Source organism: Oligella urethralis DSM 7531 (genome assembly GCF_000372065.1).
In the GTDB taxonomy this organism is placed as follows: domain Bacteria; phylum Pseudomonadota; class Gammaproteobacteria; order Burkholderiales; family Burkholderiaceae_B; genus Oligella; species Oligella urethralis.
Genome location: NZ_AQVB01000001.1, coordinates 173,015 through 230,685 on the forward strand (window position 1 = coordinate 173,015; position 57,671 = coordinate 230,685).

A 57,671-nucleotide genomic window follows, 5' to 3' on the forward strand; every position below is an offset into this window, starting at 1 on the left:
TTATCGACCATCCAGATTGGTATTACGCTGATTGGTATTTTTATGGGGGCCTTTGGTGAAGCCTCAATTGTGTCCCGTTTGACGCCCCTATTTGAGGATATCGGTCTTAGTGCTCAAACGGCTAAAGCAATAGCGATGTTTTTAGTGGTGGTGGGTATTACCTTTTTCTCGTTGATTTTTGGGGAATTGGTACCTAAGCGCATTGCCATGAATCACGCCGAGAAAATTGCTACGGTTGTGGCGCGGCCGATGACGCTTTTGTCAAAAGCCATGGCACCCTTTGTGTGGATTTTGACGGTGGTGACCGATTTGGTGTTGAAGCTGTTACGGGTAGATAGCAAAGGCGATGAGCTAACCGAGGAGGATATTAGCGGTATTCTGCGCGAGGGGGCGACGGCCGGTCTGTTTGAAAAAACCGAGCATGACATTGTGACGCGGGCACTTAGTCTGGACGATCAGAGTGTGTTAACCATTATGACGCCGCGTAATGATGTGCACTATATTGATCTAGAAAGTCCGCTCAACGAGATTTTGCTCTATATTGCCGATAGTAATTATTCGCGCTTCCCCGTGTGTGATGGTGGCTTGGATAATGTACTGGGTGTGATTGATGCCGGTACCTTATTTGAACAGCAAATTCGAGGTCATGCGATTGATATTCGCGCTTTGGTGAAGCCAGCCCGTTTTGTGCCTGAGACCAATTCAGCGATGGATGTGCTGGAGTCATTCGAAGAGTACCGCACCGAGATGGTGATCGTCATTAATGAGTACGGCGAGGTTGAGGGTTTGGTGACCTTGCGAGATGTGCTAAAGGTATTGGTTGGCTATAAGATTCCACTCAATGATAATTATGATGCGGATATTGTGCAGCGTAATGACGGTAGCTGGCTAATTGACGGGGCAGTGACGCTTGACCGCTTCAATCACCACTTTCAAGTGCAATTAGAATTCCCAGATCATGAGGATAATTATCATACCTTAGCCGGTTTTATTCTGAATCAGCTCGGTCACATTCCTAAAGAAACCGAAAGTCTGGTGTGGGAAGGCTTTTATTTTGAGGTGGTGGATATGGATAAGTACCGTATTGATCGCTTATTGGTAAAAGCGCCCGAGCAGGTGGTGGCCTTGAATGACGAGGAGTAGTCACTAGTAGCTCCATAAGTGATTGGCGCCCAGTTGTGTTTTGACTGTGGCGCTTTTTTGTCGGCGCTTGCTAAATCTCCTCTAGCGTCTCCAGACCTTGTAAATCATTAATAATCACACTGCGGTATTGCAGCTCAATAAAGCCGGCATCCGCTAGCTTTTTTAAGGCGCCGTTGGTGCGCTGTCGAGAAACGCGGGCTAAATAGCCAATTTCCTCCTGGGTAATATTTAACTGACGATTATAGTTGTCATCGGCGTAGTTAGGCATACGCACCAGTTCGGCAATGCAACGCGCTACGCGAATATCGGCATTAAAGAGACGGTCTGACTCGACGCGGCCGATAAACTGCCCCATACGATGATTAAACTGATTTAATAAAAAGCGATTAAAGCTGAAGCTGTGGTCTAACAGCCAGTAAAAGGTTTCCACCGGCATTTTGGCAACCACACTGTTGCGCAGGGTCACCACATCATAGCGACGTAATTCCTTTTTCAAAAGCGCACCCTCGCCGATCCAACCGCCTGCAGGTACGCCGGTGAGGGCGGCGAGTTTGCCATCAGCGGTGCCGACAGAAATTCTTGCTAAGCCCTCAATCATGCCTATCCAATGGCGTGAGGCATCACCCTTTCTAACAATAAAAGCACCTGCTGGGTAGTCTTGTAAGACGGTCTCCTGAATCACACGTTGTTGTTGTTCCTCTGTCAGAATCGTAAACCACGGTGTGTTAGATAAACGCGTTCTAATCATAAGTACTTTCCCTAAAAACTGAATAAATGTCACCGTAATAACATTTAGATTACATTTAAAAGCATATATTTTCAATACAAAAGGAAAAATCACAAAAAGTATAAAAACACATCATCACAGATTGTTACTTAAATAAATTTAATTATCCGCAATTAAAAGCACCATATTAAGGAGACGATGAGATATGGTCACTCAGCAAAATACGGCAAATACCTTTGCCAAGTTGCTTTTAAAGCATGCCAAAGAGCGTCCAACGCAAGCGGCGATGCGTGAAAAGGACTTGGGTATTTGGCAGACGATTACCTGGTCCGAGATGGCCGAGGAGGTTGAAAACCTCGCTTATGGCTTGATGACTTTAGGTGTACAAAAGGGTCAGCATGTGGCCATCGTTGGCGAAAACCGCCCACGTCTTTATATGAGTATGATGGCAGCGCAGAGTTTAGGCGCAATTCCAGTGCCGATGTATCAGGATGCAGTGGCGCAGGAAATGGTCTATGTACTCAAAGACGCCGAGGTTGGTGTTGTGGTGGTCGAGGATCAGGAGCAAGCTGACAAGATGTTGGAAGTGCGGGAGCAGTTACCGCACTTGCGTCATGTGGTGTATGACGATCCACGCGGGATGCGTAATTACACTGAAGACATTTTATTGAATTACGTGGATTTACTGGAGCAGGGTAAGGCGCATCGTCAGCGTCATCCGGACTTATTTAGACAAATTGTCGACAGCTTGCGCCCTGAGGACCCAGCTGCGATGTTCTATACCTCGGGTACCACCGGCAATCCTAAGGGGGTGGTGTTAACGCATCATGCCTTGATTGACCGTGCCGAGGTGATCCAGCGCCTAGAAAATCTGACGGATAAAGAGGATGTACTTGCTTACTTGCCACCGGCTTGGATTGGTCAGAATATGTTCTCTTACACGCAATTCTTGGTGACCGGCTTTACGGTGAATCATCCGGAATCGCCCACCACGGTCTCCATTGATATGCATGATGTGGGTCCGACCTATTACTTCTCGCCACCGCGCGTGTTAGAGGAGTTACTCACCACTGTTAGTATTCGTATGGAGGATGCCGGTCGCTTTAAGCGCTGGCTCTACAAGTACTTTATGGATGTAGCAGCCAAATCCGGTCAGCGTATTTTGGATAAACAATCCGTGGACTTAAAGGATCGTTTGCTATACAGCTTAGGGAATTTCTTTATTTATGCGCCGTTGCGTAATGCTTTGGGCATGAATCGGATTAAGGTGGCTTACACTGCGGGTGAGGCGATCGGTCCAGATTTATTCCGTTTTTATCGCTCGATTGGTGTCAATTTAAAGCAATTATACGGCTCTACAGAAACCTCCGTATTTGTGTGTGTGCAAGAAGACGGTCGGGTAGAGGCTGATACCGTGGGGCCGCCATGTGAAGGAGTAGAGCTGCGGATTGCTGATACGGGTGAGGTGCAGATTAAAAGCCCTGGCTTATTTAGTGAGTATTATAAAAATCCTAAGTCTACCGAGGAGTCCTTTACCGAGGATGGTTGGTATCACACGGGGGACGCCGGTATTTTAACCGAAGAGGGTCAGTTAAAGATTATCGACCGTGCAAAGGACGTCGGTAAACTGAACGACGGTCGTATGTTCGCGCCAAAATACATGGAAAATAAGCTGAAGTTCTTCTCCTTTATTAAGGAAGCTGTCGTATTCGGGGCGAATAAGGATTATTGTACTGCCTTTATTAATATCGATTTAGAAGCGGTGGCTAACTGGGCCGAGCGTCGCGGTTTGACCTATGCAGGTTATACCGATTTAGCCTCTAAAAAGGAGGTTTATCAACTGATCAAGGACTGCGTTGAAGAGGCTAATGCCGATGTAGCCAGAGATGAGCAGCTATCCGGTTTACAGCTACATCGCTTTTTGATTCTACATAAGGAGCTAGATCCGGATGACGGTGAATTAACACGCACGCGTAAAGTCCGTCGTAATTTTATTGTAGAAAAATATGGTGTATTAATTGATGCACTATTTGAGGGTAAGTCCAGTCAGTATATCGAAACTGAGGTGCGCTATGAAGACGGCCGCATCGGTAAAATCAGTGCCGATCTGAAGATTGAACCTGCCAAAGTCGTTGCGGTATAAGGGGGCGAATGATGCAGAATCAACGTCGAATCGGTGAAGTTATCCTAGACCTAGACAGCATTTCGCTTTCGTTTGGTGGGGTCAAAGCACTGACAAATATTTCATTTAACGTAAAAGAGCATGAGATTCGCTCTATTATCGGCCCTAACGGGGCGGGTAAGAGCTCCATGCTTAACGTCATTAACGGTGTTTATACACCACAAGAGGGTCGTATTACCTTGGACGGTACGGTGTTGGAGAAAATGACACCGCGTCGTGCAGCGACCCGTGGTATCGGTCGTACCTTCCAGAACCTTGCTCTCTTTAAGGGGATGAGCGTACTGGACAATATTATGACCGGTCGTAACCTACGGATGAAGAGCAATATTATTTCCCAGGCTTTTCGTATCTTCGGCGCCGAAAAGGAGGAAATTGAGCATCGCGAGTTCGTAGAAAATATCATTGATTTTCTTGAGATCCAAGCATACCGCAAGGTGCCCGTAGGTCGTTTACCCTATGGCTTACAAAAGCGTGTGGATTTGGGCCGCGCCTTGGCGATGGAGCCTAGATTGCTGCTGTTGGATGAGCCAATGGCGGGTATGAACATCGAAGAAAAGCAGGATATGTCACGCTTTATTCTTGATGTAAACGATGAATTCGGTACGACCATTGTGCTGATTGAGCACGATATGGGCGTGGTGATGGATATTTCCGATCGCGTGGTGGTACTTGATTACGGTAAAAAAATCGGTGACGGTACGCCGGATGAGGTGCGCAATAACGAGGAGGTTATTCGTGCTTATCTGGGCGCTCAGGTATAGGGAGAAGCCAATATGTCTTATTTTTTAGAAACTCTTTTTGGCGGTCTCATGAGCGGCATGATGTACGCCTTAATCGGACTCGGCTTTGTATTAATTTTCAAAGCCTCGGGTGTGTTTAACTTTGCCCAGGGTGCCATGGTTTTGGTGGCCGCTTTGTCGATGGCACGTTTCTCCGCTTGGTTACCCCAGTGGCTAGGCTTTGAAAGTATGTTGTTAGCCAATATCTTGGCTTTCATCGTCAGCGCCATCCTGATGATTCTTTTTGCTATTGCCATTGAGCGCTTGGTCTTGCGTCATTTGGTTAACCAAGAGGCAACAGCACTCTTGATGGCGACCTTGGGTATTAGCTACTTCTTGGATGGCTTTGGTCAAACCCTCTTTGGTAGTGCGATGTACACCATTGATGTCGGCATGCCTAAGGATCCTTTATTTGTGATGGAAAATGTCTTTGAGGGCGGTATTTTACTGAGTCTTGAGGACTTGACTGCGGCCGTGATTGCAGCCGCCTTAGTGGCTACCTTAGCGTTATTTTTCCAGTTTACGCCGACCGGTCGTGCCTTACGTGCCGTTGCCGATGATCACCAAGCGGCGCAGTCGATTGGTATTCCATTAAATCGTATTTGGGTGATTGTGTGGGCGGTTGCTGGCGTTGTGGCCTTGGTGGCAGGTATTATCTGGGGCTCGAAGTTTGGCGTGTCCTTTACTCTCTCAACAGCCGCACTACGTGCTTTACCAGTAGTGATTCTGGGCGGTTTAACGTCGGTGCCGGGTGCTATTATCGGTGGTTTAATTATCGGTGTCGGTGAAAAGCTTTCAGAGGCTTATTTAGGTCCCTTCTTGGGTGGTGGTATCGAAAACTGGTTCGCCTATGTACTGGCTTTAGTGTTCTTATTGTTTAGACCACAAGGCTTATTCGGCGAGAAAATTATCGACCGTGTTTAGTATCTAAGGCCTAAGGAGTATAAAAAATGTTTTACCGTGAAAATGGTCAATTTAAAACCAGTTATCGCGCGGATCAGCAGATTTTCCCGATTCGCCAAGATCGCATCGCAATCTTAGCTATTATTGCCGTTGCTTTATTTGTGGTGCCTTTTGTTGCTAGTAACTACTTTTTAAGTGCGATTTTAATTCCCTTTTTAATCTTGTCCTTAGCGGCGATTGGTCTAAATGTCCTCGTTGGTTATTGTGGGCAGATTTCATTGGGTAGTGGTGCCTTTATGGCGGTGGGTGCCTATGTGGCATGGAACTTTGGTGTCCGTATTCCGGAGATTCCCTTTATCTTCCAATTGCTGATTGGTGGTTTTGGCGCAATGCTGTTCGGAATTATCTTTGGCGTACCGAGCCTACGCATCCGCGGTCTTTATTTGGCGGTAGCAACCTTGGCAGCACAGTTCTTTGTGGATTGGGCATTCTTGCGCATTCCTTATTTAACTAACTACTCAGCCTCAGGTAGTGTGTCTGTGGCACGTCTGGATTTCTTCGGCTTGCCGGTGCAGACGCCAGTGCAGAAGTATGTGTTTGTGCTGTTAGTGGTGATTGTGTTGGCACTGCTCGTGAAAAACTTGGTGCGTGGTGCCATTGGTCGTGAATGGATGGCAATTCGTGATATGGACGTGGCTGCCTCAGTGATTGGGATTCGCCCGATGTATGCCAAATTGAGTGCCTTTGCCGTGAGCTCATTTATTATCGGTATTGCCGGCGGTCTTTGGGGCTATGTGCACTTAGGTTCATGGGAGCCATTAGCCTTTGACTTAAATCGCTCATTACAGCTTTTATTTATGGTGATTATTGGCGGTTTAGGTTCAATTGCGGGTAGCTTCTTTGGTGCCGCCTTTATTGTGCTACTACCCATTATATTGACCCGTATTCCGGAGTTGTTTGGTTTAAACCTCCCGGTGGATACGGCAGCGCATATTGAGCATATGATTTTCGGTTCCTTAATCGTGTTTTTCTTGATTGTTGAACCGCATGGTTTAGCGAAGCTCTGGTCAATTGCTCGTGAGAAGCTGAGAATTTGGCCATTCCCTCACTAATCATTGAATAACGCTACCCTTAGAAGAGCGATTTTTAAAATAACTAAAGTAATTAAAAAACTTCATACATGGGAGACAGAAATGAAGAAATTTATGATCAAAAGCTTAGCGGCAGCGATGACAGTTGCAGGTACTTTTGGTGTGAGCGCAGCTTTAAAAGCGCAGCCAGCTGAGCAGTATTTGCCCTTATTAACTTACCGTACAGGTTCTTTTGCGCCCCTTGGTATTGCTTGGGGTGACGGTAAAATTGATTACCTTGAGCTGGTGAATGCGCAAGGCGGGGTCAATGGCGTCAAAATTCGCTTTGAGGAGTGCGAAACTGCTTATGCCACGGACCGTGGGGTAGAGTGCTATGAGCGTATGAAGAATGCGCACGGTGGTGCTGCGGCTTTTGATACACAATCGACCGGTATTACTTTTGCAGTGACGGATAGAGCACCCAGTGACAAGATGGTAGTACAAACGACGGGTTATGGTTTATCTCAATCAGCAGCGGGTGCCTACTTTGAGTGGAGCTTTCCTTTATTAGGTCACTACTGGACGGCTGCGGACGTTGCGGTACAGCATATTGCTGAGCAAATGGGTGGCTTGGATAAGCTTAAGGGTAAGAAAATCGCTTTTGTTTATCATGACTCCCCATATGGTAAAGAGCCGATCCTTTTATTACAAAAGCGCGCCGAAGCGCATGGCTTTGAACTACAACTTTATCCTGTAACTGCCCCTGGGGTTGAGCAGAAGTCTACGTGGTTACAAATCCGTCAGCGTCGTCCGGATCATGTGATTTTATGGAGTGCGGGCGTGATGACACCGACCTCTATTCGTGAGGCGCAGGCGACAGGTTATCCGCGCGATAAGATTTTAGCCATTTGGTGGGCAGGCTCTGAAAATGATGTAAAAGACATTGCGCAAGTCGCTAAAGGCTACAAAACCATTACCTTACACAACTCAGCGGGTAAGGATTTTGGCGTCTATCAGAAGTTAGAGGACGAGGTATTTGGCAAAGGTAAAGGTATGGGTAAGGGTAACGGTACCCACGGTACCATTGCTTATAACCGCGGCATGATGATTTCTTTCTTAGCGGTTGAAGCTATTCGTACTGCACAAGAGAAGTTTGGTGTTGGTCAACATATGAACTCAGAGCAGATTCGTTGGGGCTTTGAAAACCTTAATATCGACGAGGCGCGCTTAGAGGAGACTGGTATGGCTGGCATGATGCGCCCTGTCCGTACGACATGTGAGGATCACGTGGGTGGTGACTGGGCACGTATTGCGCAATGGGACGGTGCTAAGTGGGAGGTTATCTCCGACTGGATGCAGGCGGATCAAGACTTTGTTAAGCCTATCGTCATGGAAGAAGCCAAAAAATACGCTGATGCCAAAGGCATCACCCCTCGTGATTGCTCTGCTGTAGAGTAATTTTAGCTTAGTTGATCGTAGTTGGAGATTGTTATGCAAGGCCAAATAACACAGCAGAACCAAGCTGCCGTTGTCACACCAGCGCTTGAAAACGTACTGGATGTTAATGGTATTGAGGTAATTTATAACCACGTTATTTTGGTATTAAGAGGGGTTTCTCTCGTCGTACCCAAGGGGAAAATCGTTGCTTTACTAGGTGCGAATGGCGCCGGTAAAACAACGACCTTGCGAGCGATCTCCAATTTACTCAAAAGTGAGCGTGGTGAGGTAACCAAAGGCAGTATCAGCTATAAGGGGGAGGAGGTGCAGGATCTGACCCCGGCCGATTTGGTTAAACGCGGCGTGATTCAGGTGATGGAGGGTCGTCATTGTTTTGAACATTTGACGATTGAAGAAAATCTTCTGACCGGTGCCTATACCCGTAAATTGAGTCGCGGTGATTTGGAAGCGGGATTGGATATGGTGTATCAATACTTCCCGCGTCTAAAAACGCGTCGTAATAGCCAAGCCGGTTATACCTCAGGTGGTGAGCAGCAAATGGCGGCCATTGGTCGCGCCCTGATGGCTAACCCCGGTATGATTCTGTTAGATGAGCCGTCGATGGGCTTAGCACCGCAAATCGTGGTGGAGATTTTTGAAATTGTGCGCGACTTAAATACGCGTGAAGGTGTGAGTTTCCTTTTAGCCGAGCAAAACACCAATATTGCTCTGCGTTATTCGGATTATGGCTATATTCTGGAAAGCGGTCGCGTGATGTTGGACGGCACGGCAGAGGAATTGCTCAATAACGATGATGTCAAGGAGTTCTACCTCGGAATCGAGAGTGGTGATCGTAAAAGCTTCCGTGACGGTAAGTTTTATCGTCGTCGTAAGCGCTGGTTAGCCTAGAGGAGGTAGACGATGGATCTCAAGAGTAATGTGCGTAGCGATAAAAAAGCGTCGCCTTATTACAGCTCACGCGAGCTGCGCTCCAAGGATGAGCGTGAGTTTGAGTTGTTTTCTCAATTGCGCCATAATCTGCGCGAATTGATGCCACAAACGCCCCGTTTGCAAGAGCAGTTGCAAGGGATTGATATCGCCACACTACAAAGTCGTGAGGATTTAGCCGCTATCCCCGTGGTGCGTAAATCCACCCTGATGCATCAACAGCATGCGTTACGGGGTAGCGGTGATGTGTGTGAAGGCGTGTTTGGTGGTTTTGCACCGGTGTCTTGGGGGCAGGTGGCACGGGTTTATGCCTCGCCAGGACCGATTTATGAATTGGATAGCAGTCGACCCGACTATTGGCGCATGGCGCAGGCTCTGTATGCCGCCGGTATACGAGGCGGGATGTTGGTGCATAACTGTTTTTCCTATCACTTTACGCCAGCGGGTAATATGCTGGAAAGTGGAGCCTTAGCTCTGGGTTGTTCAGTCTTTCCCGGTGGTATTGGTCAGACTGAGCTACAGGTGAAGTCAATGCAGGATTTGCGCCCTCAGGCTTATACTGGTACACCCAGCTTTTTGAAAATTATTTTGGAAAAGGCCGATGAGATGGGGGTCACAATCGATAGTTTAAAGCATGCGCTTTTTACTGCCGAAGCCTTTACCCCAACCATGCAACAATGGTTCGCCGAGCGTGGTATTGATGGTTATCAATGTTATGGCACCGCCGATTTAGGCTTAATTGCCTATGAAACCTCAGCCCGTGATGGCTTAGTGGTGGCAGAAGATATTATTCTGGAGATTGTACGCCCTGGTACGAACGAACCAGTGCCTGAGGGTGAGGTGGGTGAAGTGGTGGTGACCACGCTCAATCCCGACTATCCACTCCTACGCTTTGGTACCAGTGATATGTCAATGATCTTAAGTGGTCATTCTGCCTGCGGTCGTAGTAATGATCGCATCAAGGGTTGGATGGGCCGTGCCGATCAGAGCATTAAGGTGCGTGGCATGTTTGTTCACCCTGAACATGTGGCTGAGTTAGTTAAGCGCTTGGACGGTGTGAGCAAAGCACGCATCGTGGCCGATGCTAAGGTAGGTAGTGAAAATCTTATCTTGCGCCTAGAGCGAGCCGAGGCCACCGATGAAGCGTGGATTGCCAAGGCAGAATCAGCGGCGCGCGAAGTGATTAAGCTGCGTACCGCGGTTGAGGTGTTGCCACCGGGGACCTTGCCGAATGACGGTTTAGTCATCCAGGATCAGCGTGATTATGAGTAGCTGATACGGTCTGTTATAGTCATCGGGGTGGGCGCTGGGCACGATAGCTTATGTACTTAGCGCTCACCCTAGCTTTGAAGCCGCTTTGAGTCTAAACTCGTTGAGCCTCTCTTTTAGCCTCGCGCTCGGCTTTTTTGATTTTAGTGCGGATACGGTTTTGCTTTAAGCTCGAAAGATGCTCTACAAATACCTTACCTACTAAATGATCCAGCTCATGTTGAATACAAATGGCGAGGAGGCCGTCTGCCTCTAGGCTAAACTTCTCACCTTGTTCATTGAGCGCTTCTACCGTGATCTCAGAGGTGCGCTCAACCTTATCATAAATGCCGGGCACCGATAAACAACCCTCCTCAAAGACGGTTTTATCATCGCTACGAGCGGTAATTTGTGGATTAATTAGCACTAACAGATCATTACGCTCTTCGGAGATATCAATGACGACAATACGCTCATGAATATCAACCTGTGTCGCGGCTAGACCGATACCCTGTGCATCATACATCGTTTCCGTCATGTCCTTAACGATTTGACGGACTCGATCATCCACCTCTTGCACCGGTTTGGCGATTTTATGTAAACGGGGATCAGGGTACTTAAGAATTGATAATATTGCCATTCGTTTAGAAATAAAAAATCCATAGATAGCTGTATTTTAGCATTTTAGCGGTGGATGTTTTTAGCCAATAGCTGAATTGTTCTTTAAGATAATGGCAAAATAAGCAGATGATAAGTTTAGTGATGGTGAGCGCTGGCGGCGGGGTGATAGGGTATGAGTAGCATGGACATCGATGAGTTAAAAGCTTGGTTACGTCTTAGTATGGAGCCTGGTGTTGGGCCAGTGACGGGGCGGGAGCTGTTGGCTAGGATTGGTTTGCCACAGTTGATCTTTGATGCTTCTTATACCAGTCTAGCGGCTATGTGCTCGCCAGAGATTGCCCGCAGTTTAAGTGCGCCCCCGTCGGCGGAGATTGAGCAGCGGATTGAGCTTAGTTTGGATTGGCTGCAAAGTAGTGCGGTTAATGGCATATTAACCCTCCCTGATGCGGACTACCCGGCAGAGTTGCTGAGCATTCCAGATGCCCCTTTTTTACTGTACTATGCAGGTCAAATCGAAACCCTGAAAAAGCCAAAACTTGCGATTGTCGGCTCACGCCATTCAACCGCTGGAGGTAATGACAATGCCCGTGCTTTTGCGCGTTATTTTGCCGCTAAGTCATGGGCTGTTGTGAGTGGCTTAGCTTATGGTATTGATAAGGCAGCGCACGAGGGGGCCTTGGCCTCGGCTCAGCCAGCAGCCACCATTGCGGTGATGGCGACAGGCTTGGATCTGGTCTATCCGGGGGAGCATATTGAGTTAGCCGTGCGGGTCCGTGACCAGGGTCTTTTGCTGAGTGAGTACGGTATCGGTATGCAAGCCAATACGCATCATTTTCCACAGCGCAATCGCATTGTGGCGGGGCTGAGCTTAGGCGTGCTGGTGGTGGAGGCGGCTAAACGCAGTGGTTCATTAATCACTGCCAAACAGGCCTTAGAGTATAGTCGTGAGGTCTTTGCGATTCCAGGCTCTATCCATTCGCAGTTGGCACGTGGCTGTCATCAGTTGATTCGCGAGGGAGCAAAGCTGGTCGAGCGTGCGGCCGATATTGAGGAGGAGCTACGTGCCGCCTATCGTATTCCGGATTGATGCTCAGCTAGCGATTAGGATAGCTGTTGCAGCGCTACCGCTGTGGTAGTGTCTTTATCATAAGCCGCCGTCCACGATCAAAAAGAGCGTCCAGCCAGGGACGCTCTCATCATCTTAAGGGTTCGGCTTAGGCAGCGCACTTGGCAATTAAGGCGCGACCAACACGGCTAGCATTTTGGCGACCGATTTGATCGGAAATCCATTGGCCGATTTGCACCGTTTTGTCTAAATCCATACCGGTTTCAATACCCATGCCGTGAAGCATATAGAGTACATCTTCAGTGGCAACATTACCCGTGGCACCCTTCGCATAAGGACAGCCACCGAGACCAGCCACGGATGAGTGGTAAATACTAATCCCAGCCTGCAGTGAAGCAACAATATTGGCTAGCGCTTGACCGTAGGTGTCGTGGAAGTGGCCAGCAATTTTTTCTTTAGCTACGATATCTGTCACGCGTGACATCACCTCATACACTTGGGCTGCGGTCCCCACGCCGATGGTGTCAGCAATATCGATTTCATCACAGCCTAAGTCCTGCATGCGCTTAACCACGTCAAGCACTGATTCGATGGGCACCTCACCTTGATAGGGGCAACCAAAGGAAGTACTGATACTGGCGCGCAGTAGCACCCCGGCCTCCTTGGCTAAGCGAGCAACATCAACAAAACGCTCAATGGATTCGGCAATTGAACAGTTGATGTTTTTTTGAGAAAAAGCCTCACTGGCCGCACCAAAAATGACGACCTCATCAGCGCCATTAGCTAGGGCACCCTCAAGACCGCGCACATTTGGTGTCAAGGCAGCATAAACCACACCGCTTTTGCGCTCAATCCCTTGCATAACCTCTGCCGCATCGGCCATTTGTGGTACCCATTTAGGTGATACAAATGAAGCAGCCTCAATTTTTGGGGCGCCGGCATCAACCAAACGATTAACTAACTCGATCTTGGTGGCGGTGGGTACAAACTCCTTTTCATTTTGTAGACCGTCGCGCGGGCCCACCTCCACAATGGTGACTTTTTTTGGGAAATCCATTGTCTACACTCCTCGTAATGATTTTAATGGCTGATCGATTTTAAACGATTTATTAGTGTTGCTTCATACTGTGCCAGCATTTTTTGCTGATTGGCTAAATAGTCCTGCTGCGCCGCATTAGCGGGCGAATGTTTGGGGCTAGACCAAATGGCATCCGGATAATGTGGGTCATGCTCAAAGCGAGGGATAATATGCCAATGCACGTGTGGTACCATGGTGCCGAATTGGGCAAGATTGATTTTAGTGGGTGCAAGCACCTCGCGCTGCATCGTTTCAACTAACCATACATAATCCATTAGGGCGTGGCGTTGAGCCGGTGCTAGATCGCTCATCTCCTGATAATGCGCTTGTAAAATGACACGGGTAAAGGCAGGGTAGTTCGGCTCTTCAGCATTGATAATGCGTACAAAATCATTTTCCCAAAGTAGCCTACCGCCCACCTCCGTGCATAAGACACATTGCTTTTGCATCCTCCAACCCCTTTAATTTAGTCTTGTGCCATCATGGCCGCTAGCGCTTTGCCCGGATCCTCTTGGCGCATAAAGGCCTCACCGATTAAAAAGCCGTAGACATCGTTATCATTCATTAATTTGACGTCATCACGGCTTAAAATGCCGCTTTCAGTGATTAAAAAACGATCTTTTTCTTGGGCGAGCATGTTTTTTAAGCGTAGGGTATTGTGAATATCGGTTTTAAAACTACGTAGATCACGGTTATTGACGCCAATCATGGGTGACTTAAGCCTTAAGGCGCGCTCCATTTCACTTTCATTATGAACTTCGATTAAGGCATCCATGTTCAAGTCCATGGCGATTTGCTCGAAATCCTGTAATTGCTTATCATCCAAAGCGGCCACAATCAGTAAAATACAGTCAGCACCAAAGGCACGAGCGCGGTAAATCTGGTAGGGGTCCACCATAAAGTCTTTACAAATCACGGGTAAGGCGCAGGCAGCACGAGCGCGTCGCAGGTAGTCATGAGAGCCTTGAAAAAACTGCGTATCGGTTAATACTGATAAGCAGCTTGCACCGCCCGCCGCATAACTGATGGCTAAGGCATCGGGATTAAAGTCCTCACGAATCACGCCTTTAGAGGGTGAGGCCTTTTTAATTTCGGCAATCACCGCATTTTTCTTAATATCAATACGCTCTTTTAAGGCATTGGCAAAGCCGCGCGTATCTTGACGGGCTTCTGCCTCTCTTAATAAATCATTGCTGCTGCGCGACTTTTTGAGCTCAGCCACTTCCGCGTGTTTGACCTTAAGAATTTTTAATAAAATATCGTCCATCACACTTCCAAATCGTACTTACTGTTGTGGTCTCAGGGTTTGACTGAATTGGCAGAATTGCTGCATTTTAGTAAAGGCAGCACCGCTTGCCAGTAACTCTTTAGCCATGTCAATCCCTTCTCTGATGCTGTTGGCTTTGTTGCCTGCATAAATGGCTAGACCCGCATTAAAAATGACAATATCTAAAGCCGGTCCCGCTTCATTTTTTAAGACACTTAGCATGATATCGCGCGATTCCTCTTTGTTTTTTACACGATAGCTGCGGTTGGAAACCATCGACATGCCGTAGTCCTCTGGGTGAATTTCATACTCGAAGACCTCGCCGTCTTTTAGCTCACCGACTAAGGTGCTGGCGCCTAAGGTTGCTTCATCCATGCCGTCCATACCGTGCACAATCAGCACATGGTTGGCGCCTAATTGCTTTAATACACGCACCTGAATACCTACCAAATCGGGGTGAAAGACCCCCATTAACTGGTTGCCGGCATTGGCCGGATTGGTCAAGGGGCCGAGGATATTAAAGATGGTACGTACACCCAATAGTTTACGAATGGGTGCAATGTTTTTCATGCTGCTATGATGAAAAGGGGCAAACATAAAGCCAATACCAGTTTCCTGAATACTTTCGGCCACCCGCTCAGGCGGTGTCTCCACAAAGGCGCCCAAGGCCTCCAAGCCGTCGGCGCTACCAGCGGGGCTGGAAGCACTGCGATTACCATGCTTGGCAATGGGTACGCCAGCAGCGGCTGCGACAAACATAGCGGTAGTAGAAATATTAAAGGTATTTGAGCCATCGCCACCGGTGCCGCACATATCGAGTGCTTCTTCTGGATGGGCTAATTTGACGCGGGTGCTGAACTCACGCATGACCATGGCAGCGGCGGTAATTTCGTCCACCGTTTCTTTCTTAACGCGTAAACCAATTAAAAAGGCCGCTGCAATTTCTGGAGGCATGTCACCTCGCATCAGCGTGCGCATTAAGCCAATCATCTCATCTTCGAAGATTTCACGATGCTCAATCAGACGAGTGAGGGCTTCTTGATAGGATATTTTCATTAGATATGCTCCGTTTGATGCCACTACCGTATTTATTGTGCGTATTTTAAAAAGTTATTTAATAGCTCATGACCATATTCACTCAATACCGATTCGGGATGGAATTGCACTCCGAATACTGGCAGTTCTTTATGTGCCACACCCATGATTTCACCATCTTCACTTTCTGCGCTAATCTCTAAACATTCAGGTAAAGAGTCACGTTCAATCACCAAGGAATGATACCGTGTGACAGTAAAAGGTGAGGGAATATCACTAAAGACATCGCTACCACGATGTGTAATGGTGGAGGTCTTACCGTGCATTAATTGCTTGGCACGAATGATGTTACCGCCAAAGGCAGCGCCGATCGACTGGTGCCCCAAGCAGACGCCTAAAATTGGCACTTGGCCAGCAAAATGCTTAATCACCTCCACGGAAATACCGGCTTCAGCAGGCGAACAAGGACCGGGGGAGATGCAAATTAAATCGGGATCCAGTGCCTCGATCTCAGCAATGGTGATTTCATCATTACGCGCTACGGTTACCTCAGCGCCCAACTCACCGAAATATTGCACTAAGTTATAGGTAAAGGAGTCGTAGTTATCGAGCATAAAAAGCTTAGTCATTTGATATTTCCTGTGTTGTTATTAAATTGGCTTATCTAAACCATATTGCACTTGCTCGGCAGCGCGTAGTACGGCACGTGCCTTATGCTCGGTTTCTAACCATTCCTTTTCGGGAACGGAGTCGGCAACAATACCGGCTGCGGCTTGTACATACAGATTGCCGTTTTTAATTAAACCAGTACGAATGGCAATGGCCATATCCATGGTGCCGTTATAGCTGAGGTAGCCTACAGCGCCGCCGTAGATGCCGCGACGTACTGGCTCCAACTCATCAATGAGCTTCATGGCTTGCACTTTAGGGGCGCCAGTCAGGGTGCCGGCGGGGAAAGTCGCCCGTAGCACATCAATGCAATCCATACCTTCCTTGAGAATGCCTTTAACATTGGACACTAAATGCATCACATGTGAGTAATTTTCTACCGCAAATTGATCCGTCACCTCAACGCTACCGGTTTGAGAGACGCGACCAATATCATTGCGAGCTAAATCAATTAACATCACATGCTCAGCAATTTCCTTAGGATCGTTTTGTAATTCCTCAGCCAAAGCTTGGTCCTCTTGCGGTGTACGACCACGTGGGCGAGTGCCAGCTAAGGGACGAATTGTCACTTCGGTATGCTCCTCACCATCGCTATTAAGCACATGCTCTTGGCGTACTAAAATTTCTGGTGATGAACCCACCACGTGGAAGTCGTCGAAATTGTAGTAATACATAAAGGGCGAGGGATTGAGTGAACGTAGCGAGCGGTATAAAGAGAGTGGTGAATCACGGAAGGGTTTACTAATGACTTGACCGATTTGAACCTGCATCAAATCACCCGCCGCAATATGCTCTTTGGCCTGGGCAACCGCCTCTAAAAAGTTCTCTTTAGCAAAAGGACGCTCTTCTGCAGTGACTAAACTAGCCAAGCTATACGGGATTTCAACTGGCTGGCGCAGCATACGACGTAAATCCAGGAGGCGCTTTTGCCCTTTAGAGTAGCTATCCTCTACCCCTGGATCGGCATACACTAAAAGATAGGTGCGGCCAATGACATTATCCACAATCACCGCCTCATCAATATGCATCAGCATAATATCCGGCGTGCCTTCTTCTTGTCCATGGGGAAATGGCTTAACTGCCGGGCCTAAGCTGGGCTCCATATGGCGCACTGCATCGTAGCCGATATAGCCAGCTAAACCACCGGTAAAACGAGGGATACCCGGGCGATTAGCCACATTAAAACGTGCCATGTAGCTGCGAATAAACTCAAAAGGATCACCCTCATGCGTTTCTACAATTTGCCCGTCGGTAATTAATTCGGTGGTGTTGCCGATATTGCGGATCACGGTGCGCGCAGGTAAACCGATAAAGGAATAACGACCAGAACGTTCACCACCGACGACGGATTCGAGTAAGCAACTCATTTTGCCGCGCTTTTTATCCGCATGAGCAAGCTTTAAATAAATACCCAAGGTGGTGTCTAAATCAGCATAGGTTTCTTGTAGCAGAGGAATGCGGTTGTAACCTTGGGCCTTGAGGGCGTTAAATTCAATTTCAGTCATGGTAATTACTCTCTTTCAAGTGGTAGCGTTTGACCGGGTATCCTTAGTATCAACGTAAAAAAACCCGGTTACTCGAGGTACCGGGTTAATACATCAGTCTTTAAGTTTAGGATTAATTTCAGAGTTTTCAGAGCTACTATCTAGTGAAGACGCTAAATTAAGCCTTAAGACACCATAAACCCGGCGCGCAAAAGCCACCAACGCCAATAATAGGCGATGTTGTTAAGGGCGTAAGCGATAGGGTTTAATGGCATCATTGTAAAAAAATCGTCAAATCCTAATGGATGAATAGTAAAAATGGTAACACAGTTTTATGAAAAAGGTGTGACAATTTTCCTTTTTAGTTTAAGCGCGGCTTAATTAGCTTCGGATAATGCGTTTTGTCTTTCAATCCATTGTGCTACGGCCACTAGATCATTGACGACTGCACCATGCACCGGCGGCGTGATGGCTTGACCCTCATTGTAGCCATAGGGCAGCATCAGGCAGGGGATGGCGGCCGCCGCAGCGGCGGCAGAGTCATTCAGTGAATCACCTACAAAAACGGTATGATGTGAATCGCTCTGTAGCTGTTCCATGGCATATAACAGGGGTTGCGGATGGGGCTTTTTGTGCTCGCAGGTGTCACCGCCTACTAGCACATCAAAGTAAGGCAGAATGCCTTTTTTCTCCACCAGTGGGGTAGTAAACTCCATCGGCTTATTGGTGACAATGCCAAGGCTTAAGCCCATGGCTTTGAGCCGATCTAAGCCCTCACGCACCTGGGGATAAAGCACACTGCGATCGCCATTGCTTGCATGATAATGACGCTTGAAAATGGCCTTGGCTTGCTGAAAAAGCGCTGGATCCGCACTGGTAGCCTCAATATCATCGGCTAAAAAGCGGATGATCAGACGCTCTAGGCCTTTGCCCACAAAGGTGCTAAGCCTTTCCTCGGAGAGCATGGGGCGTCCTAATTCGCTTAAACTTTGATTGGAACAATAGGCCAAATCCGGCATGCTATCAACCAAGGTACCGTCGAGGTCAAATAAGACGGTGGTGATGGTGGCGTGGGTTGTGCGTTTCATCAGTTAAGTTTTAATTAATTTACCATCGGCTAGGGCAATTTGCTCACGCATTTGTTCAATCACGGTTTGATAATTATCAGCACCGAAAATAGCTGAGCCGGCCACAAAGGTATCGGCGCCTGCCGCCCGCACCTCAGCAATATTGTTCACCTTAATGCCACCATCAACCTCAAGACGAATGGCTTGACCGCCTGCCGCTGTCCAGGCATCAATGCGATGACGTAGCTGGGTGATTTTGTCGAGGGTGGAAGGAATGAACTGTTGACCACCAAAACCGGGGTTGACCGACATCAGTAACACCATATCCAGCTTATCCATAACATAATCCAAAACGCTCAAACTGGTGGCTGGGTTGAGTACAAGACCGGCTTGACAACCATGCTCACGAATCAGATTTAAGCTGCGATCCACATGTTTTGAAGCTTCCGGATGGAAGGTGATCATATTGGCTCCCGCCTTGGCAAATAGCGGGATTAGGCTATCAACCGGCTCTACCATGAGGTGCACATCAATCACCGCATCGGTATAAGGACGAATGGCTTCACAGACTAAAGGGCCGATGGTGAGATTGGGAACGTAGTGATTATCCATCACGTCGAAGTGGATCCAGTCGGCGCCATCAGCAATCACTTGCTTTACCTCATCCCCCAAACGGGCAAAGTCGGCAGATAGGATGCTGGGGGCGATAATCGCAGGAAGTAAGCTCATGGTAGATACGTTGTTCATTAGATTAGAAATTAAAAGCAGTCGCCGGGCACATGCACCCAACCGCTCATGATAATACGGGCACTGCGGCTCATAATGGCCTTTTTCACTTGCCATTGACCATTTTCTTGAACCGCTTCAGCGCCTACCCGTAAGGTGCCTGAGGGATGCCCGAAGACCACGCCTGCGCTAGTGGCACCGCCTGCCGCCTGATTAACCAAGGTGCCGGGCACCGCACTAGCCGCCGCAATGGCGACTGCTGCCGTACCCATCATCGCATGATGGAGCTGCCCCATGGATAAAGCACGCACATGTAAATCAATGGCATCGGCTGCAATGGCTTTGCCACTGGAGGTAGTGTAGTCCTGTGCTGGTGCTACAAAAGCGATTTTGGGGGTGTGCTGACGGTCTTTAGCCTCTTGCACGTCATTGATTAGGCCCATGGCCTTGGCACCGTATGCGCGGATCGTCTCAAAGCGAAGTAGGGCCTCGGGATCACTGTTAATATCGCTCTGCAACTCAGTGCCTTGGTAGCCTAACTCCTCTGCTTTTAAGAAAATGGTCGGAATCCCTGCGCTAATCATGGTCGCAGAAAATGTCCCAATGCCTGGCACTTCCAATTGATCCACTAGATTGCCGGTAGGGAACATTGAAGCACCCGCTTCACCGTCATCATCCGAGGGATCGATAAACTCAATAATAATTTCAGCGGCAGGAAAGGTCACGCCGTCTAACTCAAAATCACCCGTTTCCTGTACCTGACCGTTAGTGATAGGGACATGGGCAATAATGGTTTTTTGAATGTTGCGCTGCCAGATCTTAATTGTGCAGATACCGTTGTCAGGGATTTTTGCTGGATCAATTAAACCGGCCTGAATGGCAAAGGGTCCAACCGCCGAGGTTAAGTTACCGCAGTTGCCGCTCCAATCAACGAAATCATTGCTAATGGCTACCTGACCAAATAAATAATCCACATCGTGCTCAGGCTGCGTGCTTTTGCTGACAATGACGGTTTTGGAGGTGGAGGAAGTGGCGCCACCCATACCGTCAATTTGCTTGCCGTAGGGATCGGGACTACCAATCACTCGCTTTAAAATCGCATCACGCGCTGCACCTGGTTGTTGTGCCGCTGGCGGTAAATCATTTAGGCTAAAAAATGCCCCCTTACTGGTGCCGCCACGCATGTAGGTGGCAGGGATTTTAATTTGTGCGACCTGGCTCATGTATGATCTCCAAAATATTATAGTTTATGACTTTCGATTATAACGCTTATTGATAAAAAAATGCCGGGCGCTGCTAAAAAGCATTCCCGGCATGGAGTAGAGCGTGGGCGGTGCGACGTTACCGCTGCGTAGGCTTACTAGTAAGCCATGCGATCGAGAACAGCGCGGTTTACTCTTTCAATCAGTGCTTTACTGTTTTTGCGTAGCTTGCGACTTGGGCGTACGCCATCCATTGCTAGCGTTCGCTCGGCACCCTCGCGACGATCGTTGTGCTTGCGTGCTTTGGCTGTGCTCTGCGAGGCCGCTTTGGGGCGACGCGCTGGCTGCGCTACCTTAGCCGAAGCGGCGTTGTTTGTGCGCTCAAAGTCTTTGTCTAAACCGTCAAAATCGCTTGCTTTTTCACGGCGTGGCGCAGTGCGACGCTTGGCGTTACTGGCTTTAGCACTATCTCGGCGAGCTTTGGAAGCATTGCTTTTAGGCTTGGTGCTTTGACGAATAGGCTCTAAGCCATCAATGGTTTCCACCTCAAAGGGTTGACCAGTAAAGCGCTCAATTTTTTTAATTTTAATGCCCTCAGCAAAAGTAGCAAAACTATAGGCGCGACCATCCCGTCCGGCGCGACCCGTGCGACCAATACGATGTACATAATCCTCAGGTTGCAGCGGTAAATCAAAGTTAATGGCGTGGCTAATACCTTGCACATCAATACCGCGTGCGGCCACATCAGTGGCTACCAGCACATGTAGTTTGCCATTTTGTAATTGAGTAATGGTGCGATTACGTTGGCGTTGATTCATATCGCCATGTAAAGCGGCGGCTTTGTAATCATTGTCTTTGAGACGCTGGGCCAGATCCTCGGCACTGCGTTTGGTCGCCGTAAAGACAATGGCTTGGTAAACCGGCTCATTATCTAAAATATGCCTTAAGAGGCGGAACTTATGTCCGGCATTATCCGCATAGAGTAGGGTCTGCTCAATATTTTCGTGCTTTTGCGTTTGGTTGGCGACATTAATGCGGACCGAGTCCTTTAACATACTCGCTGCTAATTCCGCTAAAGTGCGTTCAAAGGTGGCGGAGAACATTAAGGTCTGACGAGACTCGGGGGTATGCTTCACAATGGCTTTCATGTCCTCCAAGAAGCCCATATCTAACATACGATCCGCCTCATCCAATACCAAGGTCTCAATTTGTTTGAGGTCGACACGAGCGGCGTTGAGGTGATCAATTAACCGTCCCGGTGTGGCCACTAAGACATCAACTCGGCGGCTTAAGGCGTTAATTTGTGGGCCGTAAGGCATACCACCAACCACCGTCGCAACTCGTAAACCACGCATCCCGACACTGTATTGCTTGGTCGCAGCGGCTACTTGCAGCGCCAATTCACGAGTCGGTGTGAGTACCAGTAAGCGCACGCTGTGCTGCTTAGTGGCAGGCGTAGTGGCGATACGGTGTAAGGCGGGGAGCACGAAAGCAGCTGTTTTACCACTACCGGTTTGGGCGCTGACGATTAAATCCTTACCCTGAAGGGCAGCGGGAATGGCGGTGGATTGCACCTCGGTGGGTTCAACAAAGCCAGCTTTTTTTAAGGCAGATAGCAATACCGGTGCTAAGCCTAATGATTCAAAAGACATAGTAATTTCCTTATTAATCTCGTGTCGGTTTATATCGTGCCGACCGGATCAACGCATGGTGAAACTACGTCAGGGGTTGGAGCGATAATATACAAAAACGAACTGTTTAAATATAAACCAATCGCTTGCGATGAAGTATCGTTTAAAAGCGCTGGTTGTGATTTGAGTGAGTCGTGTGGCGGCTGTGATAGCCAATGGATGGATGCCGTGACTTATTCAGATAAGCAATTCATTATAAAGGGTTTCCCCTAGCTGTCAAGTATTAATCTTTGAACGAGGCAAATGCTTGAGTGCTAAGCTGTGCTTGTTGTTTTTTGATGCCTTGGCGTGGTCTTTGGCTTGTGTTTTGGACGGTGCTGGTTGAGGTCGTAAAACGTGCGTTGCTAGTTAATATCGGATTGATTTTGAGCTAGCTATGCGACTAAATTTTTGCTGGATTTATACGTAGTTTTGACTAGGTATTCAAGGGTATGTTATTGGCGCCAATTATTCATTAGTCTAATGCAATATCGATCTAATTTATGGTGAGTATAGAGAGAAAATCGCGAGGTTTTTTATGAAGCAGACATTGGATTGCGCTATCTTGCATTTTGATCAGGTGGCTGGGCGTGGGGTGTCAGGACAAGCGGCGTTGGCAGATGGTTCCGATAGGTTTAAGCAAGTTGTGATTAAGCATAAGCGCTTGCGAGTTCACGATGTCGCTTTATCCGAGTTAGTGCCAGCGACCGACGAGCTTCAGTTTCGCGAGGAGGATCGGCAGTTTTTATTGATGCAGTTGATGCGCTATGATGTGGTGATCCTGTTATTAAATACCGAGAGTTTAAGCTTGGCGCGGCGCTTTTTGTTTTTTATGCATAGTGCCGAGGAGTTTCATCCAAATCTATGCCCAGTCTTTGCCTTAGTCTCTGGGGTGCAACCAGTCGCAATGATTGATTTGTTGCGTTTGGGCTTAAGTGATTTTATGCGTTACCCCATCAATCAGGAGGAGTTGCGAGTGCGGCTGTTAGCGGCAGCCAATAAGCCAAGTTTGCGTCGCTCGCATGATTACACTGTGACGCGGGCTGCGACTCATGATGGCATCGTGAGTTTAAGTGCGCCGAGTCACCCATCGTATCAGGAGCCGAAGCGCGCATTTTTTGAGGCGCTGTTACGGAGTGCTGAGCAGCATACGGGTCATTATGCCTTTGCTTTCAGTGACCAGCATGTTAGCTATTACAATGAGGGTTTTAAGGAGGCTAAACAAAACGTGGTCGACCGCTTTGAGCATGGCTATTTGAGCTATATGTTACGCTCGACCAAGGGTAATATCGCACAAGCCGCCACGCTGGCTAAGAAAAATCGCCGTTCTTTTTGGGAGTTGATGCGCAAGCACAAGATAGATGCTGAGCAGTTCCGTCCGGATGTTTAGGTGGATTCATTTGTTTAAAGAGGGGTAGTCGTTTATAATTTGTCATCAAAAATTAACGACGAGTGCGCAGGATTCCTATCTGCTATCCCTCTTTAACTGATTTTCCGGAGGTTTTATGTTTCCCACCTTAAAAAATGATGTTTTCTTGCGTGCTTTAAAGCGTCAAGCCGTTCCTTATACACCCGTGTGGTTGATGCGCCAAGCAGGCCGTTATCTGCCAGAGTATCGTGAGTGCCGCGCCCAAGCGGGTTCATTTATGGGTTTAGCCTCTAATCCTGAGTATGCTTGTGAGGTGACCTTACAGCCGATCCGTCGCTTTGATTTGGATGCCTCAATTTTATTTGCCGATATTTTATTAATCCCTGACGCCATGGGTTTAGATTTGAGCTTTGTGCAGGGTGAGGGGCCTAAGTTCGCTAATCCGGTGGATAGTGAGCAGCGTGTAGCTGAATTGCAGACACCCGATATGGAGAAGTTGCGCTACGTTTTTGATGCGGTCACTTTGATTCGTCAGGAGTTAGGCGGCAAGGTACCTTTAATCGGCTTTGCCGGTAGTCCGTGGACGGTTGCTTGCTACATGGTTGAGGGTGGTTCCACACGTGAATACCGCAAGATCAAAACCATGATGTATCAGCGCCCTGATTTGTTAAAGCAAATTCTTGAAATCACGGCCACTGCCACGGCGGTTTATTTGAATGAGCAGATTAAGGCGGGTGCGCAAGCGGTGATGATTTTTGATAGCTGGGGTGGTGTTTTACCTGACGGATTATTCCAGCAGTTTTCTTTAGCCTATACGCAAAAGGTAATTGATCAGTTAAATCGTCAGCATGAGGGCGAAGATATTCCAGTGATTGCTTTTACTAAGGGCGGTGGTTTGTGGATCAAAGATATTGCCGCCACCGATGCCGATGCAGTCGGTTTGGATTGGACGATGAGCTTAGCTCGCGCGCGTCAGGAGACGGGTGATAAAGTTGCCTTACAGGGTAATATCGACCCCATGGCTTTATTCGGTAGTGAGGAGAGCCTGCGCCAAGAGGTACGTCGCGTAATTGATGATTTCGGTCCGGTAGGCCAAGGTGGTCATGTGTTTAACTTGGGTCATGGCATTTCCCAATTTACTAATCCGGAACAAGTGGCAGTATTAGTAGACGAGGTACATAATCACAGTAAGCAGTACCACAACTAAGACGTTTTTGTTGTAAGTGTCAATGACGTGTCATCGGAGCCCATTTGTCTACGGATTAATGGGCTTCTTTTAACTGGAGAGCATCATTTATGCAGCGGCCTTGGGTGCGCGTTGCCTTGGCTTTGCCAATGGCTGATTTATTCGATTATCGTTTAGCAGAGGGGATGCAAGCGATGATTGGTCAGCGCGTGCGTGTGCCCTTCGGCGCCAAGGAGCTGATTGGCTTTGTGATCGAGCGGCCAGAGCAGCCTGCGTATGAGGAATCGTCAATCAAGGAGGTGTTAGAGGTCTATGATGATTTGCCGCCCATGCCGACGGATTGGTTGGATTTCGGTCGTTTTGCTGCCAGTTATTATCAGCGCCCATTGGGTGAGGCATTACTATCCACTCTCCCCACGCCACTGAAAAACCCTAAGGCCTATACTGGTACCCGTGCTGCCGGTGGACCGGTACAGCGGCTATTAAAACGTCAGGCTTCGGCTGCTAAAAAGGCCGCCAAAGCAGCGGCAAAAGAGCGTCAACAGGCGGAAGAGGATGGAACTGACACCGCCGTGTCGAGTCTAGGCCAGTCTGCAGAAGTGGCGGAGGCCGAGTCGCCTCAGCGTCCGCAGTTATCTGCGGCACAGCGCACTGCTTTTCAGCATATCACAGCGATTGAGGGCTATAAGACGGTGTTACTGCATGGGGTGACCGGTAGTGGTAAGACCGAGGTATATTTGCACGTGGCTGAGCATATATTGGCGCAAGGTAAACAGGTGATGATATTGGTGCCAGAGATTAATCTCAGCCCTCAATTACAAGCTAAGTTTCAAGAGCGATTTCCACATGAGCAGATAGCTATTCTGCATAGTAACTTATCTGATGGTGAGCGTTTGGCAGCTTGGGTGGCGGTGCAGACGAAGCAGGCAGGCATCATCCTCGGCACGCGTATGGCGATTTTTGCGCCGGTGCAAAATCTCGGTTTGATTGTGATTGATGAAGAGCACGACGCCTCCTATAAGCAATTAGACGCCTTGCGTTATTCGGCCAGAGACTTGGCAGTGTGGCGTGGACACCAATTAAATATTCCAGTGGTCTTAGGCTCTGCTACGCCATCCCTGGAAAGCTGGCAACATGCCAAAGAGGCGAAGTACGATCTTTGCAGCTTGCCTGAACGGGTGGGCGCCTTGGCCTTTAAACCGAGTTTTGAGTTTATCGATACACGCAAAACGCCTTTAGTGGAGGGCATTAGTCAACAGATGTTGGACGAGATTCAGCACTGTATTGAACGAGGTCAACAAGCATTGGTGTTTATTAATCGGCGTGGTTTTGCACCGGTGTTGCATTGCCCTGCCTGTGCTTGGAATAGTGAGTGCAGCAGATGCTCGGCTTTTATGGTGATGCATCGCCTGCCGAGTGGTGGTCAAGGTGCTAAGCGCCACAATGGGCCTCCCACGTATCAGTTGCAATGTCATCATTGTGGTTTGCAGCGACGTCCGCCTAGCGCCTGTCCGGACTGTGGTAATACAGATATCCAGCCCTTAGGACGCGGGACGCAAAAGGTGGAAGAGTATTTGCGGCAGCAGTTTCCCGATGCTAGGATTCAACGCATTGATGCTGATAGTACCAAGCGTAAGGGACAGGCTGAGGAGCTTTTTAATCGGGTGCATGAGGGCAAGATCGATATTTTGGTCGGCACACAAATGGTGTCCAAAGGGCATGACTTCAAAAATCTTAATTTAGTGTGTGTATTGAATGCGGACGCTGGGCTATACGCACACGATTTTCGCTCCTCAGAGCGACTATTTGCGCAGTTATTGCAGGTGGCGGGTCGCGCCGGACGTCACTTGCCCGGGGGCAAGGTCTTAATTCAAAGTAATGAGCTCAATCATCCACTCTATCAAGCCTTACAAAGGCAGGATTATGAACTGTTTGCCGAGCATACGCTACAAGAACGACGTCTGGCGCAGTTGCCGCCGTTTTCCTTTCAGACCCTAGTAACGGCAAGTAGCAAAGAAATTGAAAGATGCTTAGCATTTTTAGAAGAAATTAAAGCCATTGTGTTGGCTGAAGACTATGCGGATGAGCCAGCTTATCAGCACTTACGCGAGCTACAAACGGGAATCCGTTTCTATGACCCCGTGCCTTTACGGATTGTGCGAGTGTTTCATATGGAGCGAGCGCAGCTGTTAATTGAGTCAGCCTCGCGCGCCAGATTGCAGCGTTTTTTACCCTATTGGGCTGAGCAGATTGCAAAAATCGCTAAAAAGCATCGGCTAAAATACGTGATTGAAGTCGATCCACTAGAGATTTAAGCTTATGTTGAACCACGCACGTGATTAATTCAGTATGTCTCATTCTACTCATCGTCAATCTTCAGAGCACAGTATGGGCTTAAATGCCATGCAGTTGGAGGCGGTCAAGTATTTGGACGGTCCTTGCTTGGTCTTAGCGGGAGCGGGTAGTGGTAAGACTCGAGTCATTACCCAAAAAATTGCTTATTTAATTAATACTTGCGGCTATAACGCGCGTGGCGTGTTGGCCTTGACCTTTACGAATAAAGCAGCAAAAGAAATGATGGAACGACTAAAGTCTTTAGTCGAGCCAAGCTTAATTCGAGATCTGACGGTTTGCACCTTTCATGCTCTAGGCGTGCGCTTTTTAAGAGAGGAGGCGAAGTTTGCCGGTTTAAAGCGAGGTTTTTCAATTCTAGATGCTACCGATGCAGCCGGTATTATTCAGGAAATGCTGAGTACCACCGACAAGGGGCGGATTCGGGCAGTACAGCAAGTGATTTCACTGTGGAAAAATCAGCTGATTCTACCTGAGCAAGCAGAAAACTTAGCGCAAACGCCGGATGAACAGGATGCAGCTAGACTGTATCGTAGTTATGAAGCGACCTTAAAGGCCTATCAAGCGGTGGATTTTGATGATTTAATCCTTTTGCCAGTACTGCTGATGCGCGAGCATGAAGAGGTGCGAGAACGTTGGCAGCAACGCATTACTTATTTACTGGTGGATGAGTATCAGGACACCAATGCCTGCCAATACGAATGGCTGAAGTTATTAACGGATTTTCGTCAGCAATTTACCGCCGTGGGCGATGATGATCAGGCTATTTATGCGTGGCGTGGTGCCACGGTTGAAAATTTATCGCGCTTATTGAGCGATTATCCTAAGCTGAAGTTAATTAAACTGGAACAAAATTATCGCTCAGTAGGACGCATTTTAGAAGCGGCAAATAATGTGATTGCCAATAATCCTAGCGTTTTTTCTAAAAAGCTTTGGTCCTCATTTGAGGAGGGATCGCCGGTGCAAGTGGTGGTGATGGATAATGACCAAGCCGAAGCCGAAACCGTTGCCATGCGGATTACCCAAGCACGTTTTCAACAGCGTGCCGACTGGAAGGATTTTGCCGTGTTGTACCGTGGCAATCACCAAGCCAGGGTGATTGAACAGGCCTTTAGGGAAATGCATATTCCTTATGTGTTGACGGGTGGGCAAAGCTTTTTTGATAAGGCCGAGGTGCGGGATATCTTGGCTTATTTACGTCTGTTGGTTAATGAGGAAGATGATCCAGCTTTTATCCGTGCCGTTACTACCCCTAAGCGCGGTATTGGGCAAGCGACCTTGACCGGCTTGGGTGAATTGGCTGCCGCCAAGGAAATCAGTTTATATGAGGCGATTTTTGAGGATGAGCTGATAAATTACATCAATGAAAAGCAGCTTCAAGCCTTGAGAGCCTTTGCTCATGTGATTGAAAGTATTCGTTGGCAGGCTAACCGTGGGCGTGCTCCTGCACGGGCGGTCGATTTGCTGAGTAATCCAGCGTTGTACCGGAGTGAGGAGCGTAAGGCGCCCGAGCTATTAGATGAATTAATGCGTTTTATTGACTATGAGCGTTATTTATACGATAGCTTAGAAGAGCGTAGTGCCTTATCGCGCTGGCAAAATGTCCAAGAGCTCTTGAGCTGGCTTAAAACCAAAGCTGTTGAGGAGGAAATGGATTTATTGCAGTTGGTGCAACGCATTGCCCTCATCACCATGTTGGAGCGCAGTGAGGACGAAGAAGAGATTGATGCGGTGAAGCTTAGCACCATTCACGCCTCCAAAGGCTTGGAGTACCCTTATGTGCATTTAATCGGCACCGAAGAGGGCTTATTACCGCATTTGGGCAAGGATGATGAATACGGCGACCCGAATAAGGAGGACGGCGGTTACAGTGATCGCATTCAAGAAGAGCGGCGCCTGATGTACGTGGCCATTACCCGAGCGCAGAAGCATTTGACCGTTACCTGGTGTAAAAAACGCCGTCGTGCGCGCGAGGATATAATCTGTGAGCCATCGCGCTTTATTGCCGAAATGGGATTAGATAGTGGCGTCGCCATTGAAAAGGATCCCTTTCAGGGTATGTCGCCTAAGGAGCGTTTAGCGCGGCTGCGCGACATGTTGACGCAAAAGAAGTAGCTTATCACGGGGTCGATTGTGCCCTTAGCGGGGCAGCCTTTGTTAAACTCATAGGGTAATAACAGGCTCTATGCAGAAATAATAGGATTTTGCTTATGCAGGAAAATCAATTTGATAGCGATATTATTGTAATTGGTGCGGGTCCCGCCGGTCTTAGCTTTGCTCGCGGCGTGGCGCCCACTGGCTTAAAAATCACCTTGATTGAGAAAAGCCCTGAGTCCGTTTTGGCCGATCCGCCCTATGATGGTCGTGAAATTGCCTTAACTCACACCTCGCGCGAGATTATGCAAAAGCTGGATATGTGGCAGCGGGTTGATGAAAAATCCATTTACTTCCTGCGTGAGGCGCGGGTATTGGATGGTGAGTCTGATTACTCCTTGACCTTTCCGCATCCAAAGCGGGTGCGCGGTCGTGAAATTGATACTTTAGGCTATTTAATTTCCAATTACAATATCCGCCGTGTTGCCTATGAATCGTTGCAGGGTTTTGACAATATCACCTTTCAGACCGGGTTGGGTGTGACGCAGGTCACCACTGGTACTGATAAAGTCACCGTGACCTTAGAGGATAATCGCGTACTGACTGCGCGCATGTTAGTTGCAGCCGACAGCCGTTTTTCTAATACTCGTCGTCAGCTGGGTATTGCGACTGATATGCATGATTTTGGGCGCACTGTGATGGTGTTCCGCACTGAGCATACGGTACCCAATCATGAAATCGCATCGGAGTGCTTTTTCTACGGACGCACCTTGGCATTATTGCCCTTGGGCGACCATATGACAAACTGTGTGGTGACCATTGATTCGCATCGAGCGCAGGAGATTTTAAGTCTTAATCGCGAGGAGCTGGCCGCTGAGATGATGCGTATGCTGAATAATCGCTTTGGTAAGATGAAGGTACTGAGTGATGTGCATACCTATCCTCTAGTCGGAGTGCATGCGCGTAGCTTTGTGGCGCAGCGTAGCGCCTTAATCGGTGATGCTTCTGTGGGTATGCATCCGGTCACTGCGCACGGCTTTAACTTGGGTTTGGGCGGCGCTGACATTTTGGCGACAGTGATTAGTGAAGCCCATACGCGGGGCGAGGACTTTGCCTCTGAGGCGGTGTTAAAGCGCTATGAGCGCAAGCATATGCCACACACCCTGTTTTTATTCCATGGGACTAATGCCATTGTTAAGCTCTTTACTAATGAGCGTGCACCGGCTCGATTGCTACGCTCGGCCGTGGTGCGCTTGAGTAATAATCTACCGCCGGTGAAGTTCTTTATCAGTCGTCAATTAACGGGCTTTTAGTTTTTCCACGGCTAAGACGTAGGGGGCAGGTGCAGCGGTATTTTCAAATTGATAGCGTAGGCTTCGGTAGCGCTCAGTATCAAGCTTGCGAATCCACCGATCCAGGGCTGTTTGCTCATCACGACCCTGTGCATGCCCCGGATAGACCACCACAATCAATACGCCACCTTCTTTTAATAGCCTTAGAGCTTGTTCAATCGCGCTTAAGGTGGTCTCAACCAGGGTGGTAATGGATTTATCCTGTCCTGGTAAATAGCCTAGATTAAAAAGCACCACGGCGACTTCAGTTTCTACCACCTCCTGCATCAACTGATGACCACATAAATGCAATTGACAGCGCTCAACTAAGCCATGTGCTTCTAAGCGTGCTCTGGTGCTTTGGAGGGCTTGTGTTTGTATATCAAAGGCGTGCACCAGCCCCTCAGGCCCTACCCACTGTGCTAACTTCACTGTATCGTGACCATTGCCCATGGTGGCGTCAATCACCGTGTCGCCGAGGGCTATCGCCCGGGCGGCTAAGCTATCGGCAAAATGGATTATCTGAGGCAGTATCAAGGGACCTCTGCTGCGACGAGGTGTCAGCGCTTGCTTGCTAGTCATTATCAATTTCTGTGTGTTGTACTTTTTTGATCTTAGCGCTAATATTACAATGTCACAAATAGTTTAGCTAAATTTTTAAGGAGAATAACATGTTAAAAGCTAATAAATTGAAGCTCAGCGCAGCAGCTGCCGCTCTGTTGACCTTTAGCGCATGTGCTGTTGGTCATGGTAATCACGATCATGGTCATGATATGCATCATGGTGCCCATTCCATGGTTGAATTCACTGGCAAAGAAAGCACCTTGGATAGCGTGGAGTTTAGCCGTTGTTGGGTGCGTTTAGTGCCTGAGCGTCCTTCAGCAGCTTATTTTGAACTAAAAAATACTGGCTCTGAAACGATCACTTTAATTGGTGCCCGTGCTATGAATTTCCACGATGTGATGCTGCACCAGACAGTGGTTAAGGATGGTAGCAGTAAGATGATCAACCTTGAGAAATTGACGCTTGAGCCTGGTCAGACGGCGGTGTTCAAGCCCAAGGATAATCACGTGATGCTAACAGCTGATTCCGCTGATGTGGTCAAGGTGGGTGACAAAATCAACTTGGAATTTAAGTTTGAGGGTGACAAGGTCGCTACCACTGAATGTGTGGTTAAACCGATTAATGCCATTTCCTTTGATTAATTCATAGGGTTAAGGCAGGAGGCGATTCCTGCCTTATTTTTCTAATCAAGTCCTAAATGCACCAATACTGTCTGATTAAAGCGTTGCGGCATCGCCAGGTTCATACCGTGCGTGGCATTTTCTAGGATAGACACGGCGGCTTCAGGCCAGAGTTCACTCAGTTCACGGATGATATGTGGAAAGGGCGCCGGACTCTGAGCGCCACCGATTAAGCTGATCTTGAATTGAGCCAAGGGGGCTAGCGCTTCCTTATCAAATAGCACCGCTTGCTCATACTGTTGCAACTCTAAGGTATTGGCATTGTTACGAACCATGCGCTTAAACCAAGGAACCATCTTGGCCCATGTGCCTTCACCACTCACCGCATCAATAAAGATTTCTAGCCCCTCATCGACGGCACCCGATTGAATTAATTGCAAAGCCGAAGCCTTCCAGTGGATGCCCTCTTGGAGCTCTTGCGGATTGCGCAAGCCCGGATCGGCCAGAACTAAGGAGGCGATATGCTCAGGCGCCTGTTGGGCCATACGTACGGCAACCGCAGCCCCTCTGGAATGACCGAGCAGATGCGCTTTTTCAATCCCTAAGTGCTGTAGTAAATTGAGCAAATCGGCAGCATGCTGCTCTGCACTGAAACCGATGGCTTCAGGCTCATTAAGCGGCCAATAATGCCTTAAGCTAGGGATAATTAGACGACATTTAGCGGCTAAAGTAGGGGCTTGGAAGCGCCAATAGCGGTAGTCGCAAAGTGAGCCATGGATAAGTACCAAGGCCTGACCCTCGCCCTCATCAATAAAGGCTTGTGTCAGACCGTTAATAGATTGTTCTTGTAATTCGGACACTGGAAAATAAAGCTAATTAGTACATTTTTAAGCGTTCTTGGGCAGTATCGGCTGCAGGCGAATTAGGGTACTGCTGAATCACGCGCTGTAGGGTTTGCTTAGAGCCCTCAATATTATTCAGCTCTAATTGACTGCCGGCAACAACTAATAAGGCATCACCCGCTTGTGGATCCTGAGGATAGCTGCTGACCATGCGCTCTAAGCGGCTGATTGCGCCTTGGAAATCACGAATAGCGTAATAGCTGCTGCCCTCATAGAAACGTGCAGCCGGTGTTAAGACACTGCGTGGGTAGGCGCTGGCAAAGTTGTTTAATGCATTTGCCGCCATCTCGTACTCGCCCTGACGGAATAGGTTGATCGCATTATCATAGTCATGCTGCTCATTCGGATCACCTACTTGCGGGTTAGGTCCAAAATCGTCATAGTTTTGCTGTGAAGAAGCTTGCTTCGCTGAATGGTCCAAGCTCTCTAACTGACCGCGTAACTGCGCGATCTCCTTTTGTAAGGCCTGAATCTGGTTGGATAACTCTAAACGTGATAAGCCGGCCATTTTTAATTGTGAGCGCAGCTCTAAGATGGCGCGTCTTGCATCCTCATCTTCAAAAGCCATCGCCGGACTGCTAAAACCGGCACCTAAAATAGCACTGCTGAACACTAGTAAGGAGAGTTGACGTTTAAACATGCTTTACATTCCTTGGTGGTTTATCGTTTTAAGTCGTAAAAGTTGGCTTGTGCTTTGAAAAAGCTACTCTTTATCCTACAGCAATAAGGCTGTTTTGTGATTAATGACTTGTTGCTGTTTGTTGCAAAAATAATGCCACAACTATGGAGTTGCGGCATTATGACAAGCTCAGATCCGAAGATCACTGAAGATCATCGATCCTAGCGGATGTAGTTGATATCCGCGCGACGGTTTTGAGCGTGAGCTTCTTCAGACCAACCCTGAGCGATAGGACGCTCTTTACCGAAGCTGACAGCTTCGATTTGGGCACCGTTAACGCCACGGTTAACTAATTGCTGAGCAACGGCGACTGAACGACGCTGACCTAAGGCTAAGTTGTACTCAGAAGAACCGCGGGCGTCAGTATTACCCTCAATGCGGATGCGCTGCTGAGCGTTAGCAGATAGGTATTGAGCGTGCATTTGTACTAGTGGTAAGTACTGCTCTTCAACATTGTAACGGTCGAAACCGAAGAATACAGAACGTTGTTGAGCTAATGGGCTGTTAGGGTTGAATGGATCCATTACAGCACCAGTCTGTGCGCCAGTTTGACCTGTTGTGTCAGTGGTTGTCTTGGTGGAGCTACACGCAGCTAGAGTAGCAGCTAAAGCAGCAATAGCAAATGTTTTAACGATACGAGATTTCATCGGAAAACTCCTAGTTTTTGATTAAATAAAATTTTTATAATTGCAAACCATATGGTAGCAAAGCTCGAAGACAGCTCGCTAACTCCTCGTGTGAGAACTTACTCACCGCCTTCCCCAAACGCTGGATTATGCTGTAGAGTGCGCACTACCTCTTAAATTAAAATATAACAGGTTTAAAGCATTAAGTGGCGTAAAACCTGCAACAAATTGCGACTCGATGCAAGTTATCAGCGAATGTGTTAGCAAAATATGACAGTTTTATCACAAGACGTATTAAAAAGCTTGCGCTATATCCGCTATTGCTTAATCAACAAATGGTCCCCAGGCGGCACTACTGATGCTGCCAGATGAGGTTGGGATAATTTGTTGATTTGTACCGTCCACATTCACTAAGGCTAAGTTTGAGCCAGAGACGTAAAGAATCTGTACACCATTGGCTGAGAAGCTGGGCGATAAATCGTTAGGACCACGGGTTAGCAGTTGGTCACCACCGCCACCTAAGTTCGTGAGAGCGATTGAATACGCGCCACCTCGCATACTGGAGTTAACTAGTTTTAAACCGTCTGGTGAAATGGCACCGGAAACGTTTTGTGAACCGTTAAAAGTGATTCGGCTAGCACCGCCACCACCTAGGCCAGCACGATAAATCTGCGGGCTGCCACCGCGGTCACTGGTAAAGATAATGCCGCTGCCATTTGGGAAGAAATACGGCTCGGTATCAATTTCTGGTGAATCGGTGATTTGACGGGCACTATCACCACCATTAGCACTGATTAAGAAAATATTAGAAAGACCACTACGACTGAGTGCAACCGCTAATTGGCTACCGTCTGGTGACCATGCCGGGGCACTGTTATTGCCGTGGAAATTAGCTGCAACCGTACGACCGCCAGTGGCAAGATTTTGTACATAAACTACCGGTTTACCTGTTTCAAAGCTAACATAGGCTAGCTTTTGGCCGTCTGGAGACCATTTGGGCGAGATAATCGATGAGTTGGAGGAGGCGACAACTTGAGCGCCTTGACCATCGGCGTCAGCCACATAAAGCTGGTTGCCTGCAACATAGGCAACACGCGTTGAGAAGATACCGCGCACACCGGTTTGATTTTCATAAATTGCATCAGCCACACGGTGAGCCTGACGGCGTAGGTTACTGCCAGTCACTGATTTGCTTTCAATGGTGCTCTGCTGCGTTGGATCGACGAGTCCGTAATTGACCGTAGTGCCGGTGCTAGAACCATAGGCTAAGGGCGTGGCGATTTGGAGGGCATTAATCGCATCCCAGTTAGGTGTGCCGGCTGAGTCTGAGGTCACGGCCTCCACTCGATTAACTTCGAACTCACCTGAGCGCGTCAAGTCAGCTGCCACAATATCAGCAATTTCCTTGCCATTAGGACCGGTAAAGTCAGCGACGGTAATTGGGAATTTGAAATTTTCCTGACCGCTGGATTGCAGCGGTACATAGAGTTGCGCCTGGGCAGCACCGATGCCTAGACTTAGCGCAACAGAGGTCACCAGGCTACCGACGAGGCGGTAAGCAGTTGAGCGCAGACGGTTAGTACTGCGTGGAAGTAATGCTGAAGTCATAGCAAACCATCTCCTAGATAAATGTCTTTGATAAATTGATCAGTTTTATTAAGTTAACATAAAAAGCTGAAGCCACATTAGCGGACGTAATTAAAGTGTCCAGTAAACTTCGAGCTACGAATTGCCGCTGGGTAGTTTTGGCAAGCTTTAAGCGCATTAACCACGGCATTGTCAAAGGCTGCGTTGCCAGAACGACGGGTGATCCGTGCATTCGTGGCTTTTAAATTGGCATTAATCGTCACTTCGTAGTGCGCCGTTAAGCGCTGCGCGCCGCCATAGCGTAATAATGGCTGGACACAACGTTGAATCGCCTGAATCACGGCGTTATTACCACCGCCACCGCCACGTTGGTTTTGTGCATTGCGCCCGCCTTGAATGCCGGCGATGCTATTGATATCACCGCGCATGGCACCGCGTACATCGGCTCCTTGACGATTGGCTTTAGCCTTGGTTTCAGCTGCGGCACGGGCGTCAGCAGCGGCTTTGGCGGCAGCCTTTTTCTTGGCTTCTGCCTCGGCTAAACGTTTTTTCTCAGCGGCTGCCTTACGCTCTTGCTCTTCTTTTTTACGTTGTTCCTCTTGGCGCGCGAGTTCTTGCTTGCGCTTTTCTTCGGCTTCGCGTTTTTTGCGCTCCTCTTCCTGTTTGGCGAGTGCTTGTTTACGCGCTTCCTCTTTTTTGCGCAGTTCTTCTTGCTTAGCCAGCTCTTCTTTGCGTTTGCGCTCTTGTTCTTCTTTTTTGCGTTGTTCCTCTTGGCGCGCGAGTTCTTGCTTGCGTTTTTCTTCGGCTTCACGCTGCTTGCGTTCTTCCTCGCGCTTTTTCTCTAAAGCAATCTCAGGATCTTCCTGTGGTGCTGGCGGAGGCGTTGCCGCGACGGGTGGAGTCACCGCAGGCTCTGGTTCGGGTGCAGGGGCTTCAGGTTCCGCTGCGGGCTCCGGTTCTGGTTCAGGCGTAGGCTCCGGTTCCGGGTCGACTTCGTCCTCATTGACCGTGTCTTCGTCGGCCGGGTCCATGGTGGCTGTTTCAGTGGGCGCTTTAAGAATCTGCTCAGTACCCTCAGCCCAGAGTTCGAGTTGAATTGGTCCTGCCGCTTGCTCAGGCTTTAAGAACAGGCTAGCCACAATCAGCACAATAATAGCTAAGTGAAACACCAAGGAGCCAATCAGGCCCTTGGTATTATCACTATTTTCATAGTACTCGTTAGGATTCTCAAACTTAATCATTGACTATTAAACTATTTTTTGCTGCTTTGATTTTGATTGACCATCAAAGCCAAACGAGTGACGCCGTTAGCACGTAAGGTGTCCATCACTTGCATCACTTCTTCATAGGCAATCTTGCCGTCCGCGGCAATCACCACTGGGGTGTCGGGCTGTTGCAATAACATTTTTACCTCATCCAGTAGCGCCTCTTTGGGGATATTCTGAAAATTAGCGCCGGCATTACGCAGACGAATACTGTAAGCACCGTCTTCTGCAATCTGAATCTCAATTGGCGTGGCCGGTACCTCGGTTGCTTGACCGACTGAAGGTAAATTCACGACCCCCGGCGTAATCATGGGCGCCGTCACCATAAAAATAACTAATAGCACCAGCATGACATCAATGTAGGGGACGACATTAATTTCATTTTTACGGCGTGAGCCGCGCTGGCGGCGTCGTTGATATGTTTTCATCTTAGCGAAGCTGGCGTTGTAAAATATTTAAAAGCTCGTCAGAGAAACTGTCGAAGCGACCGGCGAGAATATCATTTTGAGTACTGAAGTAGTTGTAACCCAACACGGCTGGAATCGCCGCAAATAGACCGATGGCCGTGGCAATCAAGGCCTCAGCAATACCCGGTGCAACCGCTGCCAGGGTGGCATTTACCGCCGTTGATAAGCCGATAAATGAATGCATAATGCCCCACACCGTGCCGAGTAGACCGATATAGGGGCTGACCGAGCCAGTAGAAGCTAAAAAGTTAAGCTTAGCGTCTAAGCTATCAAGCTCGCGCTGTGTGGTTGCCTGCATGGCACGATGGGTGCCGTCGATGATACGCTCACCATCAGTCTGACCACTGCGGCGATGACGTAAAAACTCAGTCATGCCAGCATTAAAAATGCGTGCGAGCGGGCCACTTTGATCTAAATCCTTGCTCACTGATTGATGGAGGTCTGAGAGCTCCTTACTTTGCCAAAAGTGACTTTCAAAATCACGTGTTTGCTGCAAGGCACGTTTAACCTGTAGGTATTTGCTGATCATAATGGCCCACGATACAACGGAGGCAATGACTAAAATCAGCATAATAATTTGCACAGGCAAACTAGCGTTAAGAATTAATGAAGTAACGGACATGGAGGTGTCTGAAGTTTCGATCGGTGGCATAGCGATTAATTATCCTGAACAGAAAGAAATAAACTACGAATATCAGCCGGAATGGGTGCCGGTTTAAAGCTTTGGGTATCGACACAGCAGATCTGGATAGAGCTTTCGACCAAGATCTCGCCATTTCGTTCCGCGATTTGTTCAAAAGAGCAGGAGGAATTACCAACTTTGCTCAATGTGGTGTTAATTTGCAGTAGATCATCAAGCCGTGCGGGGCTGCGGTAACGTAGCTGAGTACCCACCACCACAAAGATGCGTTGTTGCTCCTCGGCAAGTTGCGCTTGATTGACGCCTAAGTTACGTAACCATTCAGTGCGCCCGCGCTCGAAAAATTTTAAATAGTTTGCGTAAAAGACTACGCCCCCAGCATCGGTGTCCTCATAATAAACCCGAACCGGAAGGATAAAGCGTTTGCTCTCGTCCTGATGCGCTTTGGTATCGTTCATAAATAATTAGGATAAATGCAGTAAAAGTCTACGACCTAATGGTGTTAGGCGTAGACTTGCTCAGTAAATAACAGCCTATATTACTTAGTTTTTAAGCTCTGATAAAGCTCTAAAACGTAAGCATTTAAATCAGCTAAGTTGATCTGTTGTGATTCGGCGGCAGCACGTGACTGTACTTCCACCTCCTGCTTAGCTAGGCCTCGTTCACCAATGGTTACACGGATAGGCACACCGATAAGCTCCCATTCGGAGAACATCACGCCAGGACGCACATCACGGTCGTCCAGAATGACCTCTACGCCGGCCTGCAAGAGGCTGTGGTAAAGCTTGCTCGCCTCCTCACGTACCGCCTCGCTTTTACCCCAACCGATGGGGCAAATCACTACTTCAAAGGGAGCGATACTGATGGGCCAGATAATACCTTTATCATCATGGTTTTGCTCAATGGCAGCGGCCACAATACGACTCACGCCGATGCCGTAACAACCCATTTGTAAAGGCTCAGCCTTGCCTTCCTCGTTAAGGAAGGTGGCGTTAAGCGCTTTGGAGTAAACATCGCCTAAGAAGAAGACATGACCTACCTCAATGCCTCGTTGAATTGCTAAGGTGCCACTGCCGTCCAGCGTAGGGTCGCCAGCCACCACATTACGAATATCGGCGACCTCAGGCTCAGCTAAATCACGACCCCAGTTAACGCCGCGTAAGTGGTAGTCCTCCTTATTGGCGCCACAGACCCAGTCGTGCATCTTAGCCACCGTCCGGTCAGCGATCACATGCACTGCTTTACGTGTGTTTAGCGGGCCTAAGAAACCTGGATTGGAGCCGAAGTAGTCACGAATTTCTTCCTCCGTAGCTAGGCGGTAGCCATGTTTAAAGGCGGGTAGTTTGGATACCTTGACCTCATTGACCTCGTGATCACCGCGCACTAATAATAAGTAGATTTGCTCCTGTCCTTCATCGTCTGTGGTATGGAAAACCACAGATTTAACGGTTTGAGCTAAGGGCAACCCTAATAAACCAGCCACTAATTCGCACTTATTAGCATTGGGCGTATGTACTTCAGTCAATTCCTCGCTGGCTGCAGCCCGTTCAGCGATGAGGCAGGGCGCCTCTGCTAATTCGATATTGGCTGCGTAATCAGAATTAGGCGAGTAAACAATCTCATCCTCACCGGTGTCGGCAATCACTTGGAACTCATGGCTGCGGGAACCGCCAATGGAGCCAGTATCGGCAGCCACCGCACGGAAATTAAGGCCTAGACGGGTAAAGATACGCACATAGGCATCGTACATATTGTCATAGGACTTTGCTGCGCCTGCCTCATCCTTGTCAAAGGAATAGGCATCTTTCATGGTGAATTCGCGACCACGCATTAAACCGAAGCGGGGACGGCGCTCATCACGGAATTTAGTTTGGATATGGTAAAAATTGACCGGTAATTGGCGCCAGCTCTTGATCTCGTTACGGGCGATATCGGTAACCACCTCTTCGGAAGTGGGTTGCAGTACGAAATCACGCTGATGACGATCCTTAATCCGCAGTAATTCCGGACCATAGGCATCCCAACGACCGGATTCCTGCCATAACTCGGCAGGTTGTACCACTGGCATCAGTAACTCTAAGGCACCCGCACGATCCATCTCCTCGCGCACAATGGTTTCAACCTTGCGTAATGTTTTGAGCGCTAAGGGCATGTAGGTGTAAATACCGCCAGCTAAGCGGCGAATCATGCCAGCACGAATCATCAGCTTGTGGCTGACAACCTCTGCCTCTGCTGGCGCTTCTTTTAAAGTATTAATATGAAATTTTGACGCTAACATAGCTATGTATAAGATTAAATATAGGAGCTCAGTCGATTCAACAGAATCTTACATTGTATTTAGAATCGGTGTGAAGGTGCAGCTGTCATGTGGAGATTCCAAAAAAAGATGTGCTTGCTAGGTAGATTAATTTTACTTTTGCGGTGGATTGTAGGAAGCTCAACAAAAGAGCCGTATAATTTAGCTTAGTAAAATTGATGATAGGTGGAACCTTATGTTGGATAGGGAAGGTTACCGCCCTAATGTTGGGATTATCTTACTCAACCAAAATAATGAGGTTTTTTGGGCCAAGCGCATTAGAGAGAAGTCTTGGCAGTTTCCTCAAGGTGGCATTCAACGTGGTGAAAGTCCCACCAAAGCGATGTTTCGTGAGCTTTATGAGGAAGTCGGCTTAAAACCTGAGCATGTAAAGATTTTAGGGCGTACACGCACTTGGTTGCGTTATAACGTGCCCGACCATTTTATACGTCGGGATTCAAAAGGTATTTATAAGGGGCAAAAGCAGATTTGGTTTTTGTTGCGCTTGGTGGCGAGTGAGTCTAGTATCAGTCTTAGAGCCAGCGCAACCCCCGAATTTGATGCCTGGAAATGGCATCCTTTTTGGGTGCCCTTAGAAGCGGTGATTGAGTTTAAGCGCACGGTTTACCGAGATGCCTTGGATGAGTTGGTGACCTTGTTGTCGACCGAGGTGGTGGCACAGCGTCCTGGTAGTCTGCATTATGCCTTTAGTTCTGTGCGTGTTAGTAGTCAGGCGCTTGAGCTTAACGTCACTACGGCCAGGACGACCCAGACTAAGTCTAGGGCTGCAGCTCGTACTGCTAAAAAAGCGGCGGCTAAAAGCGGCAGACGCAATCAAAACTACTTACGCCGCCGCCATCAGGCACGCGCCGCTAATAAGCGTAGCGATTAACGCTAGGCACTAGTGGGTGTAGGGCTGGCTTGCTCTTGATGGAGAAGGCCTGCCTCGCTTTGTGCGCCCAGCTCATCGGCTTGCCAGCCACCACCGAGTGCCTTATACAGATCTAGCATGGCTTGCGTTTTAGCAAGATTTAAACTCAATAACTGTGTCTGTAGCTCATTGAGCTGAAGTCGAGCTTCTAATACACGGTCAAGCGTGGCTTCACCATAGTTAAACAACTTTTGGGCTGAGCCGAGCTGGCGTCTAGCGGTGTTGACGGCTTGTTGGAACTGATTTTCTTGAGCTCTTAAATGATATTGTGCTTGATAGGCGCTGTCGACATCGGCTAGTGCATTTAGCACAGCGTGATCATAATCTAATAACGCCGCCTGCAGTTTGGCATCTTTACTGTCAATATTGGCTTGAATACGACCGGCGGTAAAGATCGGTAATTGCACACCTAAACTGATGATATTGGAAAGCCCACGCATGTTTGGCATATCGCTATCTAAGCTGACGATACCACCTTGCCCTAAAAAATTCAGTTTGAAGCGCGGCAGTAAATCCGCTTTAGCGCTGGCTAACTGCGCTGATGAGGCATAGACCAAGGCTTGATTGGCACGTACATCAGGACGGCGATTAAGCACATTGGCAGGTGTTTGACCACTCGGCATGGGCGGTGTTTGATTGGCTAAGCGACGCTTAGTCGGCGCCAGTTTAAAGTGCTGTGGTACCTGACCTGTGAGCACCGCAATGCGACGTTCGGCATCGGCTTTTTGCGCTTCAAAAATCACTCGTGCTGCGGTGGCTGCCTGAATCTGAGTTTCTATCTGTAAGACATCATAAGCTGTCGCCTGAGCCGCATCAAAGCGACCTCTCACATAGCGTAATAAGTCCTGTAATGCTTGGATTTGTTGTGAGCTGAGACTTTGCTTCTCGCCATAGTACATCCATTGGCTATAGTAGTCGGCAATATCGGTACTTAACAGCATTTGCGCCGCATGCCATTGCTCAGCACGGGCAATGGCACCTTGGGTGGCGGCATCTACATCGGCTTGCTTCTGACCAAAGAAATCGGGTTCCCAGCTGGCGGCAATGCCAGCGCTTAGCCCGCCGGCATTGGCATCAAGGTACTTATCGCCAAGCGAGCTGTCGAGGTGGCCGATGGTGTGGCGCAAATCATCGCTTAAAGGATTACGTAGGCGAGCGTTTATACCCATGGCATTGGCGCTTGCACCTACTTGCGGTCCCATATTGGCGCGTGCGGCTCGAGCCATGGCGCGTGCTTCTTCAAGCTTAGCGCGGGTGGCGGCGAGCTCCTTATTGTTTTGCAGTGCGCTTTCGATAAGCTCGCTTAATTGTGGGTCATTCCAGCTTAACCACCAGCGATCCAATGCCACCTGCGCTGTGCCTTGACTTTGTTCAAAGCTGGCAGGTAAGTCGACCTCGCTTTTTAGGTTGATTTGGGTGCTGGAACAAGCGGCTAAAAGCGCAGTACCCAGCAGCAGACAAATAAGTTTTGGTTTAACGTAATTCATTCTAGCTTAACCTTGATTAGCCAACATTTTTTTGAAGCGCGATAAAGCAAAAGCAAAAAATACAATGGCCATCAGACTCATATAAATCAGATTGGGCCACACAGTTTCCAGACCAGCTTGTCGCAGTAACAAGTTCTGTGTGGTCATGGCAAACTGAGTTTGAGGAGAAAATAAGGTGATAATTTGTACCCAGTCCGGCATCCCTTCACGCGGTGATTCGCCCCCAGATAATAAGCGCATAATCACATAGACAGGGATCACCAAGAGACCGAATTGTGGCATTGTTGGAGCAAAGGTGCCCAATAAAATCCCTAAAGAACCAACAGCAAAGAGGAAAATCACCAAGCTCAGCAAAAAGATAGGCACCGAACCCACCAGCGGTACACCTAGCCACAAACTGACGACTAAATATAAGGAGCCAATTGAGGCGGCGGTAATGACAATGGCATTACCAATCACTTTAGAAAGGGCGATTTCTAGCGCATTGACCGGCATCACTAATAAGTGCTCAATGGTGCCACGTTCCTTTTCACGGATAATGGCAGCACCCACCAGTAACATCGCCAGTAAGCCAGCGTTTGCCACAATCTGCATCGGACCCGCAAACCAGGTGTAATCGGCATTTGGGTTAAACAGTACCTTAGTGACTAGGCTCATAGGTAAGCCAGAGAGTGGATGGTCTTTAGAAAAATAAGCGGCTGTTTCAGCGACCACAACTTGCTGTATAAAGGAGGCTCCTAGCCCTGCTTGGCTAACCGCAGTAGCATCAATCAGAAGCTGTAACTCCGGTGCGCGTTGCTGGAGCAAATTTTTTTCATAGTCTTTAGGAATAACTAGGATAAAAATGTATTTACCGTTATTCATGGACTCATCAATCTCGTCTAGATTAATCAGTTCCGGTTTTTTAAAGTAAGGGGGTCTTAAGGCATCGATAATACGCCATGATAAGGGCGATTGATCTTCATTTACCACGGCGACCGAGCCATTTTTTACCTCCACCGCCATGCCTTTAGCGACGGAATAGCTGGCCACCGAGAACATCACAATGATTAAGCCCATCAGCACATAGTCACTGAGTACGCTTTTAAGCTCTTTAATGCAGAGAAACCAGATATTTCTTAGCGTGATCCACATAATTTATTTCTCCTGCTTTTTCAAAAAGATATTTGCTAATAACAAATAACTGATCGCAAAGGCAGTCAGTATCAAATAGTATTTGAAAAAGTCTGGCCAAGAAAGACCTTTAGCAAAGGCACCGATAATGATTTTATGGAACCAAGCACTAGGGAATAACTGAGATACTAACAAATTGGCCCCTTCTAAGGAGGAGACCGGTGTTAGTAAACCGGAAAAGTTGAGCGAGGGGATCATACAGATAATGGCCGAACCGAAAATCGCCGCCACTTGCGAAGTCGCAAAACAAGACACTAATAATCCCAAGGAAGTGGCCACCCAAGCAGCACAAAATGCACCGAAAAATAGGGCGCTAAAGGAGCCGCTAATCGGTACATGTAAGGCGTAAATGGATATCAGCAGTAGCACGTAAAAGCTGAGCATGCTCATAAAAATGTACGGTATCTGCTTACCGATTAAAAACTGCATCACCGTCGCAGGGGAACCGTAGAGGTTCATGATGGAGCCAATTTCACGCTCACGCACCACGCCTAGCGCCGTCATCATGGCAGGAATTAACATCATCGCCATCATCATCATGCCGGGCGTGATGGAGATAATGCTGTTAAAGGCTTGGTTATAGACAAAGCGCGTTTGTAATTGAGCTGAGGCTTCGGGGACCAGACCACGTTGTTGCGCTAAATTCTGGGCGTAACTCGTCATAATACCGATGATATAGCCTTTGACGTTTTCACCAGAAAAGGGCATGGAACCATCCACATAAAAGGATAGTTCGGGCCGTTGTTGCATCAATAATTGGCGACCAAAATCGGGCGGAATCTCTATCACTAAGCGGATTTTGCCACTTTTAATAATCGCCTCATAATCCTCGTCACTATGGAGTATGGCTCGTTCCTTAAAGTAGGGGGAACTGCTGAACTCAGCAATTAACTCATGACTGATTTGACTTTGATCCTGGTCATATACCGCATAGCCGATATTGCGTACATCAAAGGTAATGCCTAAGGAGGAAAAGACCACTAAGATCACGGGACCTAACAAGACGAAGAGTAAGCGCACGGGATCGCGTAGTAGCTCCTTATTTTCACGTGCGGCAAAGGCCAAGATATTGTTCAATGTTTTGCTGCGGCGTTTGCGGCTTTGCTGATTTGTGTCGCTGTCTTTAAAGGCCGATTTTACGGTATTGTTATCCTGCTTGGACTCTGTCGTTTGCTTGCCGTCCTTGCTTGCTTCCGCTTGCTCCAGATAGGCGATAAAGGCCTCTTCAAGGTTTGAGGCATTTTGTGCGGCCACCAGTTTCTCAGGTGTGTCTTGTGCTAGCACCTTACCCTGATGCATAAAGGAGATGCGATCGCACCAACCGGCCTCATTCATAAAGTGGGTAGAAACGAAAATTGTAATCCGGTCTTCGCGCGACAGACTGATCAAATAATCCCAGAACATATCGCGGGCCTCGGGATCGACCCCGGAAGTGGGCTCATCCAGAATCAGTACTTCAGGCTTGTGTAAACAAGCCGCTGCCAGCTGCAGGCGTTGCTTTAAGCCCAGGGACAGTGCGGAGGGAAATTCGTCCTGATACTCTTTAATCTTAAACTTTGTTAGCGCCTCTTCAACCGCTTCCGCACCTGCTTTGCCTTCAAGTTGATAGAGCTTGGCGTGTAATTCCAAGTTAGCACGCACCGTCAGCTCTTCGTACAAAGAGAAGCTTTGTGACATATAACCCACTTTTAGGCGTGTTTGAATATCACCGGCGTCAGTGGGTTGACCCAGTAACTCAGCCGTGCCGGAGGTGGGCTCCAATAGACCGGTCAACATCTTCATCGTGGTGGATTTACCACAACCGTTGGAACCTAGGAAGCCGAAGATTTCGCCTCGAGGAATTTCAAAACTGACATTGTCTACGGCGGTAAAATTACCGAATTTCTTGGTTAGATTAACCGCTTTGATGGCCGGTGGCTCATCCGGAAGTGGTTCAAAGGGCGGGATATTATCAAAGTCGAAGTAATGATCGCGCTCAGGTAATAACTTGACGTAAGCCTCTTCGAGGGTTTTACTAGCGGTATCCTCAAGGACTTTGGGGGTGGCATCCGCGGCTAAGATTTCGCCAGCATTCATCGCCACTAAGTATTCAAATTGCTCTGCCTCTTCAATATAAGCGGTGGAGACAATCACTGTCATGCCCTCAAACTCTGCGCGTAACTCCGCGACTAAATCCCAGAATTGACGACGAGATAAGGGATCGACGCCAGTCGTGGGTTCATCCAGAATTAATAATTCTGGATCATTAATCAGCGCACAACAAAGGCTGAGCTTTTGCTTCATACCACCGGATAACTTACCAGCTGGTCGATCGGGGAAGGGATCTAAGGAAGTAGCCTTTAAAAGGCGAGCAATTTTCTGTTCACGCTCGCGACGACTCAGGCCGTATAAGTTGGCGTGGAACTCAATGTTTTCTTTGATACTAAGGGTAGGGTAGAGATTTTTACCCAAACCCTGCGGCATAAAGGCGACTCGGTAGGCATTAGCTTCGCGCTCACGTCGCTTATCCACCTGGTTGCCCAACACCGTGACCGCACCACTTTGTAATACCTTGACCCCGGCAATCAATGACATTAAGGTGGATTTTCCGACCCCGTCGGGACCGATTAAGCCCACGGTGACACCGCGCTCAATCTTAAGGCTCACGTCCTTTAGGGCTTGGGTTTTGCCATAGTAATGGCTGACACTCTCAACCTCAACCGCATAGGTCTTATGCTCTGAGGGTGTGGTTTGATGCGTAGGCATGGTGATGGTGTAGGGTTGCGTTTAATTTGTTTGAGGTAATTTCACCTCAAGTTCTGCTGGCCATTGTTCAGCCTCAGTTCTGACATAGCCCATGCCAGTGAGACCACTTTTTAGATGGTCTTGATGTGCTACGGTGATATCAGACGGAATTCTCAGTTCCACGCGATACATCAACTTTTGACGTTCAGCAGCCGTTTCAACAGTTTTAGGGGTAAATTGAGCTTGTGCGGAAATAAAGCTGATGTTGGCAGGCCAGACATAGTCTTGACCGTCCAATTGAATCCGCGCTTCAGCGCCAAGAGAAAGCTTGCCGATAGTCTCTGTGGGCAAATAAATAAACATACGTGTATCACTGGGATCAAGTAAGCTCACAACCGGGTGACCAGCGGCGACGACATTGCCCGGGTGTGCAAAGCGGTATTCGACCGTGCCGTCAATCGGGGCTTTAATCACCAGATCACGGGTGGTGGCAGCAGAAGCCTTAATTTGGGCTTGGGCCTGTTGTACAGCCGCCTCAGCTTGGGCTTTGGCCGCTTTAGCTGCCTCAACTGCGGCGGTTTGCGCACTGACAGCGATTTGACGTTTATTCAATTCGGTGGCGGAAATTAAACGCTCGCGACGTAGTGAGTTGGCATTCGTCAGCTCGATTTGTGCTAAGCGCAATTGCTCTTCATGTGCCTGGATCTCAGCCTCGGCTTGGGCTACTGCTCGCTCGGCTTGAGTGCGTTGGGCCGTAGCCGCATCTAATTGACTATCATATTGATCGGAAGCGAGGGAAACTAAGTTATCGTCCTGTTTAACCCTTTCGCCCTCACGCACATAAACATGCTCGACGCGACCCGCATATAAGCCAGAGACATCCACTCGTTCAAGCTGCAAGCGCCCATTGGAGCGGGCGATGCCCTCAGGTTCCTTATTTAGCTGCTGATGGTTGTAATAATAGGCACCGGCACCGGCGGCAATAAGCAAAATAAGTATGAATAACCAAGATTTTTTCATGAGATTAATGCACTTTGTTGCAAAAAGAAGATGAGCATTAAGCGCTAGGAAGCCGCTTCAGGATGAACTAAGCTAGTTTCGAAGTCGCGCAGATAGTCGTCAAAACTCATTGTATCGCTTTTTTCCTTCGCTAGGTAGGATTGTAACGAAGCTTCGGATTCTGCCACCAATGCCTGCTTCACCTCAGCCGGCAGCTTTAAAGCGCGTAGACGGTCGGAGTGCTGCAGGCTGTTTTGCTTGGTGAATTCATTAAAACTGAGACCGCTATCACGAACCGCTTGTTGATAGCGTGCGGCTGGGGTTAAGGCAATGTCCTCAAGTTTTGCTTGCTGCGCAGCTAGCGCTTGACGGTGAGCAGTCGTTTGATACACCTTATCCAAAAGCTCGGCATAGGGAGCAAGGGCCTCGATAATTTCTAAACCCCACGCCTTTAAGGTGATAGGCTGGCCGTGGCGTTGTAGTGTTAATCCTGGCTTACGACCCTCAGTCACAACCTGCTTGAAGTTGTTGTCAGTTTCATCACAATCGTCTTCAGCATCAAAGCGTGGACTGTGACTGACGGCACAATAGAGTAGGAAAGTATCGAGGAAGTAAGCGCTTTGTGAGCTGATGCCGGTAGGCTCAAAGGGATCCACATCCATACAACGCACCTCAACATACTGTACGCCACGCTTAATCAGTGCATTATTAGGGCGCTCCCCAGGCTTAGTCGTGCGCTTAGGGCGGATACTGGCGTAGTACTCATTTTCAATTTGCAGCATATTAGTATTGAGCTGAATCCATTCGCCCTCCCGATGGGTGCCGATTTTTTCATAGGCCGGCCAAGGGCGTGTTACTGCGTTATAAATCAATGATACATAGCTCTCGATACGGTTATAGCAGGTGCGGATATTGGCCTGGGCTTCACTGGTATAGCCTAAATCGCTCATGCGTAAGCTAGTTGCATAGGGCAAATACAGACTGCTGTCATCAAAGTCTAGCAGCTGATGCGGCGCTTGCCCTACGAAACTACGATTAATAATGGGTGAGGCACCAAATAAATACATTAATAACCAGCTTTGGCGCTTGAAATTACGAATTAAACTCATGTAGCCGACGGATTGACGCTCCTTGGCATCTTCAATGCTCGGCTCTAGGTGCTGCCATATCGCTTCTGGTAAGGAGAAGTTATAGTGAATACCGGCAATACACTGCATCGCTTTGCCGTAGCGCTCCGCTAAGCCGCGACGATAGACATGCTTGAGCATACCCTCATTGGAATGGCCATACCAAGCAATGGGAATGAGCTCCTCGGGTGGCAGTTCACAAGGAATGGATTGCATCCATAGGGATTGCTCACCGATATTTTGTAAAACAAAGCCATGAATGTGTTCTAAGCTTCTAAACAAGCTTTCAACATCATGAAAGGGCTTAGTTACCAACTCCATCAATGCTTCAGAGTAGTCGGTCGTAATATGTGGGTGAGTTAAGGTGGCACCAAGCGCTTGGGGGTGGCTGTCCAAGGCATAATCACCGTGGGCATCAATGCGCAGTGCCTCTCGCTCAATGCCTCTGCTAATCTGCTTTAGTAAGTCCTGCTGCGCTTTGATTATTGTAAACTTAGACACAAATCAATCCTGTGATATGAAACTCAAAATAGTATATAAGGCATATCTTAGCCTTAACGAGATCCTGTCATTGTAATTCTTTAAGCAAGATGGATTGATTAACCGCTGCTCTCGTTATAATTTAATTTTCTGTTGCCTTGCGTCGTCAATGCATTTTTTATCATGTATAAAAGCGCTTTTCAAAAATTCGCAGTCTGCTGCTTGAGTTGCTGTCTTTGTTTATTGCTGGTTGCTTGTCAGGATCGCACGTGGCATCAGCAGAAGCTAACTGTCGGTCCTTATCAGATCGAGGCTGCTTTTCCTACCGCACCGCGTATGTCCGAACAAGCATATCATTTATTGGATGAGCAGCAGGAGGCGCCGATTCAACGGGTGCAATGGACTGCGGTAGCGGGGCAAAGTAGCTTTAATCTCAGTTATTTGCTGGTGCCTGAGCATTTAGATCCGGTGGCCGTTGCTCAGGCGCTTTTACGCAGCATGCGTTTAAAGCGTGATCCACGATTAGTATCGGCGCCAAGTGAGTTTGTGGCGGCCTTTGAGCAGGACTTGCCAGCACTAGGTGAGGAGTTTAGTATCACCCTCGCCGTGGATAGCAAGCTGATGCTGGCTCAGGCCAAGGTGTTACAACAGGGGCAGTTGATTGTGCAGCTTTATACAACCGGTGCGGAGAACGATAAAAACTTCCTTCAGCAAAGCAAGCGCTTTTTTGAGGAGCTGAAAATTGGTGCTACAATCGATTAGTTTAGTCTGAGCGTTTTTTCAGACAGCTTGTATTTGACGCCGATTTGTTTGCTTGCGGGCGTCTAAAAATCCTGCTAAAAAGGTTTAATTATTCCTATGTCTAACAGCATTCCCCAATCTTCAGTCTGCCTAGTGCGGCCGGAGTATATTTCTTTTAGTGAAGCCTTGGTATTAAGTAGCGGCAAGTCCTTGCCCGAATATACTTTAGCCGTTGAAACGTACGGTCAATTAAATGAGGATCGCAGCAATGCGGTACTGATTTGCCATGCGCTTAACGCCTCCCATCATGTCGCCGGTATCAATGCCGATGATCCTAAGGATATCGGGTGGTGGGACAATATGGTGGGTCCCGGTAAACCGGTGGATACTAATAAGTTCTATGTGATAGGGATTAATAATCTTGGCTCTTGCTTTGGTTCAACTGGGCCAGCTAGTATTAATCCCCGTACCAATCAGCCTTGGGGCGCCTCTTTTCCGATGGTGACGGTGGAGGATTGGGTAAATGCCCAAGCCCGTTTGGCGGATTATTTCGGGATTAGGCAATTTGCGGCCGTGATGGGCGGTTCCTTAGGTGGTATGCAGGCCTTAAGCTGGGCGATTCAATGGCCAGAGCGGGTGGATCATTGCGTGGTGATTGCCAGTACCCCTAGTTTATCGGCGCAAAATATCGCTTTTAACGAGGTAGCCCGCCGTGCCATTACCACCGATCCAGAATTTCATCAGGGTAATTTTTATGCCTTTGATACAGTGCCTCGGGCCGGTTTGTCGGTGGCACGGATGCTAGGTCATATTACGTATTTATCGGATGACGATATGGCCGAGAAGTTTGGTCGTGACCGTCGTAATTATGCTGAAGATGGTCGTTATAACTACGGCTTTGACGTAGAGTTTGAAGTGGAGTCCTATTTACGTTATCAGGGCGAGAAATTTTCCAAGTACTTTGATGCCAATACCTATTTATTAATTACCCGTGCCTTGGATTATTTTGATCCGGCTCGTAGATATGGTGGGGGTGATTTAGCCAAGGCCTTGGCGCATCTACAATCCCGTTTTTTAACCGTGTCCTTTACCACTGATTGGCGTTTCCCGCCATCCATGAGTAGAGAACTGGTACAGGCCTTATTAAAAAATCAGCATGAGGTCACTTATGCTGAAATTGATGCCCCACATGGACATGATGCCTTTTTATTGGATAACCCGACTTACCATGGGGTCGTGCGCGGTTATTTTGAGAAAATCGCCAAGGAGCGCGCCTTATGAGCCAGCAAACGATTCGTGTAGACCTTCAGGAAATGGCCGATTGGATTCCGAGTAATAGCCGTGTGTTGGACTTAGGCTGTGGTACTGGGGATTTATTGAATTATCTTAACCACCATAAAAAGGTGACCGGTGTCGGCGTTGAAATTAATAATGAACGGGTTATCCGCTGTGTAGAAAAGGGCGTGCCGGTGGTGCAACAAAACCTGGAAGACGGCTTGGCACTTTTTGATTGTAAGCAGTTTGATGTGGTGGTGCTGTCGCAGACGCTACAAGCCATGCTTAATACTGAGCATATTTTGCGTGAAATGGCACGGGTGGCGGATTATGGCATCGTCTCTTTTCCTAACTTCGGTCATTGGACGCATTGGTGGTCGATTTTTCAGGGGCGTATGCCAGTTACTGGGCAAATGCCTTATGAATGGTATAACACGCCTAATATTCACCTCTGCACGTTAAAAGACTTTGAGGCCTTGGCGGAGCATTTGGGATTACGCATTATTAAGCGCTCTACCTACAATAACTGTAAGCGCGTCGGCTTTTTACCGAGTTGGCGTAGTTCTTTAGCGGTTTACTACTTTAAAACCCCGCGCGCTGAAGCCATCGCCAGTGACAAGGTCGTTGCCTAAGGAATGATCAGCGTGTTTGCTAAATACATTCAACCCTATTTAAGTCCGCGAGTCTTACCGCTATTTTTACTGGGGATTGCCAGTGGTTTGCCTTTGGCCTTATCAGGTGGCACGTTCCAGGCTTGGGCTACGGTGTCTAATGTCTCGTTGCAGCAAATTGGTTTTTTGACCTTAGTCGGTATGGCCTATACCTTTAAGTTTGTATGGGCTCCCTTGATCGATCGCTATGTACCACCGTTTATGGGTCGCAGACGGGGTTGGATGGCGCTGACGCAGCTTGGTATTGCCACAGTCTTGGTGTTGATGGGTTTATTAAATCCAGCTGAGCATCTTTTATTGTTGGCCGTGTTGGCAACCTTATTGGCTTTTTTATCAGCCACTCAGGATATTGCCTTTGATGCCTATAGTACTGAGGTATTACAAGCCGAGGAGCGCGCCGCAGGCGCAGCGATTCGTACCTTGGGGTACCGCGTGGGGATGATTGTTTCTGGCGGTCTAGCCTTGATATTGGCACCTTTATGGTTGGGTTGGGGCGGCACCTATATGCTCATGGGGGCGATAATGGCCTTGTGTGCCGTGGCTAGTTTTTTGGCCCCTGAACCACATGAGGTACAGCAACCGCGCACCTTGGAGGAGGCATTTGTTCTACCTTTTAAGGAGTTTTTCTCGCGTCCTGAGGCGTGGGCTTTATTACTGCTCATCGTTTTATATAAATTAGGTGATGCCTTTGCTGGTGCCTTATCAACGACGTTTTTAATTCGTGGCGCTGGTTTTGCGCCGGAACTGATCGGCACCGTGAATAAGATTCTAGCCGTGGTGGCAACCATTATTGGCGCCTTAATTGGCGGCTCCCTAATGAGTCAATGGGGCACCTACCGTTCTTTAATGATTTTTGGTGTGTTGCAGGCAATCTCGAATTTTGGTTATTACGTGGTCGCCATGTTCCCCGGCAATGTCCCCGTTATGGCGGTTGCCGTGGGCATTGAAAATATCTGCGGTGGCTTAGGTACGGCTGCTTTTGTGGCACTGGTTATGGGCCTATGTGATGTGCGCTATACGGCAACCCAATTTGCCCTACTGACCGCATTAGCCAGCGTGGGTCGAGTGTTTTTGGCGGGACCACTGACACCGCCGATCGTGGCCTCTTTAGGGTGGGCTAATTTTTATTTAATTACCGTGCTAATTGCCTTGCCGGGATTGTTTTTACTGCGCTTTTATAGGGATCGCATTGAGCGTATTGATGCGTATAAAGCCGTGGCAGAGGCAGCGCAAGGCGCAGAACAGAGCAAAGCTTAAACCTAGGGATAACCCCAAATTGCCTCGCTTATCGTAAGTCTCTATTTAAAAATTGTATCCCTTCGTTATAAAATGCAGGCAGAGATTGGTTGAATATCCAAGTGCTGTTGCCTTGTTGATGCCTGAATAGCGATAGCCTAGATATTGAACCATGCACTCGATTTATCAGTTAGTAGTTCAGTTCTTATCTTAGGAGCATCAGCATGAACTCATTTATTATTTTAGTCATCGGTTTGCTGTTGATGGCGCTCGGATACTTTGTGTATGGGCGTTTTATCGCGCAAAAAATTCTTGCCTTAGACCCGGATTTTAATACGCCATCGCACGAGTTTAATGACGGGGTCGACTTTGTGCCTACGAATAAGTACGTACTTTGGGGTCATCACTTTACCTCTGTGGCGGGTGCGGCGCCTATTGTAGGACCAGCGGTTGCGGTGATTTGGGGTTGGTTACCTGCTTTTTTATGGGTCGTTTTAGGTACCATTTTCTTTGCCGGTGTGCACGATATGTCCGCTGTCTGGGCCAGTGTGCGTAACAAGGGACGTTCCATCGGCGCAGTCTCCGGCATCGTGCTTAATAAGCGGGTTCGTGCTTTATTCTCCATTGTGATCTTCTTGTTGTTATTGATGGTTAATGCGGTGTTTGCAGTGGTGATTGCCGGCATGATGATCAATACACCTTCCTCCGTGGTGCCAGTTTGGGGTGCCTTGGTCGTCGCTTTCTTTATCGGACAGGCGATTTATCGTTGGAAACTGAATTTGCCTATCGTCTCTCTGATCGGTGTGGTCGCATTATATTTCTTAATTTATATTGGTCCGATGGTGCCGTTGGCGCTACCTACTGAGATGATGGGGCTGCCGGCGAATGCGTGGTGGATTATTTTGTTATTTGTGTATGCCGCTATCGCCTCACTGTTACCAGTTTGGATGCTATTGCAACCACGTGACTACATTAATGGTCTGCAGTTGTTTGTCGGTTTATTTGTACTTTATCTTTCCTTTGTGCTGGTGCAACCTGATATTGTGGCGCCCGCGATTAATCGGGATGCGCCTACAGGTACGCCACCCATTATGCCATTGTTATTTGTCACCATTGCGTGTGGTGCGATTTCAGGTTTCCATGGTTTGGTGTCCACAGGTACCACCTCCAAGCAGATTAATCGTGAGCCCGATGCGCGCTTTGTAGGCTATTTCGGTGCCATGGGTGAGGGTATGTTGGCGCTTGCCTCTATCTTGGCTGCAACTGCTGGTTTTGCGACCTTAGTTGACTGGCAAGCGGTGTATGTTGCATATGGTCAAGGTGGTGTGGGTGCCTTTATTACTGGTGGTGCTAATATCATGAATCAAGGCTTGGGCATCAGTCAGGAACTGTCGGCGACGATGCTGACTGTGATGGCAGCCCTCTTTGCTGGTACTACCATGGATACTGGGGTGCGTTTACAGCGCTACATATTCCAAGAGTGGGGTGAACAATACAATATTAAGACCTTACAAAAAGGCTCTGTAGCCACCCTCTTAGCGGTTGGTTCTTGCTTACTGTTAGCCTTTGGTGCCGGTGGTATTAAAGGTACCGGTGGGATGACCATTTGGCCATTATTCGGTACTACTAACCAAATCATGGCGGGTTTAACCCTCCTCGTTGTGAGTGTGATGTTATTAAAAGCAGGTCGCCGAGTGTGGTTCACCTTGATTCCGATGGTGTTCTTATTAACGATGACCGTGATTGCCTTACTCTCACAACTGATGGATTTCTATGAAAACGGTGAAAGGCTTTTAGTTGTGCTGGATATTGTGGTGCTGATTTGCTCAATTTGGGTGATTTTAGAAAGCATTGCGACCTTAAAACGCTATTGGCCTAAAAAAGGCGCCCAGCTACAGCAGTAATTCATCATAGTTTAATCAAATTAGCATAAGCCTTGTACTCGCTGGTGGGTCAAGGCTTATGTTGTCAGTAGCGAGAGAATCATGTCAATCAAAGATAAAATCAGAAGTTTTTTGGATGGTTTGGATGAGTTTTACCATGCCCCCTATCGGCAGACCTTAAGCCGCGCTTATCGAGATGAACAGGATTTATTTATGTTGATCGTGTTTGCTGAAAGCTTGGGTGTGCCTAATAGCATGACGTACTATACCTTGGAGCTGCAACCTTTATTGATGGAGGAGTTCCATGAATGGCATTTGCGTATGGGCATGGAGCATTCGCCCATGGACCGTTTTGGTTGTTGCTAGTTAAATGAGGAGTAGGGATGGATTCGCTATTAAATGATCTTTCTAGTAAATCAGTGATTTTTGTCGGCGGTAAGGGTGGTGTCGGTAAGACCACGCATGCCGCTTCCTTGGCGACTCGGCTAGCAGCGTCTGGTAAAAAAGTCTTAATTGTGTCGACTGACCCAGCGCATAGTTTGGGTGATGTGTTGGAGCGTGAATTAAGTGGTGAAATTACCCCACTGACGGATAATTTATTCGCCCTTGAGATGAATCCGCATCGGATGATTGATGAGCATTTTGCCCAGGTGATGACGACGATTAAGGCCTATGCTCGCCCCGAGATGCTACCTAAGTTGAAAGAGCATTTGGAAGCTTCCAAAAGCTCACCGGGTGCAGAGGAGGCGGCGATGCTGGAAGCGATGTGTCACTATATTGTCAATGCCCCGGCGATGGGTTTTGAACATGTAGTATTTGATACTGCACCCACTGGTCACACCTTACGCTTACTGGAGCTACCGAAGTTGATGAATGCGTGGACTGAGGGCCTAATGAGTCAGCAGGGGCGTCAGCAAAAAATGCGTGAGGCAGCCAAGCCATTTTGGGACAAAAAAAATGTTGAAGCCAGTCCTTTAATGAGCGAGGAAAAGGATGCCCGTTGGCAGCAGGCCTTGGACATTCTTAAAAAGCGGCAACAGCTATTTCATCAGGCAGGGCATATTCTTGATGATGGGGATAAATGCAGCATTGTCTTAGTGATGATACCGGAGATGCTGCCTTTGGCAGAAACCCGTCGTGCGGTACATCAGTTGGCGCACTTTAATATGCCTTGTAGGCATTTGATTATTAATCAGGTGCTACCTGAGCCTAAAGACGATGCGGCCAATGAGTTTTGGCAGAGTCGCTATGAGCGTCAAGCCAAGATGATCGAGTCTATTGAACGTGATTTGGCAAAGCAAAATCGCTATTACTACCAGCTCCAAGCCAGTGATGTACGCGGTCTCGAAGCATTAAAGGCCTTTGGTGCAAGTGCCATTAAAAAAGCGGCCCAATAGCAATTGTTCGCAAAAGCCAGGAGGATCGTCACCATAGGCACAGTGCTAGGCTGTGCCATAGAGTTGGCGGTGAATTTTCATGGCGCGACGTTGCATTTTGTAGAGAGTTTGCATGCTTAGCGTCGCACCGATATGCTTGGCACTATTTTCCTTTAGTGCTTGCTTCATCACCGCTTGCATCACTTCGGCAGTGGCAATGGCATCAAACACGGCGCTATGCCGATGCGGATTGTTAATGTTGAAGTGCGTGCTCCAAAAATCTAAGCTCTGACGCTTGGTCGATACCTTAGGCAAAAATATCGGCGCCACAAAGGCTACATCAAACCACGTGTGCTGCTTAAGCTCAATCCCCAAATACTGTTTTAACGCTTTATCCAGCATGGGCTGGTCAAAGCCTACATGATAAACAATCAAGGGATCCTTGCCTAGATACTCCAAAAACTGCATTAAGGCCTCAGCCGGCTCAATCCCTGAGCGTTGTTCACTATCACTAATATGGTGTACGAGAATATTATCCTTGCTACTGCTTTGCTCCTGCTTCAAAATGATTTGAAAGGACTGAGCAAGTGGGATGCGACCCTGTTGTAGCTTACAGGCACCAATCGCAATTACATGATCTTTTTTAAAAGAAAAGCCACTGGTTTCTAGATCCAGTACCACAAAATCCGTGTTTTCAAAAGGTCTGTCCAAGCTGACCTTAGGTAGTGCCTGCCAGCGTTTTAAACGCGCCTCTATATCCGCAGTGAGCTCGGGCTTGGTCGTGCCTCGATGCGTTTTAAAAAGCGCTGAAAGTCCGTTTAATAATGACATGGCATCACCTTTAGAGGCGGTATTTATGTGCTAAGGTATTTTGAATATTGCGTATCAAGCGGAAACCTTCGCGTAACACGCGTGTGCTTAAATCATCAAGCTTTTTAGGATCGATATTGTTACTGAGTTCGATGCCCATTTCCTCTTGTTCGAAATGATGCTTCATGCGTATCAACTGGATAAAGGCAAAGGTTTCAAGACAGCCCTGAAGTTGCTTTTTACTTAAATCCGCTTGATCGATGACCTCACGTATACGCTCAAAGGTGTTGCTGGCGGTAGAGCCATGCGCCAATGAGAGAATGCGCGCAATATCCACAATCATGGCAGCGCCGTTAAACTTCAGATTGATGGTGCCGTCACTACGGGTGGAGAAATCCTTGATTAGCCCTAAAGGGGGGCGGTTTCTAAGCGCATTTTGCGTTAAAAAGCGTAAAAAT

General features: G+C 48.2%; 52 protein-coding genes (2 of these 52 running past the window's edge). 23 read left to right on the forward strand and 29 right to left on the reverse strand.

Annotation, left to right across the window (positions count from 1 at the left end):
* On the forward strand, positions 1 to 1,143 hold the 3' portion of the coding sequence (locus A3GA_RS0100790) for a hemolysin family protein (RefSeq protein WP_018025475.1). 168 nt of this gene lie to the left of the window's left edge; only the last 1,143 of its 1,311 coding nucleotides appear in the window; its start codon lies beyond the left edge, outside the window; the stop codon is at positions 1,141 to 1,143.
* Between the two features lie 70 nt (positions 1,144 to 1,213).
* On the opposite strand, the gene A3GA_RS0100795 is transcribed toward A3GA_RS0100790, so the two are convergent.
* Positions 1,214 to 1,891, reverse strand: coding sequence for a Crp/Fnr family transcriptional regulator (locus tag A3GA_RS0100795; protein WP_018025476.1), 678 nt, complete (start codon positions 1,889 to 1,891; stop codon positions 1,214 to 1,216).
* Between the two features lie 184 nt (positions 1,892 to 2,075).
* Here A3GA_RS0100795 and A3GA_RS0100800 point away from each other — a divergent pair, with 184 nt between their 5' ends.
* The 7 genes from A3GA_RS0100800 (at position 2,076) to A3GA_RS0100830 (ending at position 10,461) form a co-directional block, all read left to right on the forward strand.
* A complete protein-coding gene (locus tag A3GA_RS0100800) occupies positions 2,076 to 4,013 on the forward strand; it encodes an AMP-dependent synthetase/ligase (protein WP_018025477.1) in 1,938 nt (645 codons plus the stop codon).
* A gap of 11 nt (positions 4,014 to 4,024) precedes the next feature.
* On the forward strand, positions 4,025 to 4,813 hold the full coding sequence (locus A3GA_RS0100805) for an ABC transporter ATP-binding protein (RefSeq protein WP_018025478.1): 789 nt from the start codon (positions 4,025 to 4,027) through the stop codon (positions 4,811 to 4,813).
* Between the two features lie 12 nt (positions 4,814 to 4,825).
* A complete protein-coding gene (locus tag A3GA_RS0100810; RefSeq protein WP_018025479.1) occupies positions 4,826 to 5,755 on the forward strand; it encodes a branched-chain amino acid ABC transporter permease in 930 nt (309 codons plus the stop codon).
* Positions 5,756 to 5,781: 26 nt separating this feature from the next.
* The gene (locus tag A3GA_RS0100815) at positions 5,782 to 6,846 is read left to right on the forward strand and encodes a branched-chain amino acid ABC transporter permease (protein ID WP_018025480.1); all 1,065 of its coding nucleotides are present in this window, start codon (positions 5,782 to 5,784) and stop codon (positions 6,844 to 6,846) included.
* Between the two features lie 81 nt (positions 6,847 to 6,927).
* On the forward strand, positions 6,928 to 8,262 hold the full coding sequence (locus A3GA_RS0100820; RefSeq protein WP_018025481.1) for an ABC transporter substrate-binding protein: 1,335 nt from the start codon (positions 6,928 to 6,930) through the stop codon (positions 8,260 to 8,262).
* 33 nt (positions 8,263 to 8,295) lie between these two features.
* Positions 8,296 to 9,150: an ABC transporter ATP-binding protein gene (locus A3GA_RS0100825; RefSeq protein ID WP_018025482.1), complete on the forward strand. Its 855-nt coding sequence runs from the start codon at positions 8,296 to 8,298 to the stop codon at positions 9,148 to 9,150.
* Between the two features lie 12 nt (positions 9,151 to 9,162).
* On the forward strand, positions 9,163 to 10,461 hold the full coding sequence (locus A3GA_RS0100830) for a phenylacetate--CoA ligase family protein (protein WP_018025483.1): 1,299 nt from the start codon (positions 9,163 to 9,165) through the stop codon (positions 10,459 to 10,461).
* A 91-nt stretch (positions 10,462 to 10,552) separates the two neighbouring features.
* Here the strand turns inward: A3GA_RS0100830 and def are convergent, their stop codons facing one another.
* A complete protein-coding gene (def, locus tag A3GA_RS0100835; RefSeq protein ID WP_018025484.1) occupies positions 10,553 to 11,077 on the reverse strand; it encodes a peptide deformylase in 525 nt (174 codons plus the stop codon).
* Positions 11,078 to 11,230: 153 nt separating this feature from the next.
* On the opposite strand from def, the gene dprA reads away from it, so the two are divergent.
* Entirely contained in the window at positions 11,231 to 12,145 is a 915-nt protein-coding gene (gene dprA / locus A3GA_RS11125) for a DNA-processing protein DprA (RefSeq protein WP_105884914.1), read from the forward strand.
* A 127-nt stretch (positions 12,146 to 12,272) separates the two neighbouring features.
* Here the strand turns inward: dprA and A3GA_RS0100845 are convergent, their stop codons facing one another.
* From A3GA_RS0100845 to A3GA_RS0100890, 10 genes are all read right to left on the reverse strand, one after another.
* Positions 12,273 to 13,181 carry a hydroxymethylglutaryl-CoA lyase gene (locus tag A3GA_RS0100845; RefSeq protein ID WP_018025486.1) on the reverse strand — a complete coding sequence of 303 codons (909 nt, stop codon included), beginning with the start codon at positions 13,179 to 13,181 and terminating at the stop codon, positions 12,273 to 12,275.
* A 23-nt stretch (positions 13,182 to 13,204) separates the two neighbouring features.
* On the reverse strand, positions 13,205 to 13,651 hold the full coding sequence (locus A3GA_RS0100850) for an HIT family protein (RefSeq protein WP_018025487.1): 447 nt from the start codon (positions 13,649 to 13,651) through the stop codon (positions 13,205 to 13,207).
* 17 nt (positions 13,652 to 13,668) lie between these two features.
* Complete coding sequence (gene trpC / locus A3GA_RS0100855; protein WP_018025488.1) at positions 13,669 to 14,469, reverse strand: indole-3-glycerol phosphate synthase TrpC; 801 nt, start codon at positions 14,467 to 14,469, stop codon at positions 13,669 to 13,671.
* 18 nt (positions 14,470 to 14,487) lie between these two features.
* Positions 14,488 to 15,525, reverse strand: a complete 1,038-nt coding sequence (gene trpD / locus A3GA_RS0100860; protein ID WP_018025489.1) for an anthranilate phosphoribosyltransferase — start codon at positions 15,523 to 15,525, stop codon at positions 14,488 to 14,490.
* A 32-nt stretch (positions 15,526 to 15,557) separates the two neighbouring features.
* Positions 15,558 to 16,133 (reverse strand): anthranilate synthase component II, encoded by a 576-nt coding sequence (locus A3GA_RS0100865; RefSeq protein ID WP_018025490.1) that lies wholly within the window; start codon positions 16,131 to 16,133, stop codon positions 15,558 to 15,560.
* A gap of 21 nt (positions 16,134 to 16,154) precedes the next feature.
* Positions 16,155 to 17,678, reverse strand: coding sequence for an anthranilate synthase component I family protein (locus A3GA_RS0100870; protein WP_018025491.1), 1,524 nt, complete (start codon positions 17,676 to 17,678; stop codon positions 16,155 to 16,157).
* Positions 17,679 to 18,034: 356 nt separating this feature from the next.
* Positions 18,035 to 18,745 carry a phosphoglycolate phosphatase gene (locus A3GA_RS0100875; RefSeq protein WP_018025492.1) on the reverse strand — a complete coding sequence of 237 codons (711 nt, stop codon included), beginning with the start codon at positions 18,743 to 18,745 and terminating at the stop codon, positions 18,035 to 18,037.
* Positions 18,746 to 18,748: 3 nt separating this feature from the next.
* Positions 18,749 to 19,453: a ribulose-phosphate 3-epimerase gene (gene rpe / locus A3GA_RS0100880; protein WP_018025493.1), complete on the reverse strand. Its 705-nt coding sequence runs from the start codon at positions 19,451 to 19,453 to the stop codon at positions 18,749 to 18,751.
* Between the two features lie 29 nt (positions 19,454 to 19,482).
* Positions 19,483 to 20,673 carry a 2-methylaconitate cis-trans isomerase PrpF gene (gene prpF / locus A3GA_RS0100885; protein ID WP_018025494.1) on the reverse strand — a complete coding sequence of 397 codons (1,191 nt, stop codon included), beginning with the start codon at positions 20,671 to 20,673 and terminating at the stop codon, positions 19,483 to 19,485.
* Positions 20,674 to 20,810: 137 nt separating this feature from the next.
* Positions 20,811 to 22,304 carry a DEAD/DEAH box helicase gene (locus A3GA_RS0100890; RefSeq protein ID WP_018025495.1) on the reverse strand — a complete coding sequence of 498 codons (1,494 nt, stop codon included), beginning with the start codon at positions 22,302 to 22,304 and terminating at the stop codon, positions 20,811 to 20,813.
* 556 nt (positions 22,305 to 22,860) lie between these two features.
* Between A3GA_RS0100890 and A3GA_RS0100895 the strand changes: the two genes are divergently transcribed.
* The 5 genes from A3GA_RS0100895 to ubiM all read left to right on the forward strand — a co-directional run bounded on the left by A3GA_RS0100895 (position 22,861) and on the right by ubiM (position 30,636).
* Positions 22,861 to 23,712 carry a hypothetical protein gene (locus tag A3GA_RS0100895; RefSeq protein ID WP_018025496.1) on the forward strand — a complete coding sequence of 284 codons (852 nt, stop codon included), beginning with the start codon at positions 22,861 to 22,863 and terminating at the stop codon, positions 23,710 to 23,712.
* A 115-nt stretch (positions 23,713 to 23,827) separates the two neighbouring features.
* Positions 23,828 to 24,898 (forward strand): uroporphyrinogen decarboxylase, encoded by a 1,071-nt coding sequence (gene hemE, locus A3GA_RS0100900; protein ID WP_018025497.1) that lies wholly within the window; start codon positions 23,828 to 23,830, stop codon positions 24,896 to 24,898.
* A gap of 89 nt (positions 24,899 to 24,987) precedes the next feature.
* Positions 24,988 to 27,192 (forward strand): primosomal protein N', encoded by a 2,205-nt coding sequence (locus tag A3GA_RS0100905; protein WP_018025498.1) that lies wholly within the window; start codon positions 24,988 to 24,990, stop codon positions 27,190 to 27,192.
* A gap of 34 nt (positions 27,193 to 27,226) precedes the next feature.
* On the forward strand, positions 27,227 to 29,344 hold the full coding sequence (locus A3GA_RS0100910) for a UvrD-helicase domain-containing protein (protein WP_040613915.1): 2,118 nt from the start codon (positions 27,227 to 27,229) through the stop codon (positions 29,342 to 29,344).
* A gap of 95 nt (positions 29,345 to 29,439) precedes the next feature.
* Positions 29,440 to 30,636, forward strand: coding sequence for a 5-demethoxyubiquinol-8 5-hydroxylase UbiM (gene ubiM, locus A3GA_RS0100915; protein WP_018025500.1), 1,197 nt, complete (start codon positions 29,440 to 29,442; stop codon positions 30,634 to 30,636).
* Here ubiM and mnmM read toward each other — a convergent pair.
* Entirely contained in the window at positions 30,622 to 31,236 is a 615-nt protein-coding gene (mnmM, locus tag A3GA_RS0100920) for a tRNA 5-(aminomethyl)-2-thiouridylate-methyltransferase MnmM (RefSeq protein WP_018025501.1), read from the reverse strand. The genes ubiM and mnmM overlap by 15 nt on opposite strands.
* A gap of 89 nt (positions 31,237 to 31,325) precedes the next feature.
* Here mnmM and A3GA_RS0100925 point away from each other — a divergent pair, with 89 nt between their 5' ends.
* On the forward strand, positions 31,326 to 31,859 hold the full coding sequence (locus A3GA_RS0100925) for a copper chaperone PCu(A)C (protein WP_018025502.1): 534 nt from the start codon (positions 31,326 to 31,328) through the stop codon (positions 31,857 to 31,859).
* 41 nt (positions 31,860 to 31,900) lie between these two features.
* Here the strand turns inward: A3GA_RS0100925 and A3GA_RS0100930 are convergent, their stop codons facing one another.
* The 9 genes from A3GA_RS0100930 to A3GA_RS0100970 form a co-directional block, all read right to left on the reverse strand.
* Entirely contained in the window at positions 31,901 to 32,698 is a 798-nt protein-coding gene (locus tag A3GA_RS0100930) for an alpha/beta fold hydrolase (RefSeq protein WP_018025503.1), read from the reverse strand.
* Between the two features lie 16 nt (positions 32,699 to 32,714).
* A complete protein-coding gene (ybgF, locus tag A3GA_RS0100935; protein ID WP_018025504.1) occupies positions 32,715 to 33,380 on the reverse strand; it encodes a tol-pal system protein YbgF in 666 nt (221 codons plus the stop codon).
* A 200-nt stretch (positions 33,381 to 33,580) separates the two neighbouring features.
* Positions 33,581 to 34,066, reverse strand: a complete 486-nt coding sequence (pal, locus tag A3GA_RS0100940) for a peptidoglycan-associated lipoprotein Pal (protein WP_018025505.1) — start codon at positions 34,064 to 34,066, stop codon at positions 33,581 to 33,583.
* A gap of 303 nt (positions 34,067 to 34,369) precedes the next feature.
* Positions 34,370 to 35,653 (reverse strand): Tol-Pal system beta propeller repeat protein TolB, encoded by a 1,284-nt coding sequence (gene tolB, locus A3GA_RS0100945; RefSeq protein WP_018025506.1) that lies wholly within the window; start codon positions 35,651 to 35,653, stop codon positions 34,370 to 34,372.
* A gap of 77 nt (positions 35,654 to 35,730) precedes the next feature.
* Entirely contained in the window at positions 35,731 to 36,873 is a 1,143-nt protein-coding gene (tolA, locus tag A3GA_RS0100950; RefSeq protein WP_018025507.1) for a cell envelope integrity protein TolA, read from the reverse strand.
* Positions 36,874 to 36,884: 11 nt separating this feature from the next.
* Positions 36,885 to 37,325, reverse strand: a complete 441-nt coding sequence (tolR, locus tag A3GA_RS0100955) for a protein TolR (RefSeq protein WP_018025508.1) — start codon at positions 37,323 to 37,325, stop codon at positions 36,885 to 36,887.
* 1 nt (position 37,326) lies between these two features.
* Positions 37,327 to 38,016 carry a protein TolQ gene (gene tolQ, locus A3GA_RS0100960; RefSeq protein ID WP_018025509.1) on the reverse strand — a complete coding sequence of 230 codons (690 nt, stop codon included), beginning with the start codon at positions 38,014 to 38,016 and terminating at the stop codon, positions 37,327 to 37,329.
* 5 nt (positions 38,017 to 38,021) lie between these two features.
* Complete coding sequence (gene ybgC / locus A3GA_RS0100965) at positions 38,022 to 38,462, reverse strand: tol-pal system-associated acyl-CoA thioesterase (protein ID WP_018025510.1); 441 nt, start codon at positions 38,460 to 38,462, stop codon at positions 38,022 to 38,024.
* 80 nt (positions 38,463 to 38,542) lie between these two features.
* The gene (locus A3GA_RS0100970) at positions 38,543 to 40,282 is read right to left on the reverse strand and encodes a proline--tRNA ligase (RefSeq protein ID WP_018025511.1); all 1,740 of its coding nucleotides are present in this window, start codon (positions 40,280 to 40,282) and stop codon (positions 38,543 to 38,545) included.
* Between the two features lie 214 nt (positions 40,283 to 40,496).
* Here A3GA_RS0100970 and A3GA_RS0100975 point away from each other — a divergent pair, with 214 nt between their 5' ends.
* Entirely contained in the window at positions 40,497 to 41,192 is a 696-nt protein-coding gene (locus A3GA_RS0100975) for an RNA pyrophosphohydrolase (RefSeq protein WP_018025512.1), read from the forward strand.
* 2 nt (positions 41,193 to 41,194) lie between these two features.
* Here the strand turns inward: A3GA_RS0100975 and A3GA_RS0100980 are convergent, their stop codons facing one another.
* Genes A3GA_RS0100980 through gshA form a run of 5 tightly spaced genes read right to left on the reverse strand, consistent with a single transcriptional unit; the run spans position 41,195 to position 49,242 of the window.
* A complete protein-coding gene (locus tag A3GA_RS0100980; RefSeq protein WP_018025513.1) occupies positions 41,195 to 42,718 on the reverse strand; it encodes an efflux transporter outer membrane subunit in 1,524 nt (507 codons plus the stop codon).
* 6 nt (positions 42,719 to 42,724) lie between these two features.
* Positions 42,725 to 43,852: an ABC transporter permease gene (locus A3GA_RS0100985; protein ID WP_018025514.1), complete on the reverse strand. Its 1,128-nt coding sequence runs from the start codon at positions 43,850 to 43,852 to the stop codon at positions 42,725 to 42,727.
* A 3-nt stretch (positions 43,853 to 43,855) separates the two neighbouring features.
* Positions 43,856 to 46,636, reverse strand: coding sequence for a ribosome-associated ATPase/putative transporter RbbA (gene rbbA, locus A3GA_RS0100990; protein ID WP_018025515.1), 2,781 nt, complete (start codon positions 46,634 to 46,636; stop codon positions 43,856 to 43,858).
* Positions 46,637 to 46,657: 21 nt separating this feature from the next.
* Positions 46,658 to 47,635 (reverse strand): HlyD family secretion protein, encoded by a 978-nt coding sequence (locus A3GA_RS0100995; protein WP_018025516.1) that lies wholly within the window; start codon positions 47,633 to 47,635, stop codon positions 46,658 to 46,660.
* A 44-nt stretch (positions 47,636 to 47,679) separates the two neighbouring features.
* A complete protein-coding gene (gene gshA / locus A3GA_RS0101000; RefSeq protein WP_018025517.1) occupies positions 47,680 to 49,242 on the reverse strand; it encodes a glutamate--cysteine ligase in 1,563 nt (520 codons plus the stop codon).
* 162 nt (positions 49,243 to 49,404) lie between these two features.
* On the opposite strand from gshA, the gene A3GA_RS0101005 reads away from it, so the two are divergent.
* The 7 genes from A3GA_RS0101005 to A3GA_RS0101035 all read left to right on the forward strand — a co-directional run bounded on the left by A3GA_RS0101005 (position 49,405) and on the right by A3GA_RS0101035 (position 56,424).
* The gene (locus A3GA_RS0101005; protein ID WP_018025518.1) at positions 49,405 to 49,983 is read left to right on the forward strand and encodes a hypothetical protein; all 579 of its coding nucleotides are present in this window, start codon (positions 49,405 to 49,407) and stop codon (positions 49,981 to 49,983) included.
* 96 nt (positions 49,984 to 50,079) lie between these two features.
* A complete protein-coding gene (metX, locus tag A3GA_RS0101010; RefSeq protein ID WP_040613917.1) occupies positions 50,080 to 51,243 on the forward strand; it encodes a homoserine O-succinyltransferase MetX in 1,164 nt (387 codons plus the stop codon).
* Positions 51,240 to 51,869 carry a methionine biosynthesis protein MetW gene (gene metW / locus A3GA_RS11130; protein WP_018025520.1) on the forward strand — a complete coding sequence of 210 codons (630 nt, stop codon included), beginning with the start codon at positions 51,240 to 51,242 and terminating at the stop codon, positions 51,867 to 51,869. Before metX ends, metW begins: the two co-directional genes overlap by 4 nt.
* Before the next feature lie 3 nt (positions 51,870 to 51,872).
* Entirely contained in the window at positions 51,873 to 53,165 is a 1,293-nt protein-coding gene (locus A3GA_RS0101020; RefSeq protein ID WP_026156726.1) for an AmpG family muropeptide MFS transporter, read from the forward strand.
* Positions 53,166 to 53,368: 203 nt separating this feature from the next.
* Positions 53,369 to 55,048: a carbon starvation CstA family protein gene (locus A3GA_RS0101025; protein ID WP_018025522.1), complete on the forward strand. Its 1,680-nt coding sequence runs from the start codon at positions 53,369 to 53,371 to the stop codon at positions 55,046 to 55,048.
* Positions 55,049 to 55,129: 81 nt separating this feature from the next.
* Positions 55,130 to 55,393, forward strand: coding sequence for a cory-CC-star protein (locus A3GA_RS0101030; protein ID WP_018025523.1), 264 nt, complete (start codon positions 55,130 to 55,132; stop codon positions 55,391 to 55,393).
* 17 nt (positions 55,394 to 55,410) lie between these two features.
* Entirely contained in the window at positions 55,411 to 56,424 is a 1,014-nt protein-coding gene (locus tag A3GA_RS0101035) for an ArsA family ATPase (RefSeq protein WP_018025524.1), read from the forward strand.
* Between the two features lie 45 nt (positions 56,425 to 56,469).
* On the opposite strand, the gene A3GA_RS0101040 is transcribed toward A3GA_RS0101035, so the two are convergent.
* On the reverse strand, positions 56,470 to 57,234 hold the full coding sequence (locus A3GA_RS0101040; RefSeq protein WP_018025525.1) for a 3'-5' exonuclease: 765 nt from the start codon (positions 57,232 to 57,234) through the stop codon (positions 56,470 to 56,472).
* A gap of 10 nt (positions 57,235 to 57,244) precedes the next feature.
* Positions 57,245 to 57,671: the 3' portion of a DUF294 nucleotidyltransferase-like domain-containing protein gene (locus A3GA_RS0101045; protein ID WP_018025526.1), read on the reverse strand. 1,457 nt of this gene lie beyond the right edge of the window; only the last 427 of its 1,884 coding nucleotides appear in the window; its start codon lies off the right edge, out of view — the gene reads right to left on this strand; it ends in the stop codon at positions 57,245 to 57,247.

What these genes read in the sequence shown, in the direction of transcription:
- A3GA_RS0100795 (WP_018025476.1), bottom strand. Translation starts at nt 1,891, where the DNA reads ATGATTAGAACGCGTTTATCTAACACACCGTGGTTTACGATTCTGACA.
- A3GA_RS0100800 (WP_018025477.1), top strand. Translation starts at nt 2,076, where the DNA reads ATGGTCACTCAGCAAAATACGGCAAATACCTTTGCCAAGTTGCTTTTA.
- A3GA_RS0100805 (WP_018025478.1), top strand. Translation starts at nt 4,025, where the DNA reads ATGCAGAATCAACGTCGAATCGGTGAAGTTATCCTAGACCTAGACAGC.
- A3GA_RS0100810 (WP_018025479.1), top strand. Translation starts at nt 4,826, where the DNA reads ATGTCTTATTTTTTAGAAACTCTTTTTGGCGGTCTCATGAGCGGCATG.
- A3GA_RS0100815 (WP_018025480.1), top strand. Translation starts at nt 5,782, where the DNA reads ATGTTTTACCGTGAAAATGGTCAATTTAAAACCAGTTATCGCGCGGAT.
- A3GA_RS0100820 (WP_018025481.1), top strand. Translation starts at nt 6,928, where the DNA reads ATGAAGAAATTTATGATCAAAAGCTTAGCGGCAGCGATGACAGTTGCA.
- A3GA_RS0100825 (WP_018025482.1), top strand. Translation starts at nt 8,296, where the DNA reads ATGCAAGGCCAAATAACACAGCAGAACCAAGCTGCCGTTGTCACACCA.
- A3GA_RS0100830 (WP_018025483.1), top strand. Translation starts at nt 9,163, where the DNA reads ATGGATCTCAAGAGTAATGTGCGTAGCGATAAAAAAGCGTCGCCTTAT.
- def (WP_018025484.1), bottom strand. Translation starts at nt 11,077, where the DNA reads ATGGCAATATTATCAATTCTTAAGTACCCTGATCCCCGTTTACATAAA.
- dprA (WP_105884914.1), top strand. Translation starts at nt 11,231, where the DNA reads ATGAGTAGCATGGACATCGATGAGTTAAAAGCTTGGTTACGTCTTAGT.
- A3GA_RS0100845 (WP_018025486.1), bottom strand. Translation starts at nt 13,181, where the DNA reads ATGGATTTCCCAAAAAAAGTCACCATTGTGGAGGTGGGCCCGCGCGAC.
- A3GA_RS0100850 (WP_018025487.1), bottom strand. Translation starts at nt 13,651, where the DNA reads ATGCAAAAGCAATGTGTCTTATGCACGGAGGTGGGCGGTAGGCTACTT.
- trpC (WP_018025488.1), bottom strand. Translation starts at nt 14,469, where the DNA reads ATGGACGATATTTTATTAAAAATTCTTAAGGTCAAACACGCGGAAGTG.
- trpD (WP_018025489.1), bottom strand. Translation starts at nt 15,525, where the DNA reads ATGAAAATATCCTATCAAGAAGCCCTCACTCGTCTGATTGAGCATCGT.
- A3GA_RS0100865 (WP_018025490.1), bottom strand. Translation starts at nt 16,133, where the DNA reads ATGACTAAGCTTTTTATGCTCGATAACTACGACTCCTTTACCTATAAC.
- A3GA_RS0100870 (WP_018025491.1), bottom strand. Translation starts at nt 17,678, where the DNA reads ATGACTGAAATTGAATTTAACGCCCTCAAGGCCCAAGGTTACAACCGC.
- A3GA_RS0100875 (WP_018025492.1), bottom strand. Translation starts at nt 18,745, where the DNA reads ATGAAACGCACAACCCACGCCACCATCACCACCGTCTTATTTGACCTC.
- rpe (WP_018025493.1), bottom strand. Translation starts at nt 19,453, where the DNA reads ATGAGCTTACTTCCTGCGATTATCGCCCCCAGCATCCTATCTGCCGAC.
- prpF (WP_018025494.1), bottom strand. Translation starts at nt 20,673, where the DNA reads ATGAGCCAGGTCGCACAAATTAAAATCCCTGCCACCTACATGCGTGGC.
- A3GA_RS0100890 (WP_018025495.1), bottom strand. Translation starts at nt 22,304, where the DNA reads ATGTCTTTTGAATCATTAGGCTTAGCACCGGTATTGCTATCTGCCTTA.
- A3GA_RS0100895 (WP_018025496.1), top strand. Translation starts at nt 22,861, where the DNA reads ATGAAGCAGACATTGGATTGCGCTATCTTGCATTTTGATCAGGTGGCT.
- hemE (WP_018025497.1), top strand. Translation starts at nt 23,828, where the DNA reads ATGTTTCCCACCTTAAAAAATGATGTTTTCTTGCGTGCTTTAAAGCGT.
- A3GA_RS0100905 (WP_018025498.1), top strand. Translation starts at nt 24,988, where the DNA reads ATGCAGCGGCCTTGGGTGCGCGTTGCCTTGGCTTTGCCAATGGCTGAT.
- A3GA_RS0100910 (WP_040613915.1), top strand. Translation starts at nt 27,227, where the DNA reads ATGTCTCATTCTACTCATCGTCAATCTTCAGAGCACAGTATGGGCTTA.
- ubiM (WP_018025500.1), top strand. Translation starts at nt 29,440, where the DNA reads ATGCAGGAAAATCAATTTGATAGCGATATTATTGTAATTGGTGCGGGT.
- mnmM (WP_018025501.1), bottom strand. Translation starts at nt 31,236, where the DNA reads ATGACTAGCAAGCAAGCGCTGACACCTCGTCGCAGCAGAGGTCCCTTG.
- A3GA_RS0100925 (WP_018025502.1), top strand. Translation starts at nt 31,326, where the DNA reads ATGTTAAAAGCTAATAAATTGAAGCTCAGCGCAGCAGCTGCCGCTCTG.
- ybgF (WP_018025504.1), bottom strand. Translation starts at nt 33,380, where the DNA reads ATGTTTAAACGTCAACTCTCCTTACTAGTGTTCAGCAGTGCTATTTTA.
- pal (WP_018025505.1), bottom strand. Translation starts at nt 34,066, where the DNA reads ATGAAATCTCGTATCGTTAAAACATTTGCTATTGCTGCTTTAGCTGCT.
- tolB (WP_018025506.1), bottom strand. Translation starts at nt 35,653, where the DNA reads ATGACTTCAGCATTACTTCCACGCAGTACTAACCGTCTGCGCTCAACT.
- tolA (WP_018025507.1), bottom strand. Translation starts at nt 36,873, where the DNA reads ATGATTAAGTTTGAGAATCCTAACGAGTACTATGAAAATAGTGATAAT.
- tolR (WP_018025508.1), bottom strand. Translation starts at nt 37,325, where the DNA reads ATGAAAACATATCAACGACGCCGCCAGCGCGGCTCACGCCGTAAAAAT.
- tolQ (WP_018025509.1), bottom strand. Translation starts at nt 38,016, where the DNA reads ATGCCACCGATCGAAACTTCAGACACCTCCATGTCCGTTACTTCATTA.
- ybgC (WP_018025510.1), bottom strand. Translation starts at nt 38,462, where the DNA reads ATGAACGATACCAAAGCGCATCAGGACGAGAGCAAACGCTTTATCCTT.
- A3GA_RS0100970 (WP_018025511.1), bottom strand. Translation starts at nt 40,282, where the DNA reads ATGTTAGCGTCAAAATTTCATATTAATACTTTAAAAGAAGCGCCAGCA.
- A3GA_RS0100975 (WP_018025512.1), top strand. Translation starts at nt 40,497, where the DNA reads ATGTTGGATAGGGAAGGTTACCGCCCTAATGTTGGGATTATCTTACTC.
- A3GA_RS0100980 (WP_018025513.1), bottom strand. Translation starts at nt 42,718, where the DNA reads ATGAATTACGTTAAACCAAAACTTATTTGTCTGCTGCTGGGTACTGCG.
- A3GA_RS0100985 (WP_018025514.1), bottom strand. Translation starts at nt 43,852, where the DNA reads ATGTGGATCACGCTAAGAAATATCTGGTTTCTCTGCATTAAAGAGCTT.
- rbbA (WP_018025515.1), bottom strand. Translation starts at nt 46,636, where the DNA reads ATGCCTACGCATCAAACCACACCCTCAGAGCATAAGACCTATGCGGTT.
- A3GA_RS0100995 (WP_018025516.1), bottom strand. Translation starts at nt 47,635, where the DNA reads ATGAAAAAATCTTGGTTATTCATACTTATTTTGCTTATTGCCGCCGGT.
- A3GA_RS0101005 (WP_018025518.1), top strand. Translation starts at nt 49,405, where the DNA reads ATGTATAAAAGCGCTTTTCAAAAATTCGCAGTCTGCTGCTTGAGTTGC.
- metX (WP_040613917.1), top strand. Translation starts at nt 50,080, where the DNA reads ATGTCTAACAGCATTCCCCAATCTTCAGTCTGCCTAGTGCGGCCGGAG.
- metW (WP_018025520.1), top strand. Translation starts at nt 51,240, where the DNA reads ATGAGCCAGCAAACGATTCGTGTAGACCTTCAGGAAATGGCCGATTGG.
- A3GA_RS0101020 (WP_026156726.1), top strand. Translation starts at nt 51,873, where the DNA reads ATGATCAGCGTGTTTGCTAAATACATTCAACCCTATTTAAGTCCGCGA.
- A3GA_RS0101025 (WP_018025522.1), top strand. Translation starts at nt 53,369, where the DNA reads ATGAACTCATTTATTATTTTAGTCATCGGTTTGCTGTTGATGGCGCTC.
- A3GA_RS0101030 (WP_018025523.1), top strand. Translation starts at nt 55,130, where the DNA reads ATGTCAATCAAAGATAAAATCAGAAGTTTTTTGGATGGTTTGGATGAG.
- A3GA_RS0101035 (WP_018025524.1), top strand. Translation starts at nt 55,411, where the DNA reads ATGGATTCGCTATTAAATGATCTTTCTAGTAAATCAGTGATTTTTGTC.
- A3GA_RS0101040 (WP_018025525.1), bottom strand. Translation starts at nt 57,234, where the DNA reads ATGTCATTATTAAACGGACTTTCAGCGCTTTTTAAAACGCATCGAGGC.